This window comes from Streptomyces katrae (assembly GCF_000966975.1).
In the GTDB taxonomy this organism is placed as follows: Bacteria; Actinomycetota; Actinomycetes; order Streptomycetales; family Streptomycetaceae; genus Streptomyces; species Streptomyces katrae.
In genome coordinates, this window is sequence record NZ_JZWV01000003.1 from 1 (window position 1) to 55328 (window position 55328).

62 protein-coding genes and 3 tRNA genes (1 of these 65 running past the window's edge) are annotated in these 55328 nt (G+C 68.3%); 57 read left to right on the forward strand and 8 right to left on the reverse strand.

Annotated elements, in window-relative coordinates; genetic code table 11:
* Positions 1-623 precede the first annotated feature (623 nt).
* The 10 genes from VR44_RS00105 (at position 624) to VR44_RS00150 (ending at position 6263) form a co-directional block, all read left to right on the forward strand.
* Positions 624-696: transfer RNA gene (locus VR44_RS00105), tRNA-Thr, on the forward strand.
* Positions 697-744: 48 nt separating this feature from the next.
* Positions 745-820: transfer RNA gene (locus VR44_RS00110), tRNA-Met, on the forward strand.
* Between the two features lie 88 nt (positions 821-908).
* Complete coding sequence (rpmG, locus tag VR44_RS00115; RefSeq protein WP_007265873.1) at positions 909-1073, forward strand: 50S ribosomal protein L33; 165 nt, start codon at positions 909-911, stop codon at positions 1071-1073.
* 120 nt (positions 1074-1193) lie between these two features.
* Positions 1194-1646, forward strand: coding sequence for a MaoC family dehydratase N-terminal domain-containing protein (locus tag VR44_RS00120; protein ID WP_045945264.1), 453 nt, complete (start codon positions 1194-1196; stop codon positions 1644-1646).
* 1 nt (position 1647) lies between these two features.
* Complete coding sequence (locus VR44_RS00125; protein WP_045945265.1) at positions 1648-2076, forward strand: MaoC family dehydratase; 429 nt, start codon at positions 1648-1650, stop codon at positions 2074-2076.
* 112 nt (positions 2077-2188) lie between these two features.
* Complete coding sequence (locus tag VR44_RS00130) at positions 2189-2767, forward strand: TetR/AcrR family transcriptional regulator (protein WP_094191331.1); 579 nt, start codon at positions 2189-2191, stop codon at positions 2765-2767.
* An 89-nt stretch (positions 2768-2856) separates the two neighbouring features.
* Entirely contained in the window at positions 2857-4290 is a 1434-nt protein-coding gene (locus VR44_RS00135; protein ID WP_045945267.1) for a DHA2 family efflux MFS transporter permease subunit, read from the forward strand.
* Positions 4291-4345: 55 nt separating this feature from the next.
* Positions 4346-4744: a DUF3291 domain-containing protein gene (locus tag VR44_RS00140; RefSeq protein ID WP_045945268.1), complete on the forward strand. Its 399-nt coding sequence runs from the start codon at positions 4346-4348 to the stop codon at positions 4742-4744.
* On the forward strand, positions 4745-5845 hold the full coding sequence (locus VR44_RS00145; RefSeq protein WP_281187091.1) for a UDP-N-acetylmuramate dehydrogenase: 1101 nt from the start codon (positions 4745-4747) through the stop codon (positions 5843-5845).
* 46 nt (positions 5846-5891) lie between these two features.
* Positions 5892-6263 carry a hypothetical protein gene (locus VR44_RS00150; RefSeq protein ID WP_245691564.1) on the forward strand — a complete coding sequence of 124 codons (372 nt, stop codon included), beginning with the start codon at positions 5892-5894 and terminating at the stop codon, positions 6261-6263.
* Here the strand turns inward: VR44_RS00150 and VR44_RS00155 are convergent.
* Positions 6253-7272, reverse strand: a complete 1020-nt coding sequence (locus tag VR44_RS00155) for an adenosine deaminase (protein WP_045945271.1) — start codon at positions 7270-7272, stop codon at positions 6253-6255. The genes VR44_RS00150 and VR44_RS00155 overlap by 11 nt on opposite strands.
* A gap of 158 nt (positions 7273-7430) precedes the next feature.
* Entirely contained in the window at positions 7431-8657 is a 1227-nt protein-coding gene (locus tag VR44_RS00160; RefSeq protein ID WP_045945272.1) for a pyridoxal phosphate-dependent aminotransferase, read from the reverse strand.
* Positions 8658-8848: 191 nt separating this feature from the next.
* Between VR44_RS00160 and VR44_RS00165 the strand changes: the two genes are divergently transcribed.
* From VR44_RS00165 to VR44_RS00210, 10 genes are all read left to right on the forward strand, one after another.
* A tRNA-Trp gene (locus tag VR44_RS00165) sits at positions 8849-8921 on the forward strand.
* Between the two features lie 106 nt (positions 8922-9027).
* Positions 9028-9309 carry a preprotein translocase subunit SecE gene (gene secE, locus VR44_RS00170; protein WP_045945273.1) on the forward strand — a complete coding sequence of 94 codons (282 nt, stop codon included), beginning with the start codon at positions 9028-9030 and terminating at the stop codon, positions 9307-9309.
* An 84-nt stretch (positions 9310-9393) separates the two neighbouring features.
* The gene (nusG, locus tag VR44_RS00175) at positions 9394-10302 is read left to right on the forward strand and encodes a transcription termination/antitermination protein NusG (RefSeq protein WP_045945274.1); all 909 of its coding nucleotides are present in this window, start codon (positions 9394-9396) and stop codon (positions 10300-10302) included.
* 171 nt (positions 10303-10473) lie between these two features.
* Complete coding sequence (gene rplK / locus VR44_RS00180; RefSeq protein ID WP_042818558.1) at positions 10474-10908, forward strand: 50S ribosomal protein L11; 435 nt, start codon at positions 10474-10476, stop codon at positions 10906-10908.
* An 87-nt stretch (positions 10909-10995) separates the two neighbouring features.
* A complete protein-coding gene (gene rplA, locus VR44_RS00185) occupies positions 10996-11724 on the forward strand; it encodes a 50S ribosomal protein L1 (RefSeq protein WP_042818557.1) in 729 nt (242 codons plus the stop codon).
* A 141-nt stretch (positions 11725-11865) separates the two neighbouring features.
* Positions 11866-12786, forward strand: coding sequence for an SCO4651 family lipoprotein (locus VR44_RS00190; protein ID WP_245691565.1), 921 nt, complete (start codon positions 11866-11868; stop codon positions 12784-12786).
* Between the two features lie 287 nt (positions 12787-13073).
* The gene (gene rplJ / locus VR44_RS00195; protein ID WP_045945276.1) at positions 13074-13604 is read left to right on the forward strand and encodes a 50S ribosomal protein L10; all 531 of its coding nucleotides are present in this window, start codon (positions 13074-13076) and stop codon (positions 13602-13604) included.
* Positions 13605-13715: 111 nt separating this feature from the next.
* Positions 13716-14102, forward strand: a complete 387-nt coding sequence (rplL, locus tag VR44_RS00200) for a 50S ribosomal protein L7/L12 (protein WP_045945277.1) — start codon at positions 13716-13718, stop codon at positions 14100-14102.
* A gap of 587 nt (positions 14103-14689) precedes the next feature.
* Positions 14690-18172 (forward strand): DNA-directed RNA polymerase subunit beta, encoded by a 3483-nt coding sequence (rpoB, locus tag VR44_RS00205; protein WP_045945278.1) that lies wholly within the window; start codon positions 14690-14692, stop codon positions 18170-18172.
* A gap of 95 nt (positions 18173-18267) precedes the next feature.
* The gene (locus VR44_RS00210; RefSeq protein ID WP_045945279.1) at positions 18268-22167 is read left to right on the forward strand and encodes a DNA-directed RNA polymerase subunit beta'; all 3900 of its coding nucleotides are present in this window, start codon (positions 18268-18270) and stop codon (positions 22165-22167) included.
* A 58-nt stretch (positions 22168-22225) separates the two neighbouring features.
* On the opposite strand, the gene VR44_RS41865 is transcribed toward VR44_RS00210, so the two are convergent.
* The 6 genes from VR44_RS41865 to VR44_RS00240 all read right to left on the reverse strand — a co-directional run bounded on the left by VR44_RS41865 (position 22226) and on the right by VR44_RS00240 (position 30512).
* Entirely contained in the window at positions 22226-22810 is a 585-nt protein-coding gene (locus tag VR44_RS41865; RefSeq protein WP_052713397.1) for a M48 family metalloprotease, read from the reverse strand.
* A 360-nt stretch (positions 22811-23170) separates the two neighbouring features.
* Positions 23171-24202 carry an SPFH domain-containing protein gene (locus VR44_RS00220; protein ID WP_052713398.1) on the reverse strand — a complete coding sequence of 344 codons (1032 nt, stop codon included), beginning with the start codon at positions 24200-24202 and terminating at the stop codon, positions 23171-23173.
* 16 nt (positions 24203-24218) lie between these two features.
* On the reverse strand, positions 24219-26351 hold the full coding sequence (locus tag VR44_RS00225) for a hypothetical protein (RefSeq protein ID WP_045945280.1): 2133 nt from the start codon (positions 26349-26351) through the stop codon (positions 24219-24221).
* Positions 26348-27121, reverse strand: coding sequence for a hypothetical protein (locus VR44_RS00230; RefSeq protein WP_045945281.1), 774 nt, complete (start codon positions 27119-27121; stop codon positions 26348-26350). Before VR44_RS00230 ends, VR44_RS00225 begins: the two co-directional genes overlap by 4 nt.
* Positions 27122-27230: 109 nt before the next feature.
* Entirely contained in the window at positions 27231-27938 is a 708-nt protein-coding gene (locus VR44_RS00235; RefSeq protein WP_045945282.1) for a Crp/Fnr family transcriptional regulator, read from the reverse strand.
* 153 nt (positions 27939-28091) lie between these two features.
* Positions 28092-30512, reverse strand: coding sequence for a YfhO family protein (locus tag VR44_RS00240; RefSeq protein ID WP_245691566.1), 2421 nt, complete (start codon positions 30510-30512; stop codon positions 28092-28094).
* 400 nt (positions 30513-30912) lie between these two features.
* Here VR44_RS00240 and rpsL point away from each other — a divergent pair, with 400 nt between their 5' ends.
* The 37 genes from rpsL to VR44_RS00425 form a co-directional block, all read left to right on the forward strand.
* Entirely contained in the window at positions 30913-31284 is a 372-nt protein-coding gene (gene rpsL, locus VR44_RS00245; protein WP_007265893.1) for a 30S ribosomal protein S12, read from the forward strand.
* A 2-nt stretch (positions 31285-31286) separates the two neighbouring features.
* Complete coding sequence (gene rpsG / locus VR44_RS00250; protein WP_007265894.1) at positions 31287-31757, forward strand: 30S ribosomal protein S7; 471 nt, start codon at positions 31287-31289, stop codon at positions 31755-31757.
* Positions 31758-31796: 39 nt separating this feature from the next.
* A complete protein-coding gene (gene fusA, locus VR44_RS00255) occupies positions 31797-33929 on the forward strand; it encodes an elongation factor G (RefSeq protein WP_045945283.1) in 2133 nt (710 codons plus the stop codon).
* 152 nt (positions 33930-34081) lie between these two features.
* Positions 34082-35275, forward strand: coding sequence for an elongation factor Tu (gene tuf, locus VR44_RS00260; RefSeq protein ID WP_042812325.1), 1194 nt, complete (start codon positions 34082-34084; stop codon positions 35273-35275).
* Positions 35276-35398: 123 nt separating this feature from the next.
* On the forward strand, positions 35399-36571 hold the full coding sequence (locus tag VR44_RS00265; protein ID WP_045945284.1) for a hypothetical protein: 1173 nt from the start codon (positions 35399-35401) through the stop codon (positions 36569-36571).
* A gap of 455 nt (positions 36572-37026) precedes the next feature.
* Positions 37027-37335, forward strand: coding sequence for a 30S ribosomal protein S10 (rpsJ, locus tag VR44_RS00270; protein WP_003948644.1), 309 nt, complete (start codon positions 37027-37029; stop codon positions 37333-37335).
* Between the two features lie 14 nt (positions 37336-37349).
* Positions 37350-37994, forward strand: coding sequence for a 50S ribosomal protein L3 (gene rplC, locus VR44_RS00275; RefSeq protein ID WP_045945285.1), 645 nt, complete (start codon positions 37350-37352; stop codon positions 37992-37994).
* 4 nt (positions 37995-37998) lie between these two features.
* Positions 37999-38649 carry a 50S ribosomal protein L4 gene (gene rplD / locus VR44_RS00280; protein ID WP_042812330.1) on the forward strand — a complete coding sequence of 217 codons (651 nt, stop codon included), beginning with the start codon at positions 37999-38001 and terminating at the stop codon, positions 38647-38649.
* Positions 38649-38972: a 50S ribosomal protein L23 gene (gene rplW / locus VR44_RS00285; protein WP_045945286.1), complete on the forward strand. Its 324-nt coding sequence runs from the start codon at positions 38649-38651 to the stop codon at positions 38970-38972. The genes rplD and rplW overlap by 1 nt, the downstream gene beginning before the upstream one ends.
* Positions 38973-39011: 39 nt before the next feature.
* The gene (rplB, locus tag VR44_RS00290) at positions 39012-39848 is read left to right on the forward strand and encodes a 50S ribosomal protein L2 (RefSeq protein ID WP_045945287.1); all 837 of its coding nucleotides are present in this window, start codon (positions 39012-39014) and stop codon (positions 39846-39848) included.
* Positions 39849-39860: 12 nt separating this feature from the next.
* Positions 39861-40142: a 30S ribosomal protein S19 gene (rpsS, locus tag VR44_RS00295; protein WP_007265903.1), complete on the forward strand. Its 282-nt coding sequence runs from the start codon at positions 39861-39863 to the stop codon at positions 40140-40142.
* Positions 40143-40185: 43 nt separating this feature from the next.
* Entirely contained in the window at positions 40186-40533 is a 348-nt protein-coding gene (rplV, locus tag VR44_RS00300) for a 50S ribosomal protein L22 (protein ID WP_007265904.1), read from the forward strand.
* Positions 40533-41372, forward strand: coding sequence for a 30S ribosomal protein S3 (gene rpsC / locus VR44_RS00305; RefSeq protein WP_007265905.1), 840 nt, complete (start codon positions 40533-40535; stop codon positions 41370-41372). The genes rplV and rpsC overlap by 1 nt, the downstream gene beginning before the upstream one ends.
* Positions 41373-41377: 5 nt before the next feature.
* Positions 41378-41797: a 50S ribosomal protein L16 gene (gene rplP / locus VR44_RS00310; RefSeq protein WP_007265906.1), complete on the forward strand. Its 420-nt coding sequence runs from the start codon at positions 41378-41380 to the stop codon at positions 41795-41797.
* Positions 41797-42021 (forward strand): 50S ribosomal protein L29, encoded by a 225-nt coding sequence (rpmC, locus tag VR44_RS00315; RefSeq protein WP_007265907.1) that lies wholly within the window; start codon positions 41797-41799, stop codon positions 42019-42021. The genes rplP and rpmC overlap by 1 nt, the downstream gene beginning before the upstream one ends.
* Positions 42021-42302 (forward strand): 30S ribosomal protein S17, encoded by a 282-nt coding sequence (gene rpsQ, locus VR44_RS00320; RefSeq protein ID WP_030008467.1) that lies wholly within the window; start codon positions 42021-42023, stop codon positions 42300-42302. The genes rpmC and rpsQ overlap by 1 nt, the downstream gene beginning before the upstream one ends.
* Positions 42303-42402: 100 nt before the next feature.
* Complete coding sequence (gene rplN, locus VR44_RS00325) at positions 42403-42771, forward strand: 50S ribosomal protein L14 (RefSeq protein ID WP_003956455.1); 369 nt, start codon at positions 42403-42405, stop codon at positions 42769-42771.
* A 2-nt stretch (positions 42772-42773) separates the two neighbouring features.
* Complete coding sequence (rplX, locus tag VR44_RS00330) at positions 42774-43085, forward strand: 50S ribosomal protein L24 (RefSeq protein WP_042812332.1); 312 nt, start codon at positions 42774-42776, stop codon at positions 43083-43085.
* Positions 43085-43636: a 50S ribosomal protein L5 gene (gene rplE, locus VR44_RS00335; protein WP_042812334.1), complete on the forward strand. Its 552-nt coding sequence runs from the start codon at positions 43085-43087 to the stop codon at positions 43634-43636. The genes rplX and rplE overlap by 1 nt, the downstream gene beginning before the upstream one ends.
* A 5-nt stretch (positions 43637-43641) precedes the next feature.
* Complete coding sequence (locus VR44_RS00340) at positions 43642-43827, forward strand: type Z 30S ribosomal protein S14 (protein WP_003956452.1); 186 nt, start codon at positions 43642-43644, stop codon at positions 43825-43827.
* Between the two features lie 220 nt (positions 43828-44047).
* Positions 44048-44446 (forward strand): 30S ribosomal protein S8, encoded by a 399-nt coding sequence (gene rpsH, locus VR44_RS00345; RefSeq protein ID WP_042812335.1) that lies wholly within the window; start codon positions 44048-44050, stop codon positions 44444-44446.
* A 20-nt stretch (positions 44447-44466) separates the two neighbouring features.
* Positions 44467-45006, forward strand: a complete 540-nt coding sequence (gene rplF / locus VR44_RS00350; RefSeq protein WP_042812337.1) for a 50S ribosomal protein L6 — start codon at positions 44467-44469, stop codon at positions 45004-45006.
* A 4-nt stretch (positions 45007-45010) separates the two neighbouring features.
* Complete coding sequence (rplR, locus tag VR44_RS00355; protein WP_045945288.1) at positions 45011-45394, forward strand: 50S ribosomal protein L18; 384 nt, start codon at positions 45011-45013, stop codon at positions 45392-45394.
* A 45-nt stretch (positions 45395-45439) separates the two neighbouring features.
* Entirely contained in the window at positions 45440-46042 is a 603-nt protein-coding gene (rpsE, locus tag VR44_RS00360) for a 30S ribosomal protein S5 (RefSeq protein WP_007265914.1), read from the forward strand.
* Complete coding sequence (gene rpmD, locus VR44_RS00365; protein WP_005313525.1) at positions 46042-46224, forward strand: 50S ribosomal protein L30; 183 nt, start codon at positions 46042-46044, stop codon at positions 46222-46224. The genes rpsE and rpmD overlap by 1 nt, the downstream gene beginning before the upstream one ends.
* A 2-nt stretch (positions 46225-46226) precedes the next feature.
* Positions 46227-46682 (forward strand): 50S ribosomal protein L15, encoded by a 456-nt coding sequence (rplO, locus tag VR44_RS00370; RefSeq protein ID WP_042812339.1) that lies wholly within the window; start codon positions 46227-46229, stop codon positions 46680-46682.
* A 184-nt stretch (positions 46683-46866) separates the two neighbouring features.
* A complete protein-coding gene (gene secY, locus VR44_RS00375; protein WP_045945289.1) occupies positions 46867-48180 on the forward strand; it encodes a preprotein translocase subunit SecY in 1314 nt (437 codons plus the stop codon).
* On the forward strand, positions 48180-48827 hold the full coding sequence (locus VR44_RS00380; RefSeq protein ID WP_045945290.1) for an adenylate kinase: 648 nt from the start codon (positions 48180-48182) through the stop codon (positions 48825-48827). The genes secY and VR44_RS00380 overlap by 1 nt, the downstream gene beginning before the upstream one ends.
* Before the next feature lie 168 nt (positions 48828-48995).
* Entirely contained in the window at positions 48996-49847 is an 852-nt protein-coding gene (gene map, locus VR44_RS00385; RefSeq protein WP_045945291.1) for a type I methionyl aminopeptidase, read from the forward strand.
* Between the two features lie 159 nt (positions 49848-50006).
* A complete protein-coding gene (gene infA, locus VR44_RS00390) occupies positions 50007-50228 on the forward strand; it encodes a translation initiation factor IF-1 (RefSeq protein ID WP_003956442.1) in 222 nt (73 codons plus the stop codon).
* A gap of 62 nt (positions 50229-50290) precedes the next feature.
* Positions 50291-50404 (forward strand): 50S ribosomal protein L36, encoded by a 114-nt coding sequence (gene rpmJ / locus VR44_RS00395; RefSeq protein ID WP_003956441.1) that lies wholly within the window; start codon positions 50291-50293, stop codon positions 50402-50404.
* 197 nt (positions 50405-50601) lie between these two features.
* Positions 50602-50982, forward strand: a complete 381-nt coding sequence (rpsM, locus tag VR44_RS00400; protein WP_007265919.1) for a 30S ribosomal protein S13 — start codon at positions 50602-50604, stop codon at positions 50980-50982.
* A gap of 54 nt (positions 50983-51036) precedes the next feature.
* The gene (rpsK, locus tag VR44_RS00405) at positions 51037-51441 is read left to right on the forward strand and encodes a 30S ribosomal protein S11 (protein ID WP_003956432.1); all 405 of its coding nucleotides are present in this window, start codon (positions 51037-51039) and stop codon (positions 51439-51441) included.
* A 149-nt stretch (positions 51442-51590) separates the two neighbouring features.
* Complete coding sequence (locus VR44_RS00410; RefSeq protein WP_045945292.1) at positions 51591-52613, forward strand: DNA-directed RNA polymerase subunit alpha; 1023 nt, start codon at positions 51591-51593, stop codon at positions 52611-52613.
* Between the two features lie 82 nt (positions 52614-52695).
* Positions 52696-53163: a 50S ribosomal protein L17 gene (rplQ, locus tag VR44_RS00415; protein ID WP_045945293.1), complete on the forward strand. Its 468-nt coding sequence runs from the start codon at positions 52696-52698 to the stop codon at positions 53161-53163.
* A 99-nt stretch (positions 53164-53262) separates the two neighbouring features.
* Positions 53263-54114: a tRNA pseudouridine(38-40) synthase TruA gene (truA, locus tag VR44_RS00420; RefSeq protein ID WP_045945294.1), complete on the forward strand. Its 852-nt coding sequence runs from the start codon at positions 53263-53265 to the stop codon at positions 54112-54114.
* A 50-nt stretch (positions 54115-54164) separates the two neighbouring features.
* On the forward strand, positions 54165-55328 hold the 5' portion of the coding sequence (locus VR44_RS00425; protein ID WP_045945295.1) for an ATP-binding cassette domain-containing protein. It continues 456 nt past the right edge of the window; 1164 of the gene's 1620 nt are visible here — the first part of the coding sequence; its start codon is at positions 54165-54167; its stop codon lies off the right edge, out of view.

Here is a 55328-nt window from a genome sequence, read left to right on the forward strand (position 1 = left end):
CTCCCGCAGGGCCCCGTCCCGGCCCCCCGGGGCCCCGCGGCGGACCTCCCGCGGCGCCTTTGTGCGGGCCCGCGGAGGGGCCCTTGGGTGGGCCTCCCGCCGCGCCCTTGGGCGGCCCGCCGCCCGGGGCCCCGGCGGAGCCGCCGGAGGGGCTGCCCGCCGGGTTGCCGGGCGAGGGGGAGGGCTGCTGCGGCTGGCTGTCGGACATCGCGCTCCTGCGGTGGCTCGGGCGGTTCCTGAACCGTGGCCGCAGCCCGCGGCCCAAGATCACGCAGCGTGCTCAGAGCCTAGGGTGCGGGGCTCCCGGGTTCGCGGAAGAGCGCAATAGTCGTACCGGTGTGGTGCCCATGCGCCTCGGCGCCCCCGCACACCTCCCCGTACGGCGTCCCCGCACGCGGCCCCGGGCGTCGGGCGGTGGAGGCCGTGACCCCGCGCGGGCGGCCGGTGCGGCTTTGACCCCGCGACCGGGACGGTGCGGCTGTGACCCCGGCCACAAAAAGGCCCGTAAGTGCCGGGAGAGGGGCCCGCGAGTGATCGGGAAAGCCCGGCGCGGGCCGTCCGAGCCCAGTCCCCCCAAAGGATTTGGGCGATCGGCGCGCAACCGTGTAATGTCTTCCTCGCTCGCCCCAATAGCTCAGTCGGTAGAGCGTCTCCATGGTAAGGAGAAGGTCTGCGGTTCGATTCCGCATTGGGGCTCTGGTGAGAGAGGTTCCCCGCCCTCGGGCGGGGAACGGATCTCATCAAAGCGGCGTAGCTCAGTCGGTAGAGCAAGCGGCTCATAATCGCTGTGTCACCGGTTCAAGTCCGGTCGCCGCTACCACACCCAGTAGCCGATTGCGGGGTCGGTCTCCCGATCGGCTACTCTTTTATGCGTTCATCCGTCCCATAGTCCGTCAAGGAGCACTCACGTGGCTGCCACCGACGTCCGCCCGAAGATCACGCTGGCCTGCGTGGAGTGCAAGGAGCGGAACTACATCACCAAGAAGAACCGGCGTAACAACCCGGACCGCATGGAGATGAAGAAGCACTGCCCGCGCTGCAACTCGCACACCGCGCACCGCGAGACCCGCTAATCACTGGCGAAGTCTCCGCATAGGCACCTTCACGAGGTCGTCCCCTTCTGGGGGGCGGCCTCGTGTCGTTTCCGCACCGGTTCCTTGATCCGGAGCCCCTTCAACAGGAGGTAGTGAGCCATGGCACTCGACCAGACCTTCGTGGGGCGGACCTACCCGCCCACCGAGCCGTACGAGGTCGGCCGGGAGAAGATCCGCGAATTCGCGGTCGCGGTGGGTGACGAGAATCCCGTCTACACCGACCCCGAAGCCGCCAAGGCGTTCGGTCACCAGGACGTGATCGCCCCGCCGACTTTCGTGTTCGCCATCACCTTCGCGGCGGCCGGCCAGGTCGTCCAGGACCCGCAGCTGGGCCTGGACTACAGCCGCGTCGTGCACGGCGACCAGAAGTTCGCGTACGTCCGCCCCGTGCGCGCGGGCGACCGGCTCACCGTGACCTCCACCATCGAGGCCGTGAAGTCCCTCGCCGGCAACGACATCATCGACATCCGCGGCGAAGTCCACGACGAGTCCGGCGAGCACGTGGTGACCGCCTGGACCAAGCTCGTGTCCCGCGCCCCCGAGGAGGCCTGAGATGACCGCGCAGATCCAGTACGCCGACGTCGAGGTCGGCACCGAGCTCCCGGCGGCGTCCTTCCCCGTGACCCGCGCCACGCTCGTCCGCTACGCCGGCGCCTCGGGCGACTTCAATCCGATCCACTGGAACGAGAAGTTCGCCAAGGAGGTCGGACTGCCGGACGTGATCGCGCACGGCATGTTCACGATGGCCGAGGCGATCCGCGTCGTGACCGACTGGGTCGGCGACCCGGGTGCGGTCGTCGAGTACGGCGTCCGCTTCACCAAGCCGGTCGTCGTCCCGAACGACGACCAGGGCGCGCTGATCGAGGTCACCGCGAAGGTCGCGCAGAAGCTGGACGACAACCGCGTACGGGTCGACCTGACGGCGATGAGCGCCGGCCAGAAGGTGCTGGGGATGTCCCGCGCGGTGGTCCGGCTGGCCTGACCGGCCACCGGCCGCCGGACGACGGGCCGAGGCGCGGGGCGACCCCCCGCGCCCCCCGCCGCCACACCCGACCCCTTGACTTAGTTAGTGATTGAGTACTAACTTTCTCTGCATGGCAAGGATGAGTGCGGACGAGCGGCGCGAGAGCGTCATCCGCGCCGCGATCCACGAGTTCGCGCGCGGCGGCTACTACGGGACCTCCACCGAGGCGATCGCCAAGCGGGTCGGGGTCTCGCAGCCGTACCTCTTCCGCCTCTTCCCGGGCAAGAAGGCCATCTTCCAGGCCGCCGCCGGGCGCTGCCTGGAGAACACCCGCAGGGCCTTCGCCGAGGCCGCCGAAGGGCTGCACGGCGAGGAGGCCCGGGCCGCCATGGGTGAGGCGTACATCCGGCTGATCGCCGAGCAGCCCGAGATGCTGCAGATGCAGCTCCAGATGTACGTCACGGTGGCCGCCGCCGAGGCGGCCGGCGACCGCGAGCTCGGCGAGCTCGTGCGGGCCGGCTGGCTGGAGCTGTGGGACACCGTCCGGATCCCGCTCGGCGACGTCCAGCGGACCACGGCCTTCATGGCGCAGGGGATGCTCATCAACACCCTGTCCGCCATGGGGTTCCCGTCGGGTCACCGGATCTGGGACGGCTTCCCGGGTGAAGTCGACAAGGCGGCCGGCTCGACGGGCGGACAGACGGTGTGAGGCGCGGGGCCGTGCGGGCCCCAGGTCGCCCCGCATCCTTCTGCCCTCGAAAGTTAGTCAGCAATAACTAACAAACCCCAGGGGGAAGCATGACCCAGCAGAAACTCGGGCCGTCCGCGGTCTGGGCCCTCGTCGTCACCGGGGCCGCCGGCTTCATGGCGGCCCTCGACAACCTCGTCGTCACCACCGCCCTCCCCGCCATCCGCGCCGACCTCGGCGGCAGGCTGGAAGACCTGGAATGGACGGTGAACGCCTACACCCTCACCTTCGCCGTCCTGCTGATGTTCGGCTCCGCGCTCGGCGACCGCTTCGGCCGCCGCCGGCTCTTCACCGCCGGCCTCGCCCTCTTCACCGCCGCCTCCGCGGCGGCGGCCCTCTCGCCCGGCATAAGCCGGCTCATCGCCGCCCGCGCCGTCCAGGGCGCCGGAGCCGCCGTCATGATGCCGCTCAGCCTCACCCTGCTCACCGCCGCCGTACCGGCCGCCCGCCGCGGGATGGCCCTCGGCATCTACGGCGCCGTCACCGGCCTGGCCGTCGCCAGTGGCCCCCTCATCGGCGGCAGCCTCACCGAGCACATCTCCTGGCAGTGGATCTTCTGGCTGAACGTGCCCATCGGCCTGGCCCTCATCCCGCTCGCCCGCCTGCGCCTCGCCGAATCCACCGCCCCCAACGCCCGCCTCGACGTCCCCGGCACCCTCCTCATCAGCGGCGGCCTCTTCGGCATCGTCTACGGCCTGGTCAACGCCAACGCCCACGGCTGGACCAGCGCCCCCGTCCTCACCGGCCTCATCGCGGGCAGCGCCCTGATCGGCGGCTTCGTCCACCACGGGTTCCGCAACGCCAACCCCGTCCTGCCCATGAGGCTCTTCCGGCACCGCGGCTTCTTCGGGATCAACCTCGCCAGCCTGCTGATGTACCTCGGCATGTTCGGGTCGATCTTCCTGCTCAGCCAGTTCCTCCAGGGCGTCGCCGGTTACTCGCCCACCGAGGCCGGCCTGCGCATGCTCCCCTGGACTGGCATGGGCATGATCGTCGCTCCACTCGCCGGGACGCTCGCCGACCGGATCGGCGGCCGCCCCGTCGTCGTCGCCGGACTGGCCCTCCAGGCGATCGGCCTCGGCTGGTTCGCCCTGGTCCTGAGCCCCGGCGTCTCCTACGCCGCCCAGCTGCCCGCCCTCGTTCTCAGCGGGATCGGGATGTCCATGTACTTCGCCCCGGCCAACCACGTGCTCATGTCCACCGTGGCCCCCGGCGACCAGGGCAAGGCCTCCGGTACCAACAACGCCCTCCGCGAGGTCGGCGGCGCCCTCGGAGTGGCCGTCCTCGCCTCGGTCTTCTCCGCCCGCGGCGGCTACGAGACCCCGCAGGTCTTCACCGACGGCACCGTCCCCGCCCTGTGGATCGGCTCCGCCGCCGTCGCCCTGGCCGCCGCCCTGGCCCTGCTGGTGCCCCGCCGGCCGAAGTCCGTGCCGGTTCCCGAGGCCGCGACAGGGGCCCTGGTGAAGATGCCCGCCGCCCACTGAACCCGCGCCGCCGAAGTACTGCCGACGGAACCGCGAGCGACCAAGGAGCCCCGCCATGCCCGACATCCCCTGGACCACGCCCACCGCCCCCGCCTCCGACGCCGAGGTCTACGTCATGGCCTCCCGCTTCGAGACGGAAACCCTCGTCGGCGCCCTCAGGTTCTTCCTCAAGGCACCCGGCATCATCGCCCAGATCCGCAAGGCCCCCGGAGCCAACGGCGCCGCCCTCCGGGCCCGGGTCTTCCGCCGCACCTTCCTCACCCTCTCCGCCTGGGAGGACCGCGACGCCCTCCACCGCTTCGCCCGGAGCGAGCCCCACCGCTCCAGCGCCCGCGCGGCCAGCGCCTACATGAAGGAATCGGCCTTCACCTTCTGGACCGTCCCCGCCCGCGAACTCCCCCTCACATGGGCCGAGGCCGAGCGGCGTCTCGACGAGCAGAAGCAGAGCAGCTGAGTGCCCCGCCGGGATGCGAGGGGGACGGACCGTACTCTTGTCCACGTGCAGGAACTCCACGACGCCCCCCTCGCCCCGCTGACCACCTTCCGCCTCGGCGGCCCCGCGGCTCGGCTGGTCACCGCGACCACCGACGCCGAAGTGGTCGAAACCGTCCGCGCCGCGGACGCGAGCGGCACCCCGCTCCTGGTCATCGGCGGCGGCAGCAACCTCGTCATCGGCGACGAGGGCTTCGACGGCACCGCCCTGCGCATCGCCACCACCGGCTTCACCCTCGACGGCACCACCCTCGAACTCGCCGCCGGCGAGAACTGGAGCGACGCCGTCGCCCGCACCGTCGAAGCCGGACTCGCCGGCATCGAGTGCCTCGCCGGGATCCCCGGCTCCGCCGGCGCCACCCCGATCCAGAACGTCGGGGCGTACGGCCAGGAGGTCTGCGACACGATCACCGAGGTCGTCGCCTACGACCGCACCACCGGCGAGACGGTCACCCTGACCGCCGCCGAATGCGCCTTCCGCTACCGCCACAGCCTCTTCAAGGACCAGCCCGACCGCTACGTCGTCCTGCGCGTGCGCTTCGCCCTGGAGGACGCGGGCGGCCTCTCCGCACCGATCAAGTACCCCGAGACGGCCCGCGCCCTCGGCGTCGAGGCCGGCGACCGCGTCCCGGCCGCCGTCGCCCGCGAGACCGTCCTGCGCCTGCGCGCCGGCAAGGGCATGGTCCTCGACCCCGCAGACCACGACACCTGGTCCGCCGGCTCCTTCTTCCACAACCCGATCCTGACCGACGAGGCCTACGCCGCCTTCCTCGCCCGCGTCCAGGACCGCCTCGGCCCCGAGACCGCCCCGCCCGCCTATCCGGCCGGCGAGGGCCGTACGAAGACCAGCGCGGCCTGGCTGATCGACAAGGCCGGCTTCACCAAGGGCTACGGCACGGGTCCCGCCCGCATCTCCACCAAGCACACCCTGGCCCTCACCAACCGCGGCCAGGCCACCACCGAGGACCTGCTGGCCCTGGCCCGCGAGGTCGTCGCCGGGGTCCACGCGGCGTTCGGCGTCACCCTCGTCAACGAGCCGGTGACGGTCGGCGTCAGCCTCTGAGATGAACTGCCCCCTGCACGGGGCCGGAACGGACCCCACACGCCTCGTGGGACGCCAGATCAGCCGGGTCGTCGCCTCCTGGCACATCTGCGAGGGCGAACGCTCCGAGGCCCCCCTCGACGTCTGGCTGATCGACAGCGCCGGCGAGTCCACCCGGATCACCACCGGGTCCGACCAGTGCCTCATCGTCGAGTCGACCCCGCCCCACGAGCCCTACGACCTGGGGGAGTGGGGCCGGATCGAGGTCGGCGAGGACCTCGGGGAACACCCCTTCCTGCGCCACCTCGGCCAGACCGTCGAATCGGTCGCCGAGTTCGCCCTGCCCGAGCAGGGCCGCACCCACCTGGAGATCGGCTTCCCCGACGGCCGCCGGGTACGGGCCGACTGTCACGAAGGGGACCTGCGGCTCACCCGTTGAGCCAGTGCTCGATCCCGTCCAGCAGCTTCGCCTTGACCTCCTCCGGCGCCGCCGAACCCCGCACCGACTGGCGGGCCAGCTCGGCGAGCTCCGCGTCCGTGAAGGCGTGGTGGCGGCGGGCGATCTCGTACTGGGCCGCCAGCCGCGACCCGAACAGCAGCGGGTCGTCCGCGCCCAGCGCCATCGGCACCCCGGCCTCGAACAGGGTGCGCAGCGGGACGTCCTCGGGCCGCTCGTAGACGCCGAGCGCGACATTGGACGCCGGGCAGACCTCGCAGGTGATCTGCCGGTCGGCGAGCCGCTTCAGCAGCCGGGGGTCCTCGGCCGCCCGGACCCCGTGCCCGATGCGGGCGGCGTGCAGGTCGTCGAGGCAGTCGCGGACCGAGGACGGGCCGGTGAGCTCGCCGCCGTGCGGGGCCGCCAGCAGGCCGCCCTCGCGGGCGATGGCGAAGGCCCGGTCGAAGTCGCGGGCCATGCCGCGGCGCTCGTCGTTGGACAGGCCGAAGCCGACGATCCCCCGGTCGGCGTAACGGACGGCCAGCCGGGCGAGCGTACGGGCGTCCAGGGGGTGCTTCATCCGGTTGGCGGCGATCAGCACCCGCATCCCCAGGCCCGTCTCGCGGGAGGCCGCGTCCACGGCGTCGAGGATGATCTCCACCGCCGGGATCATGCCGCCCAGCAGCGGGGCGTACGAGGTGGGATCCACCTGGATCTCCAGCCAGCCGCTGCCGTCCCGCACGTCCTCCTCGGCGGCCTCGCGGACCAGGCGCCGGATGTCCTCGGGCTCCCGCAGGCAGGACCGGGCGGCGTCGTACAGCCGCTGGAAGCGGAACCAGCCGCGCTCGTCGGTGGCGCGCAGCTTGGGCGGCTCGCCGGCGGTCAGGGCGTCCGGCAGCCGCACGCCGTACTTGTCGGCCAGCTCCAGCAGGGTCGACGGGCGCATCGAGCCGGTGAAGTGCAGGTGCAGATGGGCTTTCGGCAGAAGCGTGAGATCGCGTACGTGCTCCATCTGGTGATCCTGCCGCATCGGTCACCCGATTGGCAGCGCATTACCTGAACGGGACATTGCCCGAACACGAATATGACCTCCGGAGTGCGCCGGAGCGGCCCCGGAAACGCCGGAGCGGCGCCACCCGGTGGGGTGACGCCGCTCCGGCGGGGTGACGCCTAGGCCTTGGCCTCGGCCAGCAGGTTCTGGATCCGGGTCACGCCCTCCACCAGGTCCTCGTCGCCCAAGGCGTAGGAGAGACGCAGGTAGCCGGGGGTGCCGAAGGCCTCACCGGGGACGACCGCGACCTCGGCCTCGTCCAGGATCAGCGCGGCGAGCTCGACCGAGTCCTGCGGGCGCTTGCCGCGGATCTCCTTGCCGAGCAGCTCCTTGACCGACGGGTACGCGTAGAACGCGCCCTCGGGGGTCGGGCAGTAGACGCCGTCGATCTCGTTGAGCATCTTGACCATCGTCTGACGGCGGCGGTCGAAGGCCTTGCGCATCTCCGCGACGGCCTCCAGGTCGCCCGAGACGGCGGCCAGCGCGGCGACCTGGGCCACGTTGGAGACGTTGGAGGTGGCGTGCGACTGCAGGTTGGTCGCGGCCTTGATGACGTCCTGCGGGGCGATGACCCAGCCCACGCGCCAGCCCGTCATGGCGTACGTCTTGGCGACGCCGTTGACGACGATGCACTTGTCGCGCAGCGCCGGGACCAGCACGGGCAGCGAGGTGAACTTCGCGTCGCCGTAGACCAGGTGCTCGTAGATCTCGTCGGTCAGCACCCACAGGCCGTGCTCGGCGGCCCACTCGCCGATCGCCTTCGCGTCGGCCTCGTTGTAGACGGCGCCCGTCGGGTTGGACGGGGAGACGAACAGGACGACCTTGGTGCGCTCGGTGCGCGCCGCCTCCAGCTGCTCGACGGAGACCCGGTAGCCGGTGGTCTCGTCGGCGACGACCTCGACCGGGACACCGCCGGCGAGGCGGATCGACTCCGGGTACGTGGTCCAGTACGGGGCCGGGACGATGACCTCGTCGCCCGGGTCGAGGATCGCCGCGAAGGCCTCGTAGATGGCCTGCTTGCCGCCGTTGGTCACCAGGACCTGCGAGGCGTCCACCTCGTAGCCGGAGTCGCGCAGCGTCTTCGCGGCGATGGCCTTCTTGAGCTCGGGCAGACCGCCCGCCGGCGTGTAGCGGTGGAACTTCGGGTCGCGGCAGGCCGCGACCGCCGCCTCGACGATGTAGTCCGGAGTCGGGAAGTCCGGCTCGCCCGCGCCGAAGCCGATCACCGGGCGCCCGGCGGCCTTGAGGGCCTTGGCCTTGGCGTCGACGGCGAGGGTCGCGGACTCGGAAATGGCGCCGATACGGGCGGACACCCGGCGCTCGGAGGAAGGCGTTGCAGAGGTCATGAGGCCAATCGTCCCAGACGCTCCGGAAGCCCCGCACACCGTTTCAGTCACCGGACGGAGCAGGTCCGGATGTTCTCTGTTCGACGTCAGGCCCAGGACCACGTATGCTCTGCTGTCGTTGGTCCTCACCGAACGCCCCAGGGCGCGAGCACTCCGTGCACTCGTCCGGATGCGGTAGGTTGGGAACACAAAGGGTCGTAGCTCAATTGGTAGAGCACTGGTCTCCAAAACCAGCGGTTGGGGGTTCGAGTCCCTCCGGCCCTGCTCCACACTCCTTCTCGGATGTGTGCGCAGGTACGTATTTCGATGCAACGCCGTGCGGCGCAACCGGGCGCGGCTACGGCCAACGACCCGGATTCAGGTGAGAGACGTGACGGACGCCCTGGGCTCCATCGACATGCCTGACGCCGACAGCGACACTCGCGAGAAGAAGGCCCGCAAGGGCGGCAAGCGCGGGAAGAAGGGCCCTCTGGGCCGCCTCGCGCTGTTCTACCGCCAGATCGTCGCGGAGCTCCGCAAGGTCGTCTGGCCCACGCGCAACCAGCTCACGACGTACACCACCGTGGTGATTGTCTTCGTCGTCATCATGATCGGTCTGGTGACCGTGATTGACTATGGGTTCCAGGAAGCCATCAAGTTCGTCTTCGGCTGATCCCCGCGGAGGGCGGCGCCTTGATGGGTGCCGCCTTTTTTCGCATGTTCCACCACCTTTTGTATCCAGGAAGAAGCAGCCACCGTGTCTGACCCGAACCTGAACGCGAGCCACGACTCCGTCGAGTCCGTCGAGGACCAGCTCGACATCGTCGAGGCGGCAGACGCTGTGGACCCCGACGAGGTTGAGCTCGCCGACGCCGAGGCCGGCACCGCCGCCGAGGAAGCCGCCCTGCACGTCGAGGACGACGAGGACGCCGACGCCGAGGCCGAGGAAGCCGACGAGGACTCCGAGGACGAGGGCGACGTCGAGGACGCCGCCGAGACCGCGGACGAAGACGCGGAGGAGGCCGAGGAGGCCGCTCCCGCCGAGCCCGTCGACCCGATCCAGGCCCTCCGCGAGGAGCTGCGCCTGCTCCCCGGCGAGTGGTACGTCATCCACACCTACGCGGGCTACGAGAAGCGCGTGAAGGCGAACCTGGAGCAGCGTGCCGTCTCGCTGAACGTCGAGGAGTTCATCTACCAGGCCGAGGTGCCCGAGGAAGAGATCGTCCAGATCAAGAACGGCGAGCGCAAGAACGTCCGGCAGAACAAGCTGCCCGGTTACGTGCTCGTCCGCATGGACCTGACGAACGAGTCCTGGGGCGTCGTCCGCAACACCCCCGGCGTCACCGGCTTCGTGGGCAACGCGTACGACCCGTACCCGCTGACCCTGGACGAGATCGTCAAGATGCTCGCCCCGGAGGCGCAGGAGAAGGCCGCCAAGCAGGCTGCCGAGGAGGCCGGTCTGCCGGCGCCCGCCGTCAAGCGCACCATCGAGGTCCTGGACTTCGAGGTCGGCGACGCGGTCACCGTCACCGACGGCCCGTTCGCGACCCTCCAGGCCACGATCAACGAGATCAACCCGGACTCGAAGAAGGTCAAGGGCCTCGTCGAGATCTTCGGCCGCGAGACCCCGGTCGAGCTGAGCTTCGACCAGATCCAGAAGAACTGATCCAGATCTTCTGAGCGACGCTTCCGAAGCAGGTCAGACCGGCCCGAAAAAGGCGGTCTGACCTGCTCGGTTTTTAGCCCCGCACCCATACCCGTTATCGTGGTGCGGTATGCCTCCATCCGGATGACCGGAAGGCGGCTGGAAAACTCTCACTAGGACCCGGAGAGAGCAATGCCTCCCAAGAAGAAGAAGGTCACGGGGCTTATCAAGCTCCAGATCAAGGCCGGTGCGGCCAACCCGGCTCCGCCGGTCGGCCCCGCGCTCGGTCAGCACGGCGTCAACATCATGGAGTTCTGCAAGGCCTACAACGCCGCGACCGAGTCGCAGCGTGGCATGGTCGTGCCGGTGGAGATCACGGTCTACGAGGACCGCTCCTTCACCTTCGTGACGAAGACCCCGCCGGCCGCGCGCCTCATCCTGAAGCACGCTGGCATCGAGAAGGGCTCCGGCGAGCCGCACAAGACCAAGGTCGCGAAGCTCACGCGTGACCAGGTCCGCGAGATCGCCACGATCAAGATGCCCGACCTCAACGCGAACGACCTGGACGCCGCGGAGAAGATCATCGCCGGCACCGCCCGTTCCATGGGTGTCACGGTCGAGGGCTGATCAGCCCCCTCGCAGTTCCCCAGTGGTAGGGCCAAGCGCTGGTCCGTACCACGACTCCATGCCTGAAGCACTTACACAGGAGCAGAAGTGAAGCGCAGCAAGACTCTCCGCGCTGCGGACGCCAAGGTCGACCGGGAGAAGCTCTACGCTCCCCTCGAGGCCGTCCGTCTCGCCAAGGAGACCAGCACCACCAAGTTCGACGCCACCGTCGAGGTTGCCTTCCGCCTGGGTGTCGACCCGCGCAAGGCCGACCAGATGGTCCGCGGCACCGTGAACCTCCCGCACGGCACCGGTAAGACCGCCCGGGTCCTGGTCTTCGCGACCGGTGACCGTGCTGCGGCCGCGGAAGCCGCCGGCGCCGACATCGTCGGCGACGACGAGCTGATCAACGAGATCGCCAAGGGCAACCGCCTGAACGAGTTCGACGCCGTCGTGGCGACCCCGGACCTCATGGGCAAGGTCGGCCGCCTCGGCCGCGTGCTCGGTCCGCGTGGTCTCATGCCGAACCCGAAGACCGGCACCGTCACCATGGACGTCGCCAAGGCTGTCACCGACATCAAGGGTGGCAAGATCGAGTTCCGCGTCGACAAGCACTCGAACCTGCACTTCATCATCGGCAAGGTCTCCTTCTCCGATGAGCAGCTGGTCGAGAACTACGCGGCGGCGCTGGACGAGATCGTCCGTCTGAAGCCGTCCGCCGCCAAGGGCCGCTACATCAAGAAGGCCGCCCTGAGCACCACGATGGGCCCCGGCATCCAGCTGGACTCCAACCGCACCCGGAACCTCCTCGTCGAGGAAGACCCGGCTGCTGTCTGATCCGGCCGAGCCTGACCGGCTCGCCTGAGTGACCGAACCGGCCCCCCGCCTCCCGCAAGGGAAGCGGGGGGCCGGTTTCTTTCTGCCCCCCGCCCGAAATCCCGTACGACTTTCCCGTCCCTTCCCCGTATGGTCGGACGGTTGATCGATCACACCAGGGGTGGGGACTCCATGCTCGTGCACCGCAAGAAGAAGACCGCCATGGCCGTACTGGCCGCCGTACTGCTCGTGGGCGGGGCCACGACGGCCTGCGAGGGCGGCAAGAAGGACGACGGGGGCAAGGCCGCGGCCGCGACGCCCTCCGCCGCGGCGCCGGCGGCCGGCAAGCCCGCCCAGGGCGGCGCGGACGCCACGCCGGCGGCGTACCTGGAGAAGGTGAAGAAGAAGTCCGAGGACATCACCTCGCTGCGCTACACCATGACCGGCACCGCCGAGGGCCAGCCGGTCAGCATGGACGCGTCCATGCGCCTCAAGCCGTCCGTGGCCATGTCCATGAAGATCAGCGCGCAGGGCCAGGAGGGGGCCGAGATCCGCCTGCTCGACGGCACCATGTACATGGGCTCCGAGGGCAAGTGGCTGAAGTTCGACATGAAGGGCGCGGACCCCCAGGCCGCCAAGCAGCTGGACAGCCTCGGAGCCGGCTCCGCCGCCGGCGAGAACCCGGGCGACCGCGCCGGGGACCTGATGGGCGCCAAGGACCTCAAGACCGTCGGCGAGGAGAACATCGACGGCGTGAAGACCAAGCACGTCGCCGGAACGGTCAGCCTCGAGCAGATGAAGGCCTCCCTCGCCGCCCTCACCCCCGAGGCCAGGCAGCGCCAGGAGAAGTCCATCCAGAAGCTGGAGGGCGAGGGCATCAAGACCATGAACATCGACATGTGGATCGACGAGAGCGACCACACCAAGCAGGTCCGCACCCGCGCCGAGTCGGCCAAGGGCCCGATGGACATGACGATGAAGTTCCTGGACTACAACAAGCCGGTCGACATCTCCGCCCCGCCGGCCGACCAGGTCATGGACCTCGCCCAGCTGGGCAAGGACTCCGGCTCCGGCGAGGGCTGAGCCCTCGGCCTCCGGACCGGTCGGGGGGCCGGTCCGGGGGCGATTTGCTCCGGCTCGCATCCTTCGCGTATGGTTCCCCAGAAGCCAAAGACCGCTGGTCGTTGCCGTGCCCGTAGAGGGTCGGTGGCCGAAGGATCCGCTACTGCGGACGACCCGCGCAGGTGACTGTGGAATCGTTCCCGGAAAGTATTTTCCGGTTGAGCTACGCCCTGGCGCCTGCGCCGGGGCGTTTTGTATGTCAGCCCCTTCTGAGCGGTCCTCATCACCCGGAAGGAGGCCGACGCTCTATGGCAAGGCCCGACAAGGCTGCCGACGTAGCCGAGCTTGAGGACAAGTTCCGCAGCTCCAGCGCCGTCGTGCTGACCGAGTACCGGGGTCTCACCGTGAAGCAGCTCAAGACGCTGCGTCGTTCGCTCGGTGAGAACGCCCAGTACGCCGTGGTGAAGAACACGCTGACCAAGATTGCGGCTAACAACGCCGGGATCACCTCGCTCGACGACCAGTTCACTGGTCCGACGGGTGCCGCCTTCATCACCGGTGACCCGGTGGAGTCGGCCAAGGGTCTTCGTGACTTCGCCAAGGAGAACCCGAACCTGATCATCAAGGGCGGTGTCCTTGATGGCAAGGCGCTGTCCGCCGATGACATCAAGAAGCTTGCGGACCTCGAGTCCCGCGAGGTTCTGCTCAGCAAGCTGGCCGGCGCGTTCAAGGGCAAGCAGTCCCAGGCTGCCTCGCTCTTCCAGGCGCTGCCGTCGAAGTTCGTCCGCACCGCGGAAGCGCTTCGCGTCAAGCTCGCCGAGCAGGGCGGTGCCGAGTAATTCGGCTCGCGCACTGATCTACGCCGCCTAGTGCGTGGGTCGTAGCGGGCCGTTACGCCCGCCTCTCTAGACATATCGGCACCTGCCGAATTAGTGGAAGGATCGCCCATCATGGCGAAGCTCTCTCAGGAAGACCTCCTCGCCCAGTTCGAGGAGATGACCCTCATCGAGCTCTCCGAGTTCGTGAAGGCCTTCGAGGAGAAGTTCGACGTCACCGCCGCTGCGGCCGTCGCCGTTGCCGCCCCGGCCGCCGGTGGTGGCGACGCCGGTGCCGCCGTTGAGGAGAAGGACGAGTTCGACGTCATCCTCACCGCCGCCGGTGACAAGAAGATCCAGGTCATCAAGGTCGTGCGCGAGCTGACCTCCCTGGGTCTGAAGGAGGCCAAGGACCTCGTCGACGGCACCCCGAAGCCGGTCCTCGAGAAGGCCAACAAGGAAGCCGCTGACAAGGCCGCTGAGGCCCTCAAGGCCGCTGGCGCCTCGGTCGAGGTCAAGTAACACCTCTGAGGCCGCCTGACGGCCTCAACCAAGGGCGATCACCCGATAGGGTGGTCGCCCTTTGGCGTATTCGCAGTGCCTGACTTGCCCTGGTCTCGTTGGGGAGTAGGGTGATCTTCGTTGCCCCGACGCAGGGTCCGGAGATGATCCGCTCGGAGCACGGGGCCTTGACGAACGGCCAGCGGCGCGCAATTCTCAGTCCCGTCGTGAGGTCGCCCGGGTCGATCCCGGATCCGAGGCATGGATCGACTACGAAGAGGGCAGTACTGATACGCGCTCTGTGAACGGGCGCTGCGGCATCGGCCGCGGTGTTGGTTGGACGCGGTGTTGGTTGAGGACGTGGGGAAGGGCCTGTTGCCGGTTTCCGGAAACCTGGTCTGGACATCAGTGAGCCAAGTGGCTACACTGACCCTTTGCGCTGCCTGTTAGCTGTCCCCTGCCCGTCGCCAGGGGCATGCCCACGCTCGAGCACACCGGATTGATACGCCCTGACCTGGTCTTTTAGTCCAGCTGGGGAGGCTCTGTCTTCTGTGTCGGCTGGGACCGGTACGCGCGTAGTGAGTCCGAGCCCTCGGAAGGACCCCCTCTTGGCCGCCTCGCGCAACGCCTCGACCAATACGAACACCGGTGCCAGCACCGCCCCGCTGCGCATCTCCTTTGCAAAGATCAAGGAGCCCCTCGAGGTTCCGAACCTCCTGGCGCTGCAGACCGAGAGCTTTGACTGGCTGCTCGGCAATGCCGCCTGGAAGTCTCGCGTCGAGTCGGCGCTTGAGAGTGGACAGGACGTCCCCACCAAGTCCGGTCTGGAAGAGATCTTCGAGGAGATCTCGCCGATCGAGGACTTCTCCGGGTCGATGTCGCTGACGTTCCGCGACCACCGGTTCGAGCCGGCGAAGAACTCCGTCGACGAGTGCAAGGAGCGCGACTTCACGTACGCGGCGCCGCTCTTCGTCACGGCCGAGTTCACGAACAACGAGACCGGTGAGATCAAGTCTCAGACGGTCTTCATGGGCGACTTCCCGCTCATGACCAACAAGGGCACCTTCGTCATCAACGGCACCGAGCGCGTCGTCGTGTCGCAGCTCGTCCGTTCCCCGGGTGTCTACTTCGACTCCTCCATCGACAAGACGTCCGACAAGGACATCTTCTCCGCCAAGATCATCCCTTCCCGGGGTGCCTGGCTGGAGATGGAGGTCGACAAGCGCGACATGGTCGGCGTCCGCATCGACCGCAAGCGCAAGCAGTCCGTCACCGTCCTCCTCAAGGCCCTCGGCTGGACCACCGAGCAGATCCTCGAGGAGTTCGGCGAGTACGAGTCCATGCGCGCCACCCTGGAGAAGGACCACACCCAGGGCCAGGACGACGCGCTGCTCGACATCTACCGCAAGCTGCGCCCGGGCGAGCCGCCGACCCGCGAGGCCGCTCAGACGCTGCTCGAGAACCTCTACTTCAACCCGAAGCGCTACGACCTCGCCAAGGTCGGCCGCTACAAGGTGAACAAGAAGCTCGGCGCCGACGAGCCCCTCGACGCCGGTGTGCTCACCACCGACGACATCATCGCCACGATCAAGTACCTCGTGAAGCTCCACGCGGGCGAGACCGAGACGGTCGGCGAGTCGGGCCGGGAGATCGTCGTCGAGACCGACGACATCGACCACTTCGGCAACCGTCGTATCCGCAACGTCGGCGAGCTCATCCAGAACCAGGTCCGTACGGGTCTCGCCCGTATGGAGCGCGTCGTGCGCGAGCGCATGACCACCCAGGACGTCGAGGCGATCACGCCGCAGACCCTGATCAACATCCGGCCGGTCGTCGCCTCCATCAAGGAGTTCTTCGGCACCAGCCAGCTGTCGCAGTTCATGGACCAGAACAACCCGCTGTCGGGCCTGACGCACAAGCGTCGTCTCAACGCCCTCGGCCCGGGTGGTCTGTCCCGTGAGCGGGCCGGCTTCGAGGTCCGTGACGTCCACCCGTCGCACTACGGCCGCATGTGTCCGATCGAGACGCCCGAAGGCCCGAACATCGGTCTGATCGGCTCGCTCGCCTCCTACGGCCGCATCAACCCGTTCGGCTTCATCGAGACCCCGTACCGCAAGGTCGTCGACGGTGTCGTCACCGACGAGGTCGACTACGTCACCGCCGACGAGGAAGACCGCTTCGTCATCGCCCAGGCGAACGCCCGCCTGGACGACGACCTGCGCTTCACCGAAGGCCGTGTCCTGGTCCGCAAGCGTGGCGGCGAGGTCGACTACGTCGAGCCGTCCGACGTGGACTACATGGACGTCTCGCCGCGCCAGATGGTGTCCGTCGCGACCGCGATGATCCCCTTCCTCGAGCACGACGACGCCAACCGTGCCCTCATGGGCGCGAACATGATGCGCCAGGCCGTTCCGCTCATCAAGGCGGAGGCCCCGCTCGTCGGCACCGGCATGGAGTACCGCTGCGCGGTCGACGCCGGCGACTCGATCAAGGCGGAGAAGGACGGTGTCGTCCAGGAGGTCTCGGCCGACTACATCACCGTCGCCAACGACGACGGCACGTACACCACGTACCGCGTCGCCAAGTTCTCCCGCTCGAACCAGGGCACCTCGGTCAACCAGAAGGTGATCGTCAACGAGGGTGACCGGATCGTCGAGGCCCAGGTCCTCGCCGACGGCCCGGCCACCGAAGAGGGCGAGATGGCCCTCGGCAAGAACCTGCTCGTCGCGTTCATGCCGTGGGAAGGCCACAACTACGAGGACGCGATCATCCTGTCGCAGCGCCTCGTGCAGGACGACGTCCTCTCCTCGATCCACATCGAGGAGCACGAGGTCGACGCCCGTGACACCAAGCTGGGCCCCGAGGAGATCACCCGGGACATCCCGAACGTCTCCGAGGAGGTCCTCGCCGACCTCGACGAGCGCGGCATCATCCGCATCGGTGCGGACGTCGTCGCCGGCGACATCCTGGTCGGCAAGGTCACCCCGAAGGGTGAGACCGAGCTGACCCCCGAGGAGCGCCTGCTCCGCGCGATCTTCGGTGAGAAGGCCCGCGAGGTGCGTGACACCTCGCTCAAGGTGCCGCACGGTGAGATCGGCAAGGTCATCGGTGTCCGCGTCTTCGACCGCGAGGAGGGCGACGAGCTTCCTCCGGGCGTGAACCAGCTGGTCCGCGTCTACGTGGCCCAGAAGCGCAAGATCACCGACGGTGACAAGCTCGCCGGCCGTCACGGCAACAAGGGTGTCATCTCCAAGATCCTCCCGATCGAGGACATGCCCTTCCTCGAGGACGGCACCCCGGTCGACATCATCCTCAACCCGCTGGGTGTCCCGTCCCGAATGAACCCGGGACAGGTCCTGGAGATCCACCTCGGCTGGCTCGCCAGCCGCGGCTGGGACGTCTCCGGCCTCGCGGACGAGTGGGCGCAGCGCCTCCAGGCGATCGGCGCCGACCAGGTCGCCCCCGGCACCAACGTCGCCACCCCCGTCTTCGACGGTGCGCGTGAGGACGAGCTGGCCGGCCTGCTCCAGCACACCATCCCGAACCGCGACGGCGAGCGCATGGTGCTCCCGACCGGTAAGGCGCGCCTGTTCGACGGCCGCTCCGGCGAGCCGTTCCCGGACCCGATCTCGGTCGGGTACATGTACATCCTCAAGCTGCACCACCTGGTCGACGACAAGCTCCACGCCCGTTCGACCGGTCCGTACTCGATGATCACGCAGCAGCCGCTGGGTGGTAAGGCGCAGTTCGGTGGTCAGCGCTTCGGTGAGATGGAGGTGTGGGCGCTTGAGGCATACGGCGCCGCGTACGCGCTCCAGGAACTCCTGACGATCAAGTCCGACGACGTGACCGGCCGCGTGAAGGTCTACGAGGCCATCGTCAAGGGCGAGAACATCCCCGAGCCGGGCATTCCCGAGTCCTTCAAGGTGCTCATCAAGGAAATGCAGTCGCTCTGCCTCAACGTGGAGGTGCTGTCCTCGGACGGCATGTCCATCGAGATGCGCGACACCGACGAGGACGTCTTCCGCGCGGCGGAGGAGCTCGGTATCGACCTGTCCCGGCGCGAGCCGAGCAGCGTCGAAGAGGTCTGACGGGCCTGGCCGGGGGATCCGATCGATCCCCCGGCCGCCCCGGGACCGTTCAGACCATGATTGAGACTCGACCCCGAAAGAGGGATTGACGCACAGTGCTCGACGTCAACTTCTTCGACGAGCTGCGGATCGGCCTTGCCACCGCGGACGACATCCGAACCTGGTCGCACGGCGAGGTCAAGAAGCCGGAGACCATCAACTACCGCACCCTCAAGCCCGAGAAGGACGGACTCTTCTGCGAGAAGATCTTCGGTCCTACCCGGGACTGGGAGTGCTACTGCGGCAAGTACAAGCGTGTCCGCTTCAAGGGCATCATCTGTGAGCGCTGTGGCGTCGAGGTCACGCGCGCCAAGGTGCGCCGTGAGCGCATGGGCCACATCGAGCTCGCCGCTCCCGTCACCCACATCTGGTACTTCAAGGGCGTCCCGTCGCGCCTGGGCTACCTGCTGGACCTCGCGCCGAAGGACCTCGAGAAGGTCATCTACTTCGCCGCGTACATGATCACGTTCGTCGACGACGAGCGCCGTCAGCGCGACCTGCCGTCGCTGGAGGCCCACGTCTCCGTCGAGCGCCAGCAGATCGAGAACCGTCGCGACGCCGACCTCGAAGGCCGCGCCAAGAAGCTCGAGAGCGACCTGGCCGAGCTGGAGGCCGAGGGCGCCAAGGCCGACGTGCGCCGCAAGGTGCGCGAGGGTGCCGAGCGCGAGATGAAGCAGCTCCGTGATCGCGCCCAGCGCGAGATCGACCGCCTCGACGAGGTGTGGAACCGCTTCAAGAACCTCAAGGTCCAGGACCTGGAGGGCGACGAGCTCCTCTACCGCGAGCTGCGTGACCGCTTCGGCACGTACTTCGACGGCTCGATGGGTGCCGCGGCGCTGCAGAAGCGCCTGGAGTCCTTCGACCTGGAGGAGGAGGCCGAGCGCCTCCGCGAGATCATCCGTACCGGCAAGGGCCAGAAGAAGACCCGTGCGCTCAAGCGCCTCAAGGTCGTCTCCGCGTTCCTGCAGACCAGCAACAGCCCCAAGGGCATGGTGCTCGACTGCGTGCCGGTCATCCCGCCGGACCTGCGTCCGATGGTGCAGCTCGACGGTGGCCGCTTCGCGACCTCCGACCTGAACGACCTGTACCGCCGCGTCATCAACCGCAACAACCGCCTGAAGCGCCTTCTCGACCTCGGTGCCCCCGAGATCATCGTGAACAACGAGAAGCGCATGCTCCAGGAGGCCGTGGACGCGCTCTTCGACAACGGTCGTCGCGGCCGCCCGGTGACGGGCCCCGGCAACCGTCCGCTGAAGTCCCTCAGCGACATGCTGAAGGGCAAGCAGGGTCGATTCCGTCAGAACCTTCTCGGTAAGCGTGTGGACTACTCCGCGCGTTCCGTGATCGTCGTCGGTCCGCAGCTGAAGCTGCACCAGTGTGGTCTGCCCAAGGCCATGGCGCTGGAGCTCTTCAAGCCGTTCGTGATGAAGCGCCTGGTCGACCTGAACCACGCGCAGAACATCAAGTCGGCGAAGCGCATGGTCGAGCGCGGCCGCACGGTCGTGTACGACGTGCTCGAAGAGGTCATCGCCGAGCACCCGGTCCTGCTGAACCGTGCGCCCACGCTGCACCGTCTCGGCATCCAGGCCTTCGAGCCCCAGCTGGTCGAAGGCAAGGCCATCCAGATCCACCCGCTCGTCTGCACCGCGTTCAACGCGGACTTCGACGGTGACCAGATGGCCGTCCACCTGCCGCTCTCCGCGGAGGCGCAGGCCGAGGCCCGCATCCTGATGCTGTCCTCGAACAACATCCTCAAGCCGGCCGACGGCCGTCCGGTCACGATGCCGACGCAGGACATGGTCCTGGGTCTGTTCTTCCTGACCACCGACGGTGAGCTCCGTGACACCAAGGGCGAGGGCCGCGCGTTCGGCTCCACCGCCGAGGCGATCATGGCGTTCGACGCCGGTGAGCTCGCGCTGCAGTCGTCCGTCGACATCCGCTTCCCGGTGGGCACCATCCCGCCGCGCGGCTGGGTGCCGCCGGTCGCCGAAGAGGGCGAGCAGGAGTTCCAGCCGGGCGACAGCTTCCGTCTGAAGACCACCCTGGGCCGTGCGCTCTTCAACGAGCTGCTGCCCGAGGACTACCCGTTCGTCGACTACTCGGTGGGCAAGAAGCAGCTCTCCGAGATCGTCAACGACCTGGCGGAGCGCTACCCCAAGGTCATCGTGGCGGCGACGCTCGACAACCTGAAGGCGGCCGGCTTCCACTGGGCGACCCGTTCGGGCGTCACCGTGGCCATCTCCGACGTCGTCGTGCCCGAGGCCAAGAAGGCCATCGTCGCGGGCTACGAGGCGATGGACGAGAAGGTCCAGAAGCAGTACGAGCGCGGTCTGATCACCAAGGACGAGCGCACGCAGGAGCTCATCGCGATCTGGACCAAGGCGACCAACGAGGTCGCCGAGGCGATGAACGCGAACTTCCCCAAGACGAACCCCATCTTCATGATGGTTGACTCGGGTGCCCGAGGAAACATGATGCAGATGAGGCAGATCGCCGGTATGCGTGGTCTGGTGTCGAACGCGAAGAACGAGACCATCCCGCGTCCGATCAAGGCCTCGTTCCGTGAGGGCCTCTCCGTGCTGGAGTACTTCATCTCCACCCACGGTGCCCGTAAGGGTCTCGCGGACACCGCCCTGCGTACCGCCGACTCGGGTTACCTCACCCGTCGTCTGGTGGACGTCTCGCAGGACGTCATCATCCGCGAGGAGGACTGCGGCACCGAGCGCGGCCTCAAGCTCAAGATCGGTGTCAAGGACGAGGCGGGTGTCCTCCGCAAGGCGGACGACGTCGAGACCTCCGTGTACGCCCGCATGCTGGCCGAGGACGTCGTCATCGACGGCAAGGTCATCGCGCCGGCGAACGTGGACCTCGGTGACGTGCTCATCGACGCCCTCATCGCGAACGGCGTCGAGGAGGTCAAGACCCGCTCGGTCCTGACCTGTGAGTCCGCCGTCGGCACCTGTGCCTTCTGCTACGGCCGCTCGCTGGCCACCGGCAAGCTGGTCGACATCGGTGAGGCGGTCGGCATCATCGCCGCCCAGTCCATCGGTGAGCCCGGTACCCAGCTGACGATGCGTACCTTCCACACCGGTGGTGTGGCCGGTGACGACATCACGCAGGGTCTGCCGCGTGTCGTCGAGCTCTTCGAGGCCCGTACCCCGAAGGGTGTCGCCCCGATCTCCGAGGCCGCCGGCCGCGTGCGGATCGAGGAGACCGAGAAGACGAAGAAGATCGTCATCACGCCCGACGACGGCAGCGAGGAGACGGCGTTCCCGATCTCCAAGCGCGCCAAGGTCATCGTGCACGAGGGCGACCACGTCGAGGTGGGCCAGAAGCTCACCATGGGTGCCACCAACCCGCACGACGTGCTGCGCATCCTCGGCCAGCGTGCCGTCCAGGTCCACCTGGTCGGCGAAGTCCAGAAGGTCTACAACTCGCAGGGCGTGTCGATCCACGACAAGCACATCGAGATCATCATCCGGCAGATGCTCCGCCGCGTGACGATCATCGAGTCCGGCGACGCGGAGCTCCTCCCGGGCGAGCTCGTCGAGCGCTCCCGCTTCGAGACCGAGAACCGTCGTGTGGTCACCGAGGGCGGTCACCCCGCCTCCGGCCGTCCGCAGCTGATGGGTATCACCAAGGCCTCGCTGGCGACGGAGTCCTGGCTGTCGGCCGCCTCCTTCCAGGAGACGACCCGAGTCCTGACGGACGCGGCGATCAACGCCAAGTCCGACAGCCTCATCGGCCTCAAGGAGAACGTCATCATCGGTAAGCTCATCCCGGCCGGTACGGGCCTGTCCCGCTACCGCAACATCCGGGTCGAGCCGACCGAGGAAGCCAAGGCCGCGATGTACTCGGCCGTCGGCTACGACGACATCGACTACTCCCCCTTCGGCACCGGCTCCGGCCAGGCTGTCCCGCTGGAGGACTACGACTACGGCCCGTACAACGGCTGAGTCGCAGACGCGTAGCAACCGCAGGGCGGTCACCCGAGAGGGTGGCCGCCCTGCGGCGTTACCGGCCCCGGGGCTCCAGGTACCGCTGGAGGTGGTGGAGGCGGGTGCGGGGATGCGGGTGGGGGGACAACAGCAGCCTGAGGAGGCCGGGCCCGTCCTCGTACGGCTCCGCCGTGAGCACCCGGGCGAGCTGGGGGCCGAAGCCCAGGGCGGCGGCGTGCCGGTCCGCCCGCAGCTCGGTACGACGGCCGACGGCGGCGACCAGGAAGGGCAGGGCGACCAGGAGCAGCGGCAGGCCGAAGGTGAGGGCCAGGGCCTGATACGAGAGAAGGGCGACGAGTACGGCCGACCCCACGACGGCGTAGGCCGGTACACCCTTGACCGCGCGCCGCCCCGAACGGGCCATCGCGGCCAGAGCCCGGCGGGCGAGCCTGCCTGGCAGCGTGTACCACCAGCTCAGCAGCTGTGCCCAGGAGTGCCCCGCCGTGTGGTGCCCGAGCTCGTGGGCGAGGACCGCTGCCAGCTGCGACGTCGGCAGGCTCTCCAGCGCATGCCTGGTGACGATGACGAGGTGTCCGCCGGCGCCCGAAGCCGTCAGTTCCTCGCTCTCCTCGATCCAGAGCTGGTATCGGCTGCCGTCCACCCCAGCGCGGGCCGTCACCTCGCGCCATACGGGTGCCAGTACGGCGAGCTCGTGCGGCAGGGGGCGCCCGAGCCGCAGCAGGTACCGGGCCAGCAGGGCCTCGGAGGGCTGATGGAAGGCGAGCTCCGGCCGCCAGCCACAGCCCGAGGGCTATTCCGTACGGGATGCCGGTGGCGGATTCGAGACCACGACTCAGCAGCCCGATCAGGAGCAGGCTGAACAGAGCGCCGGGCAGCTGGAGGGCGAGGCGGCCGACGGCCGCGAGATCGGTGGCGCGGCTCCGTGCCCGGTAGTGGACCCGGGTGCCGGGAGCGTGTCGGTAGTCGAGGTCGTCGCCCCGTTCGGAGTTCTTGTCCACGGTCACCCCTTGCCCGGGTCGACGGGCGTCCGGCCGTAGCCGGGCGGCAGGTCCTTGGCGGGCGGCTGGTCCGGCACCGCCCCGCCCGTGTCGGCCGAGCCGCCCGGGAACCGCTGGGTGAGTACCTCGGTCAGCGCGCGGACGGCATGCCTGCGGGGCTCCGCCAGCTCGTGGGTCTCGGCCTCCGCCGACTCGAACAGCTTCGTGACCAGTTCCAGCTGCTTCTCGACGAGCTGCCGCTGGTCCTCCCGTAGGTTGTCCATGACCTCCTTGCCCGCCTGGGGATTCCGGCTGAGGTACCAGGCCGAGGCGCGGGCCCCACCCTGCTCCAGGTACTCCTGGTACAGGCCGACCTTCTCGGCCTGTGCCAGGAGGAGGGCCGCCTCGCGCTGCTCCACCGCGGCGTCCACGTCCTTGCCGAGGACGTTGTCGAGGATCTTCGCTTCGGCTTCCTGACCGATGGCCTGGAGCCGGATCTGGTGGGCGATCGCCTGCTGGTTGCGGCGCAGCCGCAGGGTCCAGGCCGTCGTGAGGCCTACCGCCGCCCCCAGCCGGGGCCAACCGGCTGCGGATTCCAGCAGCTGCGCCTCGGCGGCGGCGCTGTCGGTGACGGCATGGAGCCGCACGAGACCCCGCGCGTGCTGTTCGAGTTCGCCCCGCAGCAGGCGAGGAACATTGCGTTCTCCGCTGCGGACGAACGCGACCGGGTCCGCGACCTGCCAGCGGAACTCGACCTCGGCCTGGAACTCCAGGGCGTCGTTCGAGCTGGGCAGGGTCAGCACGCTGCTGTCGAGGTGGACCCCCAGGTCCACCTCGTACACGGCGGTGTAACGGGCGGTGGCTCTGGGGCGGCGGGGTGGCTTGAACTCCACGTACTCGCCGCCGTGGGTCGCGTAGACCAGACAGTGGTCGAAGCGGGTGTGGCGCTTTCGGCGCAGGTCCCACCGGGGGAGCTGGCGGACGCTGATGACCGGGTCGATCAGCTCGGTGTGCCGGTCGGCGGCCTGTAACCAGTCGAAGTGTGCCGGTGACATGTGGGGCTCCTTGGGGTCAGGCCCGGTGCAGGGCCGTGAGGAGGTCGTCGGCCGCGGCCGGGCGCGGGCCGCCGTCGTCGCCGCGCACCGTCCGCAGGAGGTGCTCGATGCGCTGTCGCGCGGTGGTGTCGTCCGCCAGCTTCGGCAGCAGGTCGGCGAGGGCCCAGGAGGTGGCGTCGTCCCGGTCGGACGCGAGGATCCAGCCGCGCAGGACGTCCAGCGCCTCGGTGGTGAACGCGGGGTCGCCGAGGGCGGACCTCCACAGCCTGGGGATCCCGTGGGCGGCCGGTGTGCCGTCGAGGCGGGCCTGCCGGTACGTGAGCAGGACGAGCGGCAGGTCGGGTGTCTCCTCCGCCATGTGCCCGCAGGCTCGGAGGAACCCGGCCACGGAGATCTGGAACACCGAGCGATGGTCGTCCAGGGTGCGCAGGACCTCGGAGAGGACATCCTCGGACTCCTCGGAGAGCAACAGCAGCTCGACCGACTCGGCGATTTCGTTCTCCAGGGGGCCGGGCTTGTCGGGGTCGTACTGCTTGCGCGCCTGTACCCGGAGCGCGGCGAGCGCCTCGCGGGGGCGTTCGGCCCCCAGCAGGCCCTGGACCCGGATGCCCACCCAGGACCGTTTCGTGTCGTCGGAGGCGGTCCAGCTGTCGGTGATCCGCAGGATGTTCGGGGCCCCCACCCGGTGCGCCAGGGCCAGCGCGCTGACTGCGCCGACCCGCTGCTGGGGGTTGCGGGACAGCGCCCACGGTTCGATGACCAGGGCCATCGCGGACGGCAGGTCCGTGAAGGCGAGCGCCCCGACGGTGGCCGCGGCCCGGGTACGGACGAAGGGCCGTCCGTCGACGATGAGCTTCCCGAGCCAGGCGACCAGGGCGGGACGGGCCGAGGGGTGGCCCGTCCACACCTCGCGCAGCAGGACGAAGGCGGTGCGGCTGTCCAGGAACTCGGCCTTGAGCTGCTCCACGGGACCCCACTCGGTCATCTCCTGCGCCGGGTACGGCCGTGCGCGGGCCGTCCTCAGCCGGTTGCCGATGTGGGTGCCGAAGACGGGGACGGCCTTGGGCCGGCCGGAGTCGGCGGTCGCCTGGAGCTCCTGGAACAGCAGGTCGCTCAGTTCGGCGGTCAGGGCGTAAGGGCCGGCGTCGAACGCGGCGAGGGCGATGAGGAAGGCCTTCTCCCGCGGGTGGAGCGTGTCCTCGTCGGCCTCGAACCACTCGCGCACCTGCTCGTCCAGCAGCTCCGCGGTCTTTTCCCCGAGGGCGTCCTCCTGGATCTCCCCCTGAACGAAGCGCCTGAGCTGGTGGACGTACGCGACCACCTCGCGCGGCTGGTGGGCGCGGGTGAGGAACGTGCGGGTCTCGGACAGTTCCAGCAGCCGGTGTGCGGTGGGTTCGCCGACGGCCCGCTCCAGGTGGGAACGCAGGAGCACCTCGGTCTTCGGTGCGGTCCAGGACCAGGTGCGGACGTCTTCCTCGGTCCAGGGCCGCAGACCCGTGGTGATCACGAGGTGCCCGTCGTGCTTCAGGAGGTGGTCGTGGAGCGACAGCAGATGTGTCTCGCGGAGCGGTTCCTCGCGGGAGGTCACCAGGTCGCACAGCACGTGGCCGGGGGCCCCACCCTTCTGGATCTGCTCCAGGAGCGTGCCCGGGGTCGTCTCACGGTCGATCGCGTGCACCGGGGTCGCACCCGCCCGCCGCAGCAGCATCAGCGCGGCGGTACGTCGTCCGGTGAAGGGAACGCCGGTCAGTACCAGGACCCGCTCCTTGCGCAGGCGCTCCACGAGCTCCTCGAACGGGGTGTCCTCGGTGACGAACGTGAGGGCCAGCCGGTCCAGCTCGTCAGCCGGAACCTCTCCGGAGGTCCGGGTGGGGCCGGAGGAGCCGTAGTAGTGGTACTCGGTCTTGGTGACGTTGCCGTTGATCTCGCCGGCGACGACCCCGCTGTTGCGGCCGGTGAACCGGGCGGAGGCCGGGGCGTGCCGGGTGATGTCGCGCAGTGTGTCCCAGGCGCGTTGCGGCGGGGCTTCCTCCCGTTGGGTGCCCTTCTCCTCGGAGCTCTGGTCCGGGCCGTCCTGATCAGCGGGTTCGGCCGGCTTGCCCGGTTCGGCCTTGGAGTCGGTGTGATCTGCCGGGCCGGGCGTGGTCATCGGCCGTCACCCGGGTTCCCGTGGAAGGTGACTCCGCCGTTGATCACCCCGCCCTGGATCATCGGACCGTTGATCTGGCCCGCGACCACCCCGCTGTTCGTGCCGTGGAACTCCACCGCGCCACCGCCCTCGGCGGCTGCCCGTTCCTGCTGCCGCGCGGGCGTGGGCTCCTGCGCAGGCGGGGCGGTGGCGGCGGCCGCGGGCACGGGGCCGTGGAGCCAGGCCTTCAGGGGGCCGTTCTTGCTCTGCACCGTGATGGGGTGGAAGGCGTCCGCCGGAATGCCCTGGTGGTCGTGGCGCACGATCCCCGCGTGCACGGATTCGGATACGCACAGGGCGATGTCCGAGTTGCCCTCGCGCAGCGCGGCGCGCAGGGTGTCGGCGTCCAGGAGGCGGCAGGCCTGGTTGAGGTCTGTGCCGACCCAGCCGTCGATGGCATCGACGGTGACGAAGCCGGTGGCCACCACCGCGCGCAGCCTGATCTGGGCCGCGCTCGACGCCATCCGGTTGACCTCCCTCAGCTGGGCCGGGGCCTCGGTGAGCAGGACCCGCAGCAGCAGGGGCAGCGAGGCGTTGGCGTCGATCATCACCAGCACCCCGTCTCCCCGGTCGGCGCGCAGGTGGAGGGTCTGGTCGATGCCGGCCGACTGCAGGACGCGTTCGACGACGTCGTAGAGCATGCGGCGCAGGTACGTCTGCTCCACGTCGTCGCGGTCGCTGAACTTCTCGATGTCGAGCAGGAGCAGGGTGCGGTTGAGCGGGTGGGTCATGGCTGCCTCTCATGGGTCGTGTGCCGGTGCCGCACCAGAGTGGGGGCACGGCCCGGCACGGTGTGAGGGCAGATGACGCACTGCGACTGTGACCGTGTGCACTGAACGCTCAGGCGTCGAGGCGGCCGATCCGCCGCAGGATGTCCGGCTGGGCGATCACCACCGTGCGGCGTCCCGTGGAGACGACGCCGCGGTCACGGAGGTCCTTGAGCGCGCGCTGGACCATCTCGCGCGAGGCCCCGACCGCACCGGCCAGCTCCTGCTTGGTCAGCGGCACGGCGATCTCCACCCCGCCCGTGCTGCGACGGCCGTGGGTACGGGCGAGGTCGAGCAGCAGCGTCGCGAGGCGTTCGCGCACGCTCATCGAGGCGTGGGCCAGCTGCCGCCGGTCCGACGCGCGCATGCGTTCGGCCGTCAGCCCGAGGAGCGTGAAGGCGGCCGACGGGCAGCCGGACAGGAACTCGCGGAACGCGCGGTGGTCGATGGCCACCGCCCTGACGCGTTCCAGGGCGGTGACGGTGGCCGACCGTGGGCTGCCCGTGACGGCGGCCGATTCGCCGACGATGTCACCGGGCCCGCGCAGCGCCAGGAGGGCTTGGTAGCCCGTGGGCGCCGAGGCGGTCACCTTGGTCCAGCCGGTGAGGATGAGCAGGACGTGCGTCGACGGCTCGTTCTGCTGGATCAACGGGGAGCGCGGGGCGAACTGCATCTCGCGGCCCAGCTTGCGTAACGCCGTGCCGTCCTCGTTCTCCAGGCGGGCCAGGAACGGGACGCGGTCGTCCAGTCCTCCGTCGCCCGGGAGAAATGCCGGATCCATGTGGCCCCCCGATCAATCGCGGGCGCTCAATCTACTGACCGAGGGGGCCTCCGGGCTGCGGAAACGGCGGGATTGGCACCCGGACGACGGGTCCCGCAGGCGGTCAGGCGCGCTCGCGTCGGCGGCGGACGTAGCCCGCTGTCGTGACCGAGGTCAGGGTGAGGAGGGCCAGGGTGGCTGCCGCGAGGCCGGGGGGGAGGCCCTTGGGGGTGTAGGTGCAGGAGAGGTGGTGGGTGTCCGGGGGGAGGGGGATGGCCAGGAGGCCGTGGAAGTTCGTCGTGGGGGCCGAGCACTGCCAGCCGGGGATGTTCGTCGTGGCGAGGACGGCCGTGCCGGTGGCGGTCGGCGGGACTCGATGGTGTGGCCGCCGATGTGGACCGCGGTGGCGCCCGTGATGGTGAGGTCGCGGACTCGGGTGTCCAGGGCCGTGCGGTTCAGGCAGCCGATCGGGTTCGGGCCGGCCGTGGCGTTCTCGGTGCGGGTTTCGACCGTGGTGGTGACCGTGCCGGACGCGGGGACCGGGCCCAGGGGGAGGACGCCGCTCATGCGGTCCTCCAGGGGGAGGGAGCGGCCGCCGTCGGTGCGGAGGGTGCCGTAGAGCTCGGGGGAGTACCAGTAGGCCTCCGAGCCCGGGGTGCAGGTGGCCGTGTACGTCTGGGAGGTCTGCGAGCCGGTGCGGGTGGTCGCGGGGACCTCGTAGACCGTGGCGCCCAGGGCCGTCTCCTGGCGGGCGTAGACGCTCGCCGCAGGGTTGGGGGAGGTGTACGGGGCGGTGGGGCGGACCGTGACCAGGGGAGGGGCCGGCTGCTTCGTCGACGTCCAGGTGCCGGGCGTCGTGCCGGGGCGGACGCGGGCGCCGATGGAGAAGATCGCGTCGAGGACCGGGTTGTCGGCGCCGAAGAAGGTGCGTCCGTCGTTCTTGTAGCCGTAGCCCAGGGGCTCCAGGGCCTGGTACGTGGCCTCGGGGAGGTAGCTGCTGTAGTACTGCGGGCCCTCCGCCCGGAGGGCCAGGGCGTCGTTGTACGAGGTCTGCGGCGCGCCCGAGTCCGTTCGGTAGGCGGGCCAGCCGTCCGCCTTCCGGACCGCTTCGTAGTGGTTCGTGATCGAGCTGTTGGAGGTCGGGGCGGGCGCCGCCCAGCGTTCGCGGGAGCGGCGGGCGTCCGCGTTCGCCGCCGCGACCGTGGATTCGGCGAAGACCACGCCGATCATGAGCAGTGCGGCGAGGGGGAGGAGGGCCCGGTGCTTTCCGGAGAGGGAGAGCAGCGTCAGGGCCAGGAGGGAGAGGGCGCCGCCGGCCAGGACCGCGGGCCAGGTCCAGCCGCCGAAGTCGTTCGTGTGGCGGAGGACGAAGGTGGCGACGACCAGCAGGGCGGCCGCCAGGGCCAGGTGGAGGGGGCGGGGGCGGTTGGCCAGGGCCAGCCAGGCCAGGACCACGACCATCCCGCTGAAGACGAAGGCCTCGCGGTACGGGTTGCCGTTCGGGACCGCCAGGCCGTGCCACACGTACTGGGTGGGGGGGAACTGGAAGGAGACGAGGACGAGGAGCGTGGCCGCCGCCCAGACCAGGCGGGTGCGGCGCGCGATGCGGGTGTTGAGGAGGAAGCTTCCTGCCAGGATCAGGCCCAGCGAGGCCACGTACAGGCGCGGCCGGCCGCCCCACAGGTGGGTGGCCGGGAGCATGCCGGCCAGGAAGACGTCGATGCGCACCGGGTCGAAGGCCGCGGCCTTCGTCGGCTGCGAGGCGCCGCTGGAGAGGAACGACGGGAGGAGGAGGGGGAGGGTGAGGAGGATGCCCGTCGCGGCCGCGGTGGCCGCGCGGAAGAGGGCGCGCAGACGCTGCGCGCCCGTCATGTCGAGCGTGAGCAGGCGGACGGCCAGCAGTACGCAGGCGGCCATCGTGGCCATCATCGCCGTGTAGAAGTTCCCGTACCAGGCGAGTCCGACCAGCAGGGCGGCGCCCGGCCAGCGGCGGCCCTCCAGGCACCATTCGACGGCGATGCCGAGGAGGGGGAGGGCCACCAGGCCCCACAGCCACATGGGGATGTAGGAGGCGTCGCTCAGTGCCCAGCCGCACAGGCCGTAGCAGGCGCCGAGGACGCCGCGCTGCCACCACGGACCGGCCTGGAGCCGGCCGAGGTAGACCGTCATCAGGGCGGCGGCCGCGCCCATCGTGACCGGGGTGATCAGGAAGACGGCCAGGTCGACGTGGGCGCGCGGGACGAGCACGGCCAGCCAGGAGAACGGGTTGCCGAGGTAGGTGTAGTAGTCGGACAGGAACTGCTGTCCGAAGCCGCCGCGCCAGCTGAACAGGACGTCGCCGGCCGCCTGCCCGTGCACCAGGTCCCACAGGGCGCGGTGGAAGGGCACGTACTGGTTGGCCTGGTCGTTGATGGCCCGGCCCGTGTTGCCGAAGGGGAAGCTGCCGCGGGCCGCCCAGGCCGCGCAGAAGGCGCCCGAGGTGATGACGAAGGCCAGCAGGGGCCCGTACAGGCGGGAGAGGGCGGCGCGCCGCCGGGGCGCGGAGCCGGGGGGCGGGGATGCGGCCGTCTTCGGCTCCGAGGTGACCGTCCCCAATGTCCTGCTCCTGGCGCTCGTACGTTTTGAACTGACTCGCTGGGATTCGCTGGCAGTGTAGTTCGCCCGCACTACCACGCCGGTGTGACCTCCGCGCGGCCGCCCCGGCTCCGAGGGGCCACGCCCAAGGGGCGCCTGAGCTGCGCGGCCGTGCGGGGGGTGGCGTAGAGGCTTATGTTTTGACCGGAGTGGATGCGGTGGGTACGCTCAGACCTTGTGCCTGGGGTGTGCCTGGGCTCCCGCGCGTGTCCATCAACCGCACGGCGAGCCGCATCGGCCACCGAGATTCATGCGCCTCCACGCTTGCGCGGAGCTCCGCCGGATCCGACACACCCGACCGCGTGGGTCGGAAAAGTTCCAGGTTAGCTTCACTACACGGCACACAGAAACCGGAGAAGTAGTGCCTACGATCCAGCAGCTGGTCCGGAAGGGCCGGCAGGACAAGGTCGAGAAGACGAAGACCCCCGCGCTCGAGGCCTCGCCTCAGCGTCGTGGTGTCTGCACGCGTGTGTTCACGACCACCCCGAAGAAGCCGAACTCGGCGCTCCGTAAGGTCGCGCGTGTGCGTCTGACCTCCGGCATCGAGGTCACCGCTTACATTCCGGGTGAGGGTCACAACCTGCAGGAGCACTCGATCGTGCTCGTGCGTGGTGGCCGTGTGAAGGACCTGCCGGGTGTTCGTTACAAGATCATCCGCGGTGCGCTTGACACCCAGGCTGTCAAGAACCGCAAGCAGGCCCGCAGCCGCTACGGCGCCAAGAAGGAGAAGTAAGAATGCCTCGTAAGGGCCCCGCCCCGAAGCGCCCGGTCATCATCGACCCGGTCTACGCCTCTCCTCTGGTGACCTCGCTCATCAACAAGATCCTCCTGAACGGCAAGCGCTCCACCGCCGAGCGCATCGTTTACGGCGCCATGGAAGGCCTCCGCGAGAAGACCGGCAACGACCCGGTCATCACGCTGAAGCGCGCGCTGGAGAACGTCAAGCCGTCCCTCGAGGTCAAGTCCCGCCGTGTCGGTGGCGCGACCTACCAGGTTCCCGTCGAGGTCAAGCCGGGTCGTCAGTCGACCCTGGCCCTCCGCTGGCTCGTGGGTTACTCCCGCGCCCGCCGCGAGAAGACCATGACCGAGCGCCTGATGAACGAGCTTCTCGACGCCTCGAACGGCCTCGGTGCGGCCGTCAAGAAGCGCGAGGACACGCACAAGATGGCCGAGTCCAACAAGGCCTTCGCGCACTACCGCTGGTAGTCGCAACCCACATCGAGACCGAGAGAAGACTGAAGCCTTATGGCTACCACTTCGCTTGACCTGGCCAAGGTGCGCAACATCGGCATCATGGCCCACATCGACGCGGGCAAGACGACCACCACCGAGCGCATCCTGTTCTACACCGGTGTGTCGTACAAGATCGGTGAGGTCCACGACGGCGCCGCGACGATGGACTGGATGGAGCAGGAGCAGGAGCGTGGTATCACCATCACGTCTGCCGCTACCACCTGCCACTGGCCGCTCGAAGATGTTGACCACACCATCAACATCATCGACACCCCGGGTCACGTCGACTTCACCGTCGAGGTGGAGCGTTCGCTCCGCGTCCTCGACGGTGCCGTCACCGTGTTCGACGGTGTGGCCGGCGTCGAGCCCCAGTCCGAGACCGTTTGGCGTCAGGCGGACCGCTACGGCGTGCCGCGCATCTGCTTCGTCAACAAGCTCGACCGTACGGGCGCCGAGTTCATGCGCTGCGTCGACATGATCAAGGACCGCCTCGGCGCGGTTCCGATCGTCATGCAGCTGCCGATCGGCTCCGAGGCGGACTTCAAGGGCGTCGTCGACCTCGTCCGCATGAAGGCCCTCGTGTGGTCCGCCGAGGCCACCAAGGGCGAGATGTACGACGTCGTCGACATCCCGGCCTCGCACACCGAGCTGGCCGAGGAGTGGCGCGCCACCCTCGTCGAGCAGGTCGCCGAGAACGACGAAGAGATGATGGAGCTCTTCCTCGAGGGCACCGAGCCCACCGAGGAGCAGCTGCACGCGGCCGTCCGCCGCATCATCCTCGGCTCCGGCAAGGGCAAGGGCGAGCCCACGATCACCGCGGTCTTCTGCGGTACGGCGTTCAAGAACAAGGGTGTCCAGCCCCTGCTCGACGCCGTCGTGCGCTACCTCCCGTCGCCGCTCGACATCGAGGCCATCGAGGGCCACGACGTCAAGGACGCCGAGGTCGTCGTGAAGCGCAAGCCGTCGGACGAGGAGCCCCTCGCCGCGCTCGCGTTCAAGATCATGAGCGACCCGCACCTCGGCAAGCTCACCTTCGTCCGGGTTTACTCGGGCCGCCTGGAGGCCGGCACCGCGGTGCTGAACTCCGTCAAGGGCAAGAAGGAGCGCATCGGCAAGATCTACCGCATGCACGCGAACAAGCGTGAGGAGATCGACGCGGTGGGCGCCGGCGACATCGTCGCCGTCATGGGCCTGAAGCAGACCACCACCGGTGAGACGCTGTGCGACGAGAAGGCGCCCGTGATCCTGGAGTCCATGGACTTCCCGGCTCCGGTCATCCAGGTCGCCATCGAGCCCGCCTCGAAGGGCGACCAGGAGAAGCTGGGTGTCGCCATCCAGCGCCTCGCGGAAGAGGACCCGTCGTTCCACGTCCACTCGGACGAGGAGACCGGCCAGACCATCCTCGGCGGTATGGGCGAGCTGCACCTCGAGGTGCTGGTCGACCGTATGAAGCGCGAGTTCAAGGTCGTCGCCAACGTCGGCAAGCCGCAGGTCGCGTACCGCGAGACGATCCGCAAGGCCGTCGAGCGTCACGACTACACCCACAAGAAGCAGACCGGTGGTACCGGTCAGTTCGCCAAGGTGCAGATCGCGATCGAGCCGATCACGGACGCCGATGGTCCGGCGTACGAGTTCGTGAACAAGGTCACCGGTGGCCGCGTGCCGAAGGAGTACATCCCTTCGGTCGACGCCGGTGCGCAGGAGGCCATGCAGTTCGGCATCCTGGCCGGCTACGAGATGACGGGCGTCCGCGTCACGCTTCTCGACGGTGGCTACCACGAGGTCGACTCCTCCGAGCTCGCCTTCAAGATCGCCGGTTCGCAGGCCTTCAAGGAGGCCGCGCGCAAGGCTTCTCCCGTGCTCCTCGAGCCGATGATGGCCGTCGAGGTCACCACGCCGGAGGAGTCCATGGGTGACGTCATCGGTGACATCAACTCCCGCCGTGGCCAGATCCAGGCCATGGAGGACCGTCACGGAGCCAAGATCGTCAAGGGCCTCGTGCCGCTTTCGGAGATGTTCGGCTACGTCGGAGACCTCCGCAGCAAGACCTCGGGTCGCGCCAGCTACTCGATGCAGTTCGACTCCTACGCCGAGGTTCCCCGGAACGTCGCTGAGGAGATCATCGCGAAGGCCAAGGGCGAGTAACTCTTCCGAGTACACGCTTTAGGCTTGCCACCGGAGCCTCTGGGGCAACAGGAGCAACCCTCCCGTTGCCCCGGGGGAACCGGCTATCCAGCAAAGATCACCTGGCGCCGACGATCATCAAGGCGTACAGAACCACTCTCAGGAGGACCCCCGTGGCGAAGGCGAAGTTCGAGCGGACTAAGCCGCACGTCAACATCGGCACCATCGGTCACATTGACCACGGTAAGACGACCCTCACGGCCGCCATTACCAAGGTGCTGCACGACAAGTACCCGGACCTGAACGCGGCGTCGGCGTTCGACCAGATCGACAAGGCTCCTGAGGAGCGCCAGCGCGGTATCACCATCTCCATCGCGCACGTCGAGTACCAGACCGAGGCGCGTCACTACGCCCACGTCGACTGCCCGGGTCACGCGGACTACATCAAGAACATGATCACCGGTGCCGCGCAGATGGACGGCGCCATCCTCGTGGTCGCCGCCACCGACGGCCCGATGCCGCAGACCAAGGAGCACGTGCTCCTGGCCCGCCAGGTCGGCGTTCCGTACATCGTCGTCGCCCTGAACAAGGCCGACATGGTGGACGACGAGGAGATCCTGGAGCTCGTCGAGCTCGAGGTCCGTGAGCTGCTCTCCGAGTACGACTTCCCGGGCGACGACCTGCCGGTCGTCCAGGTCTCCGCGCTGAAGGCGCTCGAGGGCGACAAGGAGTGGGGTGACAAGCTCCTCGGCCTGATGGACGCCGTGGACGAGGCCATCCCGACCCCGCCGCGTGACACCGACAAGCCGTTCCTGATGCCCGTCGAGGACGTCTTCACGATCACCGGTCGTGGCACCGTCGTCACCGGCCGCATCGAGCGTGGTGTCCTGAAGGTCAACGAGACCGTTGACATCATCGGCATCAAGCAGGAGAAGACCACCACCACGGTCACCGGCATCGAGATGTTCCGCAAGCTGCTCGACGAGGGCCAGGCCGGTGAGAACGTCGGTCTGCTCCTCCGTGGCATCAAGCGCGAGGACGTCGAGCGCGGCCAGGTCATCATCAAGCCCGGTTCGGTCACGCCGCACACCGAGTTCGAGGCCGCCGCGTACATCCTGTCGAAGGACGAGGGTGGCCGTCACACCCCGTTCTTCAACAACTACCGCCCGCAGTTCTACTTCCGTACCACGGACGTGACCGGCGTCGTGACCCTCCCCGAGGGCACCGAGATGGTCATGCCGGGCGACAACACCGACATGTCCGTCCAGCTGATCCAGCCGGTCGCCATGGAGGAGGGCCTGAAGTTCGCCATCCGTGAGGGTGGTCGTACGGTCGGCGCCGGCCAGGTCACCAAGATCACGAAGTAATTCGTGTTCTGACCTGGTAGCTCGCACCAGCGGGCACCATGTTTGACGCGAGGGCCCCTTGCCCACCGCTCCGGCGGTGGGGGAGGGGCCCTTGTCATGTGAGGACGTACAGGGGTGGGGAGCATGGACCGGCAGATATCCGACGAGGAGTGGGCGCGCTTCAGCGAGGAGGTCGCGCGGGAGAGCGCCGACGCGCCGAAGGAGCCGTCGGCGCGGGCCCGGATGGTCACCGAGCGGCTGCGGCGCGAGGAGGAGGAACGGGCCCGGGCCGGACGCCGCCGGTTCGGCCGGGCGCCGAAGCCGGGGGCCGGGGACCCGCCCGGCTGGCGTACGGGGCCGGCCTGGCAGGAGATGGAGGGCCGGGGCCGCGTGAAGCGCCGCCTCAAGGCCGCGGCGGCGATCGCCGTCATCGTGGGGCTCGCGCTGGTCGCCCTGCGGCCCGAGCTGGTCATCGACAAGCTGACGGGGAAGACCGACGCCCGCCAGGAGGCCCGGGACGCCGGTCCGCTGCCCGCGGAGTCCGTCCGGCCGACGGCCGCCCCGGAGGCTGGCCACCCGGACCGGCCGACCCTCAAGGAGCCCTTCCGGGGCTCGCCGGCCGCGCAGTGGGCCGACGGCGCCGCCGCGATCGAGGTGCCGGAGGCCACCGAGGTCGGCGGGGTGCCGAAGGAACGGGTGGGGGAGGCGCTGGCCCAGGCGAAGCGGTTCCTGGTGGCGGCCAACCTGGACCCGGCCGTCCTGAGGGGCGAGCGACCCACGGCCGCGCTGGACCTGCTGGACCCCAAGGACACCAAGCGGCGCGAGGAGACGGCGCGGGCGTACGAGCACCCGAGCCGGGAGAACGACCCGCTGGAGCTGTTCACCCGCTACGACCCCGCCGAACTGAAGCTCGTGGGTGAGGTGGTCAAGGTGCGGGGCCGGATGTGGGTGGAGGCGGGGGAGAAGCCCGGCCAGGCCGACGTGAAGGTGGACTACACCTTCGTCTACCCGTTCGTGAGGACCGCCGGGAACCCGGAGGACGTCGCCCGGACCATCGTCCGCCGCGAGGCCACCTTCCAGGTGTTCCACGGGAGCGCATGGGGCGAGCCGGTGAACCGGCTGTGGCTGTACAGGGCCGCGCAGGACATCGCCAACAGCACCTGCGGCCGGTTCGACGGCTACGTGCACCCGAGCTTCTTCTCCGACCCGCGCGACAGCGGACCGGCACCTTCCGGCAGCCCGGTGGACCCGTACGACCGCTCCAAGAGCATCGGGACGGACAGGGCCGAGGAGTGCGGGACCGCATCCCGGTCCTGACCTGGGATCCCCGCCGCGTGCCGCGGTTTGACGTGATCGCTCGGCGGGGTATTCTCTTCGGCCCGATTGGCCAGGTACGTGTCTCGTATGGCAGACTACTCAAGTTGCTCGGCTGTGTGCCGATGCTGCGCGCCTCCCGCCGGGAGGACCGGAAGCGAGTCCCACAGTACTCGTCGTCCTTAATCTGCCTCTCGGGGCAGCAATGAGGGCGGACGTACGGGAATCTTCTGGGAAGTGTCAGCACGGTGCCAACCAGGCACTCGGTGGGTGTTTCTCCCCCGATGCGCGGTCCAGGACCGCACCCCCTTGGATGAGGGAATTTCCGTATGGGAATTTTCTCGGAGGGAGTGCGACACGCCCGACCGCGTGGGTCGGAGGAGAGGCCGCGGAACCCCGTTCCGCAGCCGGCCGGGGGCCAGAGCGTTTCCATACAGAGACAGGACTACGGAGTAGCCATGGCGGGACAGAAGATCCGCATCCGGCTCAAGGCCTACGACCACGAGGTCATCGACTCCTCGGCGAAGAAGATCGTCGAGACGGTGACCCGCACTGGTGCGTCGGTCGCGGGCCCGGTGCCGCTGCCCACTGAGAAGAACGTGTACTGCGTCATCAAGTCGCCGCACAAGTACAAGGACTCGCGCGAGCACTTCGAGATGCGCACGCACAAGCGCCTGATCGACATCCTCGACCCGACGCCCAAGACCGTTGACTCGCTGATGCGCCTGGACCTTCCGGCCGGCGTTGACATCGAGATCAAGCTCTGAGAGGCGTCGAGAAGATGGCTAAGCAGATCAAGGGCGTCCTGGGCGAGAAGCTCGGCATGACCCAGGTCTGGGACGAGAACAACCGTGTCGTCCCGGTGACCGTCGTCAAGGCCGGGCCCTGTGTCGTTACCCAGGTCCGTACCAACGACATCGACGGCTACGAGTCGGTCCAGATCGCCTTCGGCGAGATCGACCCGCGCAAGGTGAACAAGCCCCTCAAGGGCCACTTCGCCAAGGCCGACGTGACCCCGCGCCGCCACCTGGTGGAGCTGCGCACCTCCGACGCCAGCGAGTACACGCTCGGCCAGGAGATCACCGCCGCTGTGTTCGAGTCCGGCGTCAAGGTTGACGTCACGGGCAACAGCAAGGGCAAGGGCTTCGCCGGTGTCATGAAGCGCCACAACTTCCGGGGCCTCGGCGCCGGTCACGGTGTGCAGCGCAAGCACCGCTCCCCCGGTTCGATCGGTGGCTGCGCCACCCCTGGGCGTGTCTTCAAGGGCATGCGCATGGCCGGTCGCATGGGTAACGAGCGCGTCACCACCCAGAACCTGACCATCCACGCGGTTGACGCGGAGAAGGGTCTGCTCCTCATCAAGGGCGCGGTCCCCGGTCCGAACGGCGGCCTCGTCCTGGTCCGTACCGCGGCCAAGGGAGCTTGAGGTTATGAGCACCATTGACATCCTTTCGCCGGCTGGCGACAAGGCCGGTACCGTCGAGCTCCCCGCGGAGATCTTCGACGCGAAGACCAGCGTTCCGCTGATCCACCAGGTCGTCGTCGCGCAGCTGGCCGCTGCCCGTCAGGGCACGCACAAGACCAAGACCCGTGGCGAAGTCCGTGGTGGTGGCAAGAAGCCTTACCGCCAGAAGGGCACCGGCCGCGCCCGTCAGGGTTCGACCCGCGCTCCGCAGTTCGCCGGCGGTGGCGTCGTCCACGGCCCCGTGCCGCGTGACTACTCGCAGCGCACCCCGAAGAAGATGAAGGCCGCCGCCCTCCGCGGTGCCCTCTCGGACCGCGCGCGCCACTCCCGCATCCACGTCGTCACCGGCGTGGTCGAGGGTGCCGCCTCCACCAAGGCCGCCAAGACGCTGTTCGGCAAGATCTCGGAGCGCAAGAACCTGCTCCTGGTCGCCGAGCGCTCTGACGAGCTGGCGTGGCTGTCCGCCCGCAACCTGCCCCAGGTTCACATCCTGGAGCCGGGCCAGCTGAACACGTACGACGTGATCGTCTCTGACGACGTGGTCTTCACCCAGGCCGCGCTCGAGTCCTTCGTGTCTGGCCCCAAGGCCGATGAGACCGAAGGGAACGAGGCCTGATGTCTGAGGCGACCGTTACCAGCAAGACCTTCTCCGACCCGCGCGACCTGCTGATCAAGCCGGTCGTCTCGGAGAAGAGCTACGCGCTGCTGGACGAGAACAAGTACACGTTCATCGTCGCGCCCGGCGCCAACAAGACCCAGATCAAGCAGGCCGTCGAGGCGGTCTTCTCGGTCAAGGTCACCGGGGTCAACACGATCAACCGTCAGGGTAAGCGCAAGCGCACCAAGACCGGTTTCGGCAAGCGCGCCAACACCAAGCGCGCCATCGTGACCCTTGCCGAGGGCAACCGTATCGACATCTTCGGCGGCCAGGCCTCCTAACGGAGGTCTAGTCGTCCGGAATCGGACGAGGACTGAGAAATGGGTATCCGCAAGTACAAGCCGACGACCCCGGGCCGTCGTGGCTCCAGCGTCGCCGACTTTGTCGAGATCACGCGGTCCACGCCGGAGAAGTCGCTGGTCCGCCCCCTGCACAGCAAGGGCGGCCGTAACAACACCGGTCGTGTGACCGTTCGCCACCAGGGCGGTGGCCACAAGCGCGCCTACCGCGTGATCGACTTCCGTCGTCACGACAAGGACGGCGTGCCGGCCAAGGTCGCGCACATCGAGTACGACCCCAACCGCACCGCGCGCATCGCGCTGCTGCACTACGCCGACGGCGAGAAGCGCTACATCATCGCGCCGCGCGGTCTGCAGCAGGGTGACCGGATTGAGAACGGCCCCACGGCCGACATCAAGCCGGGCAACAACCTCGCGCTCCGCAACATCCCGGTCGGTACCACGATCCACGCGATCGAGCTCCGCCCCGGTGGCGGCGCCAAGTTCGCGCGTTCGGCTGGTGCCTCCGTGCAGCTGCTCGCGAAGGAGGGCGTGATGGCCCACCTCCGCATGCCGTCCGGTGAGATCCGTCTCGTCGACGCGCGCTGCCGCGCCACGGTCGGCGAGGTCGGCAACGCCGAGCAGTCGAACATCAACTGGGGCAAGGCCGGCCGCATGCGCTGGAAGGGCGTCCGCCCGACCGTCCGCGGTGTCGCGATGAACCCGGTTGACCACCCGCACGGTGGTGGTGAGGGCAAGACCTCCGGTGGTCGCCACCCGGTCTCCCCGTGGGGTCAGAAGGAGGGTCGTACTCGTTCGCCGAAGAAGGCTTCGAACAAGTACATCGTCCGCCGCCGCAAGACGAACAAGAAGCGCTAGGAGCGGGTTTAGATGCCGCGCAGTCTCAAGAAGGGGCCCTTCGTCGACGACCACCTCGTAAAGAAGGTGGACGCCCAGAACGAAGCCGGCACCAAGAACGTCATCAAGACCTGGTCCCGTCGCTCGATGATCATCCCCAGCATGCTGGGTCACACGATCGCGGTGCACAACGGCAAGACCCACGTCCCGGTGTTCGTCACCGAGTCGATGGTCGGCCACAAGCTCGGCGAGTTCTCGCCGACTCGCACCTTCCGCGGCCACGTCAAGGACGACCGGAAGTCGAAGCGCCGCTAATCGCGGGGTGGTTACGACTATGACTAACACCGAAGGGACAACCATGGAAGCCAGGGCCCAGGCGCGGTACATCCGCGTCACGCCCATGAAGGCCCGCCGCGTGGTGGACCTCATCCGTGGCATGGACGCCACGGAGGCTCAGGCGGTCCTGCGTTTCGCCCCGCAGGCCGCGAGCGTGCCGGTCGGCAAGGTGCTGGACAGCGCCATCGCCAACGCCGCGCACAACTACAACCACCCGGACGCCTCCACGCTGGTCATCAGCGAGGCGTACGTGGACGAGGGCCCGACCCTGAAGCGGTTCCGTCCGCGTGCCCAGGGCCGTGCCTACCGGATCCGCAAGCGGACCAGCCACATCACCGTGGTCGTCAGCAGCAAGGAAGGTTCCCGGTAATGGGCCAGAAGGTAAACCCGCACGGGTTCCGACTCGGCATCACCACGGACTTCAAGTCCCGCTGGTACGCCGACAAGCTGTACAAGGACTACGTCAAGGAAGACGTCGCCATCCGTCGGATGATGACGTCCGGCATGGAGCGCGCCGGCATCTCGAAGGTTGAGATCGAGCGCACCCGTGACCGCGTGCGTGTGGACATCCACACCGCTCGTCCCGGCATCGTCATCGGCCGCCGCGGCGCCGAGGCCGACCGCATCCGCGGTGACCTCGAGAAGCTCACGGGCAAGCAGGTCCAGCTGAACATCCTCGAGGTCAAGAACCCCGAGCTCGACGCTCAGCTGGTTGCTCAGGCCGTCGCCGAGCAGCTCTCCTCCCGCGTCTCCTTCCGTCGTGCCATGCGCAAGAGCATGCAGGGCACCATGAAGGCCGGCGCCAAGGGCATCAAGATCCAGTGTGGCGGCCGTCTCGGCGGCGCCGAGATGTCCCGCTCCGAGTTCTACCGCGAGGGTCGTGTGCCGCTGCACACGCTGCGCGCGAACGTGGACTACGGCTTCTTCGAGGCCAAGACCACCTTCGGCCGGATCGGCGTGAAGGTCTGGATCTACAAGGGCGACGTCAAGAACATCGCCGAGGTTCGCGCCGAGAACGCTGCGGCCCGTGCGGGTAACCGCCCGGCCCGTGGTGCCGGCGCTGGCGACCGTCCCGCCGGCCGTGGTGGCCGTGGTGGCGAGCGCGGCGGCCGTGGTGGCCGCAAGCCGCAGCAGGCTGCTGGTGCCGAGGCCCCCAAGGCCGACGCCCCCGCCGCCGCTCCGGCTGAGAGCACCGGAACGGAGGCCTGACCGACATGCTGATCCCTCGTAGGGTCAAGCACCGCAAGCAGCACCACCCGAAGCGCAGCGGTATGGCCAAGGGCGGTACTGAGGTCTCGTTCGGCGAGTACGGCATCCAGGCGCTCACCCCCGCCTACGTGACGAACCGCCAGATCGAGGCGGCTCGTATCGCGATGACCCGCCACATCAAGCGTGGCGGCAAGGTCTGGATCAACATCTACCCGGACCGTCCGCTGACGAAGAAGCCCGCCGAGACCCGCATGGGTTCCGGTAAGGGTTCCCCCGAGTGGTGGATCGCGAACGTGCACCCGGGTCGGGTCATGTTCGAGCTGTCCTACCCGAACGAAAAGATTGCGCGTGAGGCTCTCACTCGTGCGGCCCACAAGCTGCCGATGAAGTGCCGCATCGTCAAGCGCGAGGCAGGTGAGTCGTGATGGCGACGGGAACCAAGGCGTCCGAGCTCCGCGAGCTCGGCAACGAGGAGCTCGTTGCCAAGCTTCGCGAGGCCAAGGAAGAGCTGTTCAAGCTCCGTTTCCAGGCGGCCACCGGTCAGCTGGAGAACAACGGCCGGCTCAAGTCCGTCCGTAAGGACATCGCTCGCATCTACACCCTGATGCACGAGCGTGAGCTCGGTATCGAGACGGTGGAGAACGCCTGATGAGCGAGAACAACGTGACTGAGAAGACCGAGCGCGGCTTCCGCAAGACCCGTGAGGGTCTGGTCGTCAGCGACAAGATGGACAAGACCGTCGTCGTCGCCGTCGAGGACCGCGTCAAGCACGCGCTGTACGGCAAGGTCATCCGCCGTACGAACAAGCTCAAGGCTCACGACGAGCAGAACGCTGCCGGCGTCGGCGACCGCGTCCTCATCATGGAGACGCGTCCGCTGTCGGCGAGCAAGCGCTGGCGCATCGTCGAGATCCTCGAGAAGGCCAAGTAATTAGTCCGAGGGGCCTTCCCTCGGATTCGTTCCGCCAGGCTCGGCCGGGGCCCTCACGCAGGGCCCCGGCCGGGAACCGGCAGACAAACAGGAGATAGACGTGATCCAGCAGGAGTCGCGGCTTCGCGTCGCCGACAACACTGGTGCCAAGGAGATCCTTTGCATCCGTGTTCTCGGTGGCTCGGGCCGCCGCTACGCGGGCATCGGTGACGTCATCGTCGCCACCGTCAAGGACGCGATCCCCGGTGGCAACGTGAAGAAGGGTGACGTCGTCAAGGCGGTCATCGTTCGCACCGTCAAGGAGCGCCGCCGCCAGGACGGCTCGTACATCCGCTTTGACGAGAACGCCGCCGTCATTCTGAAGAACGACGGCGACCCTCGCGGCACCCGCATCTTCGGCCCCGTCGGCCGTGAGCTGCGCGAGAAGAAGTTCATGAAGATCATCTCGCTCGCGCCGGAGGTGCTGTAAGCATGAAGATCAAGAAGGGCGACCTGGTCCAGGTCATCACCGGTAAGGACAAGGGCAAGCAGGGCAAGGTCATCGCGGCCTTCCCGACCGAGTCCCGCGTCCTCGTCGAGGGTGTCAACCGGGTCAAGAAGCACACCAAGGCTGGGCAGAACCAGGCCGGCGGCATCGTGATCACCGAGGCCCCCGTCCACGTTTCCAACGTCCAGCTGGTCGTGGAGAAGGACGGCAAGAAGGTCGTCACCCGCGTCGGTTACCGCTTCGACGACGAGGGCAACAAGATCCGCGTTGCCAAGCGCACGGGTGAGGACATCTGATGGCTACCACTCCGCGTCTGAAGACGAAGTACCGCGAGGAGATCGCGGGCAAGATGCGTGAAGAGTTCTCCTACGAGAACGTCATGCAGATTCCCGGCCTCGTCAAGATCGTCGTGAACATGGGTGTCGGCGACGCCGCCCGTGACTCGAAGCTGATCGACGGCGCCATCCGCGACCTCACCACGATCACCGGTCAGAAGCCGGCCGTCACCAAGGCCCGCAAGTCCATCGCGCAGTTCAAGCTGCGCGAGGGTCAGCCGATCGGTGCGCACGTCACCCTCCGTGGCGACCGCATGTGGGAGTTCCTGGACCGCACCCTGTCGCTCGCGCTGCCGCGCATCCGCGACTTCCGCGGCCTGTCCCCGAAGCAGTTCGACGGCCGTGGCAACTACACCTTCGGTCTCACGGAGCAGGTCATGTTCCACGAGATCGACCAGGACAAGATCGACCGCGTCCGGGGTATGGACATCACCGTGGTGACCACGGCGACCAACGACGCTGAGGGCCGCGCGCTCCTCCGTCACCTCGGCTTCCCGTTCAAGGAGGCGTAAGCGAGATGGCGAAGAAGGCTCTCATCGCGAAGGCTGCCCGCAAGCCCAAGTTCGGTGTGCGTGCGTACACCCGCTGCCAGCGCTGCGGTCGCCCCCACTCCGTGTACCGCAAGTTCGGCCTGTGCCGCGTGTGCCTTCGTGAGATGGCTCACCGTGGCGAGCTGCCGGGCGTGACCAAGAGCTCCTGGTAAATCCCTTCACCCTTTGGGTGTTGAGGTTTTCCAGACGCTCTCGGTAAGCATCTGGGTCGGTGGAGGCCCAGCCCCCATGCCGTAGGCTTGTGGGGTTGGGCGTCCACCGCCCGTCGACTTACTACGCCGTAGGTCCCCGCGCCGCACCCGTCCCGCCCCTGTGTGGGGAGAGGGATGGCGCATACAGGAAACCCCGGCGAGAGAGGCCGAAGGCCGATTCATGACCATGACTGACCCGATCGCAGACATGCTGACTCGTCTGCGTAACGCAAACTCGGCGTACCACGACTCCGTCGTGATGCCGCACAGCAAGATCAAGTCGCACATCGCGGAAATCCTCAAGCAGGAGGGTTTCATCACCGGCTGGAAGGTCGAGGACGCCGAGGTCGGTAAGAACCTCGTCCTCGAGCTGAAGTTCGGTCCGAACCGCGAGCGCTCGATCGCCGGCATCAAGCGGATCTCGAAGCCGGGTCTGCGCGTGTACGCGAAGTCCACCAACCTGCCGAAGGTCCTCGGCGGCCTGGGCGTGGCGATCATCTCCACGTCCCACGGTCTCCTGACCGGCCAGCAGGCGCAGAAGAAGGGCGTGGGTGGGGAAGTCCTCGCCTACGTCTGGTAGTCGGGAACGGAGGAATAGCTATGTCTCGTATCGGCAAGCTCCCCATCCCGGTTCCCGCCGGCGTGGACGTCACCATCGATGGCCGCACGGTCACCGTCAAGGGCTCCAAGGGCTCCCTGACGCACACCGTCGCCGCCCCCATCGAGATCGTTAAGGGCGAGGACGGCGTTCTGAACGTCACCCGTCCGAACGACGAGCGTCAGAACAAGGCCCTCCACGGCCTGTCCCGCACGCTGGTGGCCAACATGATCACCGGTGTGACCACGGGATACACCAAGGCGCTCGAGATCAGCGGTGTCGGTTACCGCGTTGCCGCGAAGGGCTCCGACCTGGAGTTCCAGCTCGGCTACAGCCACCCGATCCTGGTGGAGGCGCCCGAGGGCATCTCCTTCAAGGTCGAGTCTCCGACCAAGTTCTCGGTCGAGGGCATCGACAAGCAGAAGGTCGGCGAGGTCGCGGCGAACATCCGCAAGCTGCGGAAGCCCGACCCGTACAAGGCCAAGGGCGTCAAGTACGCCGGCGAGGTCATCCGCCGCAAGGTCGGAAAGGCTGGTAAGTAAAGCCATGGCATACGGTGTGAAGATCGCCAAGGGCGACGCTTACAAGCGCGCTGCGAAGGCGCGCCGCCACATCCGCATCCGCAAGAACGTGTCGGGTACGGCGGAGCGTCCGCGCCTCGTCGTGACGCGTTCGAACCGCAACATCGTTGCCCAGGTCATCGACGACCTCAAGGGTCACACCCTTGCGTCCGCGTCGACCCTGGACACGTCGATCCGCGGTGGCGAGGGTGACAAGTCCGCGCAGGCCAAGCAGGTCGGCGCCCTGGTCGCCGAGCGCGCCAAGGCCGCCGGCGTCGAGGCCGTCGTGTTCGACCGCGGTGGCAACCGCTACGCCGGGCGCATTGCCGCTCTGGCTGACGCCGCCCGCGAAGCCGGGCTGAAGTTCTAAGCCCCGGTTCCGGGACTCACGGACGTAACAGAGAGAGGTAATCCAATGGCTGGACCCCAGCGCCGCGGCAGCGGTGCCGGTGGCGGCGAGCGGCGGGACCGGAAGGGTCGCGACGGTGGCGCTGCCGCCGAGAAGACCGCTTACGTTGAGCGCGTTGTCGCGATCAACCGCGTCGCCAAGGTTGTCAAGGGTGGTCGTCGCTTCAGCTTCACCGCGCTCGTCGTGGTGGGTGACGGTGACGGCACCGTAGGTGTCGGTTACGGCAAGGCCAAGGAAGTTCCCGCGGCCATCGCCAAGGGCGTCGAGGAAGCCAAGAAGAACTTCTTCAAGGTTCCCCGCATCCAGGGCACCATCCCGCACCCGATCCAGGGCGAGAAGGCGGCCGGCGTTGTCCTGCTGAAGCCTGCTTCCCCCGGTACCGGTGTTATCGCCGGTGGCCCGGTGCGCGCCGTTCTGGAGTGCGCCGGCGTTCACGACATCCTGTCGAAGTCGCTCGGCTCCGACAACGCGATCAACATCGTGCACGCGACCGTGGAGGCCCTCAAGGGCCTGCAGCGTCCCGAGGAGATCGCGGCTCGCCGTGGTCTGCCGCTCGAGGACGTCGCCCCCGCGGCTCTGCTCCGTGCGCGTGCAGGGGCGGGTGTGTGATGGCTCGCCTCAAGATCACGCAGACGAAGTCGTACATCGGCAGCAAGCAGAACCACCGCGACACCCTGCGTTCGCTCGGGCTCAAGCGCCTGAACGACGTGGTCGTCAAGGAGGACCGCCCCGAGTTCCGCGGCATGGTGCACACCGTCCGCCACCTCGTGACGGTTGAGGAGGTTGACTAATCATGGCTGAGAACAGCCCGCTGAAGGCCCACAACCTCCGTCCCGCCCCCGGTGCCAAGACCGCGAAGACCCGTGTGGGTCGCGGTGAGGCGTCGAAGGGTAAGACGGCTGGTCGTGGTACGAAGGGTACGAAGGCCCGCTACCAGGTTCCGCAGCGCTTCGAGGGTGGGCAGATGCCCCTCCACATGCGTCTGCCGAAGCTGAAGGGCTTCAAGAACCCGTTCCGCACCGAGTTCCAGGTTGTCAACCTGGACAAGCTCGGTGCCCTCTACCCCGAGGGTGGAGAGGTCACGGTGGCCGACCTGGTCGCCAAGGGCGCGGTTCGCAAGAACAGCCTCGTCAAGGTCCTGGGCCAGGGCGAGATCTCCGTGGCGCTGACGGTTTCGGTTGACGCCGTTTCCGCCTCCGCCAAGGAGAAGATTGCCGCCGCCGGCGGTTCCGTGACCGAGCTCGTCTAAGACGAACTCTGTGACAAATAGCTAAAACCCGACCGGGGATGCCTCACATATGGGGCATCCCCGGTTGGTCGTTCCACGGGGGGCGCAGTCGCCGGTAAGGTGGCCTGCACCTTTGCTTGTACGTAATCGTCGATCCTCAGACCGTCACCTCTGACGCAGTAGCGCGGGGGTCGCAGGAGGCACCGTGCTCACCGCGTTCGCCCGGGCGTTCAAGACGCCCGACCTGCGCAAGAAGCTGCTCTTCACGCTCGGCATCATCGTGCTGTATCGGCTCGGGTCCCACATCCCGGTACCCGGCGTGAGCTACAAGAACGTTCAGATCTGTGTGGACCAGATGGGGAGCAGCAACAGCCTCTTCGGTCTGGTCAACATGTTCAGCGGCGGCGCGCTGCTGCAGATCACGATCTTCGCGCTCGGCATCATGCCGTACATCACCGCGAGCATCATCCTGCAGCTGCTGACCGTGGTCATTCCGAAGCTGGAGAACCTCAAGAAAGAGGGACAGGCCGGCACCTCGAAGATCACTCAGTACACGCGCTATCTGACGGTCGCGCTCGCGATCCTCCAGGGCACCGGCCTCGTCGCCACCGCGCGTACCGGCGCCCTGTTCGGCAGCTGCCCGGTCGCTCGCGAGATCGTCCCGGACCGCTCGATCTTCACCACCATCACGATGGTGATCACCATGACCGCCGGTACCTGCATCGTCATGTGGCTCGGCGAGCTCATCACCGACCGCGGCATCGGCAACGGCATGTCGATCCTGATGTTCATCTCGATCGCGGCCGGCTTCGTCTCCGCCCTGTGGACGATCAAGCTCCAGGGCAAGATCGCTGGTGGCTGGGTGGAGTTCGCCGTCGTCATCCTCGTCGGTCTCGCGATGGTGGCCCTGGTGGTCTTCGTGGAGCAGGCCCAGCGCAGGATCCCCGTCCAGTACGCGAAGCGCATGATCGGGCGCCGCGCCTACGGGGGCACGTCCACCTACATCCCGCTCAAGGTGAACCAGGCCGGTGTCATCCCGGTCATCTTCGCCTCGTCGCTGCTGTACATCCCGGCCCTGATCGTGCAGTTCAGCGGCTCGACCGCCGGCTGGGCGACCTGGATCCAGAAGCACTTCGTCAAGGGCGACCACCCGTACTACATCGCCGCCTACTTCCTCCTGATCGTCTTCTTCGCGTTCTTCTACGTGGCGATCTCGTTCAACCCCGAGGAAGTTGCCGACAACATGAAGAAGTATGGTGGGTTCATCCCGGGCATCCGCGCCGGCCGGCCTACCGCTGAGTACCTGAGCTACGTACTCAACCGGATCACCTGGCCGGGGTCGCTGTACCTGGGTCTCATCGCTCTAGTGCCGACAATGGCGTTGGCCGGCTTCGGAGCGAACCAGAACTTCCCGTTCGGCGGGACGAGCATCCTGATCATCGTGGGTGTGGGTCTGGAAACCGTGAAGCAGATCGAGAGCCAGCTCCAGCAGCGCAACTACGAAGGGTTCCTCCGCTGATGCGAATCGTCCTCGTCGGACCCCCCGGGGCGGGCAAGGGAACGCAGGCCGCGTTCCTCGCCAAGAACCTGTCGATCCCGCACATCTCCACGGGCGACCTCTTCCGCGCCAACATCAGCCAGGGCACCGAGCTGGGCGTGCGGGCGAAGGCGTTCATGGACGCCGGTGAGCTCGTGCCGGACGAGATCACCATCGGTATGGCCAAGGACCGCATGGAGCAGCCGGACGCCGCGGGCGGCTTCCTGCTCGACGGCTTCCCGCGCAACGTCGCCCAGGCCGAGGCCCTGGACGAGATGCTGACCGGTGCCGGCATGAAGCTGGACGCCGTCCTCGACCTGGAGGTCGAGGAGGACGAGGTCGTCAAGCGCATCGCCGGCCGCCGGATCTGCCGCCGGGACTCCGCGCACGTCTTCCACGTGATCTACGCGGCGCCGAAGGTGGAGGGCGTCTGCGACAAGTGCGAGGGCGAGCTCTACCAGCGCGACGACGACTCCGAGGCCACGGTCCGCAACCGGCTGGAGGTCTACCACACGCAGACCGAGCCGATCATCGACTACTACAAGTCGCAGGGTCTGCTGGTGACCATCTCCGCCCTCGGTGAGGTGCACGAGATCACCAAGCGGGCGATGGACGCCCTGAAGAAGTAGTCACCCCCTGTTCTGCCGGTACGGCCGCGGTGTCCCAGCGACACCGCGGCCGTCTGCATGACACGGTTGTGACGGCAGCAACCGATAATTGAGCAACGACAGCGGAGAGCAACCACCTCCGCGAGAGCGGCGGCGGTTTAGCCGCAAAGACTGGGAAGGTCCGTTTTCATGGTTCAGCTGAAGACCCCCGAGCAGATCGCGAAGATGCGCGAGGCAGGGCTGGTCGTCGCCGCGATCCACGCGGCGACCCGTGAGGCGGCCGTGCCGGGCGCCACGACCCGGGACCTGGACATGGTGGCCCGCAAGGTCATCGCGGACGCCGGGGCGAAGTCGAACTTCCTCGGCTACGGCGGGTTCCCCGCGACCATCTGCACCTCGGTGAACGAGGTCGTCGTCCACGGCATCCCGGACGACAAGACGGTCCTCAAGGACGGCGACATCATCTCCATCGACGCCGGCGCCATCGTCGACGGCTGGCACGGGGACGCCGCCTACACGGCCTTCGTGGGCACCGGTCACGCTCCGGAGCTGGTCGAGCTCTCCCGGGTGACCGAGGAGTCGATGTGGGCCGGCATCGCGGCCATGAAGGCGGGCAACCGCCTCGTGGACATCTCGAAGGCGATCGAGGGCTACATCAAGCGCCAGCCCCGCCCGTCCACCGGTGAGCACAGCCTCGGCAGGTTCGGGATCATCGAGGACTACGGCGGCCACGGCATCGGCACCGAGATGCACATGGACCCGCACCTGCTGAACTACGTCTCGCGCAAGCGGGGCAAGGGCGTCAAGCTGGTCCCCGGGCTCTGCCTGGCGATCGAGCCGATGGTCTCCCTGGGCACCGCCCAGACGGAGGTACTCGCCGACGACTGGACGGTCATCACCACGGACGGCACCTGGTCCTCGCACTGGGAGCACTCGGTGGCCCTCACCGAGGCCGGTCCGATCGTCCTGACCAGCCCGGACTGCGGCAAGGCGAAGCTGGCGGAGTACGGCGTCACCACGGCGCCGGACCCCCTCGGCTGATCCGGGACCCCCTCGGGCAGCCGTCGGTTAATGATCTAGACTCTGGGGCAAACTTTCCGGATTCGTCTTTCTGGGTGCCCTGACGTAGACTGACTCGTCGGCTTACGTGCATTCGCATGTCCGTGAGCCGATCAAGGTAGCCGATTCGAAAGGCGAAGCGTGGCCAAGAAGCAAGGTGCCATCGAGATCGAGGGCACCGTGATCGAGTCCCTCCCGAACGCCATGTTCAAGGTGGAACTCCAGAACGGTCACAAGGTCCTCGCGCACATCAGCGGCAAGATGCGCATGCACTACATCCGCATCCTTCCTGATGACCGGGTCGTTGTGGAGCTGTCTCCCTACGACCTGACGCGTGGCCGGATCGTCTACCGATACAAGTAGATCTTGCCCCCGCACCCCGCTCCGGCGCGGGTGGTGGCACTGACCCGGAGAACCTCACCAACATGAAGGTCAAGCCGAGCGTCAAGAAGATCTGCGACAAGTGCAAGGTGATCCGCCGTCACGGCCGGGTCATGGTCATCTGCGACAACCTGCGCCACAAGCAGCGCCAGGGCTGACGCACGCCGACCGACCTGCCTTAACGCAGTTCTTCGCGCGACGTAAGAAAACGTACATAAGCAGAACCCGCCCAGCCCCCAGGGGCCGGCGGTACCTCCGGCGGGGGCCGGGGACCCGGACGTACCACCACCCATACGGGTGGTCGGCGGTCGGGAGCGGTTCTGTTGCAGACCCCCGAACACACAGGAGCCATTGAATGGCACGCGTTTCCGGTGTTGACATCCCGCGCGAAAAGCGTGTGGAGATCGCACTCACCTACGTCTTCGGTATCGGGCGCACCCGGTCCAAGGAGATCCTCGCCTCCACCGGCGTGAACCCGAACACCCGCGTTCGTGACCTGGCCGAAGAGGACCTCGTCAAGATCCGCGAGTACGTGGACGCCAACCTCCGTACCGAGGGTGACCTCCGCCGCGAGATCCAGGGCGACATCCGCCGCAAGATCGAGATCCAGTGCTACCAGGGCATCCGCCACCGTCGTGGCCTGCCCGTGCACGGTCAGCGCACCAGCACGAACGCGCGTACCCGCAAGGGCCCGCGTCGCGCGATCGCCGGCAAGAAGAAGCCGGGCAAGAAGTAGTCCTGTTCAGCGGTCTTGCGCTGTAGGACCGACCACCTCCCGTAGGAGTAAGAGATGCCCCCCAAGGGTCGTCAGGGCGCTGCCAAGAAGGTGCGCCGCAAGGAAAAGAAGAACGTCGCTCACGGGCACGCCCACATCAAGAGCACGTTCAACAACACGATCGTCTCGATCACGGACCCGTCCGGCAACGTGATCTCCTGGGCCTCCGCCGGCCACGTCGGCTTCAAGGGCTCGCGCAAGTCCACCCCCTTCGCCGCGCAGATGGCCGCCGAGTCGGCCGCCCGCCGCGCGCAGGAGCACGGCATGCGCAAGGTCGACGTCTTCGTCAAGGGTCCCGGCTCCGGCCGTGAGACCGCGATCCGCTCCCTCCAGGCCACCGGCCTCGAGGTCGGCTCGATCCAGGACGTCACCCCCACCCCGCACAACGGCTGCCGCCCGCCGAAGCGCCGCCGCGTCTGACGCAGCGGACGCACCTGTGCGTTCTTGAGTGTCCGGGCGGTGCGCCCCCTCCGGGGGACGTACCGCCCGTACCCTTGTAAGTCCGCGGCCCCTCCGGGCCGCACCTGTCGGGCGTCAAATAGTGGGCGTCCACGACTGAAGGAACAGACATGCTTATCGCTCAGCGTCCTTCGCTGACCGAAGAGGTCGTCGACGAGTACCGCTCGCGGTTCGTGATCGAGCCGCTGGAGCCGGGCTTCGGCTACACCCTCGGCAACTCCCTGCGCCGTACCCTCCTGTCCTCCATCCCGGGTGCCGCTGTCACCAGCATCCGCGTGGACGGCGTCCTGCACGAGTTCACCACCGTGCCGGGCGTCAAGGAAGACGTCACGGACATCATCCTCAACATCAAGCAGCTGGTCGTCTCCTCGGAGCACGACGAGCCGGTCGTGATGTACCTGCGCAAGCAGGGTCCCGGCCTGGTCACCGCTGCCGACATCGCGCCCCCGGCCGGTGTCGAGGTGCACAACCCGGACCTGGTCCTCGCCACGCTCAACGGCAAGGGCAAGCTGGAGATGGAGCTGACCGTCGAGCGCGGTCGCGGCTACGTCTCCGCCGTCCAGAACAAGCAGGCGGGCCAGGAGATCGGCCGTATCCCGGTCGACTCCATCTACTCGCCGGTTCTGAAGGTCACCTACAAGGTCGAGGCGACCCGAGTCGAGCAGCGCACCGACTTCGACAAGCTGATCGTCGACGTCGAGACCAAGCAGGCCATGCGCCCGCGCGACGCCATGGCGTCCGCCGGCAAGACCCTGGTCGAGCTGTTCGGTCTGGCCCGCGAGCTCAACATCGACGCCGAGGGCATCGACATGGGCCCGTCCCCGACGGACGCCGCCCTGGCCGCCGACCTGGCGCTGCCGATCGAGGAGCTCGAGCTCACCGTTCGGTCGTACAACTGCCTCAAGCGCGAGGGCATCCACTCCGTGGGTGAGCTCGTCGCCCGCTCCGAGGCCGACCTGCTCGACATCCGCAACTTCGGTGCGAAGTCGATCGACGAGGTCAAGGCGAAGCTCGCCGGCATGGGCCTGGCCCTCAAGGACAGCCCGCCCGGGTTCGACCCGACCGCCGCCGCCGACGCCTTCGGCGCGGACGACGACGCCGACGCCGGCTTCGTCGAGACCGAGCAGTACTAAGAAATGACTTCCCCGGGGCATCCGCCCCGGGGGAACTGACACCGGTACCTGACACGGCCGGTGCAGATATGAAGGAGTAACAATGCCGCGTCCCGCAAAGGGTGCCCGCCTGGGCGGCTCCGCCGCGCACGAGAAGCACCTCCTCGCGAACCTCGCGAAGGCCCTCTTCGAGCACGGCCGCATCACCACCACCGAGGCCAAGGCCCGCCGCCTGCGTCCCTACGCCGAGCGTCTGGTCACCAAGGCCAAGAAGGGCGACATCCACAACCGTCGCCTGGTGCTGCAGACGATCACGGACAAGAGCATCGTGCACACGCTGTTCACCGAGATCGCCCCGCGCTACGAGAACCGCCCCGGTGGTTACACGCGCATCACCAAGATCGGCAACCGTCGTGGCGACAACGCCCCGATGGCCGTGATCGAGCTGGTCGAGGCCCTCACGGTCGCCCAGCAGGCCACCGGCGAGGCCGAGGCCGCCACCAAGCGCGCCGTGAAGGAGGCCGAGGCTGCCGCCGAGGCTCCCGCCGCCGAGGAGACCAAGGAGGCCTGATCCCCCGGGATCACGCTTGCTTGATCGGCTCTGAACGGGCCCGCCCCTTCCCGGGGCGGGCCCGTTCTGCATTTCTGTGCGTCTGAGAGGATCTGTCACGTGAGTGACGAGGTGGAGCCCGGGCACGTCCGGGTACGGCTGGACCTGTCGTACGACGGCAAGGACTTCTCCGGCTGGGCGAAGCAGCGGACGCTGCGGACCGTCCAGGGCGAGCTGGAATCGGCCCTGAAGACCGTGATGCGGCTGCCCGAGCCGGTGGAGCTGACCGTCGCCGGCCGCACCGACGCCGGTGTGCACGCCCGTGGGCAGGTCGCGCAGTTCGACATCGCGGAGGAGGTGTGGGCCGAGCACGGCAGCCTGCTGCTGCGCCGCCTCGCCGGCCGCCTCCCGCACGACATCCGGGTGTGGAAGGTCGCCGAGGCCCCCGAGGGCTTCAATGCGCGGTTCTCCGCGATCTGGCGCCGCTACGCCTACCGCGTCGGCGACCACCAGGGCGGGGTGGACCCGCTGCGCCGCGGGCACGTGCTGTGGCACCAGTGGCCGCTGGACGTGGACGCCATGAACGAGGCCTCCCGCGCCCTGCTCGGCGAGCACGACTTCGCCGCGTACTGCAAGAAGCGCGAGGGCGCCACGACCATCCGCACCCTCCAGGAGCTCAGCTGGGTGCGGGCCGAGGACGGCATCGTGACGGCGACGGTCCGCGCCGACGCCTTCTGCCACAACATGGTCCGCTCCCTGGTCGGCGCCCTGCTGCACGTCGGTGACGGACACCGGCCCGTCGAGTGGCCCGGCCAGGTCCTGGCCGCGGCCGTACGGGACTCCTCGGTGCACGTGGTCAAGCCGCACGGGCTGACCCTGGAGGAGGTCGGCTACCCGGCGGACGAGCTGCTGGCCGCCCGCAGCAAGGAGGCGCGGAACATGCGCACCCTGCCGGGGAAGGGCTGCTGCTAGGCGCGTATTCCGTTTGGGTCCGGCGCCGCCGGACCTGGAGAATGCCCGGCATGGGACATCTCGAAGCCAGCCACCTGGAGTACTACCTGCCCGACGGACGGGTGCTGCTCCCCGACGTCTCCTTCCGGGTGGGGGAGGGGGCGGTGGTGGCCCTCGTGGGGGCCAACGGCGCCGGCAAGACCACCCTGCTGAAGCTGATCTCCGGTGAGCTCCAGCCGCACGGCGGCGGGGTCACCATCGGCGGTGGCCTCGGCGTGATGTCCCAGTTCGTGGGCTCGGTGCGGGACGAGTCGACCGTACGGGACCTGCTGGTCTCGGTGTCCCAGCCGCGGATCCGGGAGGCGGCGAAGGCCGTGGACCGGGCCGAGGAGCTGATCCTCACCGTGGACGACGAGGCCGCGCAGATGGCCTACGCCCAGGCCCTCAGCGACTGGGCCGACGTCCAGGGCTACGAGGCGGAGACGCTCTGGGACGTCTGCACGATGGCCGCGCTGGCCATCCCGTACGACCAGGCGCAGTTCCGCCAGGTGCGCACGCTCTCCGGCGGTGAGCAGAAGCGGCTCGTGCTGGAGGCGCTTCTGCGCGGGCCGGACGAGGTGCTGCTGCTCGACGAGCCGGACAACTACCTGGACGTCCCGGGCAAGCGGTGGCTGGAGGAGCAGCTGCGGGCCACCCGCAAGACGGTGCTGTTCGTCTCCCACGACCGGGAGCTGCTCACCCAGGCCGCCGAGAAGATCATCAGCCTGGAGGCGAGCCCGATGGGCTCCGACGTCTGGGTGCACGGCGCCGGCTTCGGCACGTACCACGAGGCCCGCAAGGAGCGTTTCGCCCGCTTCGAGGAGCTCAAGCGGCGCTGGGACGAGGAGCACGCCCGGCTGAAGGCCCTGGTGCTGCGGCTGCGCAACCAGGCGGCGAGCAGCCCCGACATGGCCTCGCGGTACCACGCGATGCAGACCCGCTTCAAGAAGTTCGAGGAGGCGGGTCCGCCGCCGGAGCCGCCGCGGGAGCAGGACATCAAGATGCGGCTCAAGGGCGGCCGTACGGGCGTGCGCGCGCTGACGGTGGAGAACCTGGAGCTGACCGGGCTGATGAAACCGTTCTCCCTGGAGGTCTTCTACGGGGAGCGGGTCGCGGTGCTGGGCTCGAACGGCTCCGGCAAGTCGCACTTCCTGCGGCTGCTGGCGGGGGAGGACGTCAAGCACACCGGTGTCTGG

Excerpts from the sequence above, each read along its gene's own strand:
- VR44_RS00120 (WP_045945264.1), top strand. The coding sequence starts at position 1,194 with ATGGCACTCGACCAGACCTTCGTGGGGCGGACCTACCCGCCCACCGAG.
- VR44_RS00125 (WP_045945265.1), top strand. The coding sequence starts at position 1,648 with ATGACCGCGCAGATCCAGTACGCCGACGTCGAGGTCGGCACCGAGCTC.
- VR44_RS00130 (WP_094191331.1), top strand. The coding sequence starts at position 2,189 with ATGGCAAGGATGAGTGCGGACGAGCGGCGCGAGAGCGTCATCCGCGCC.
- VR44_RS00135 (WP_045945267.1), top strand. The coding sequence starts at position 2,857 with ATGACCCAGCAGAAACTCGGGCCGTCCGCGGTCTGGGCCCTCGTCGTC.
- VR44_RS00140 (WP_045945268.1), top strand. The coding sequence starts at position 4,346 with ATGCCCGACATCCCCTGGACCACGCCCACCGCCCCCGCCTCCGACGCC.
- VR44_RS00155 (WP_045945271.1), bottom strand. The coding sequence starts at position 7,272 with ATGGAGCACGTACGCGATCTCACGCTTCTGCCGAAAGCCCATCTGCAC.
- VR44_RS00160 (WP_045945272.1), bottom strand. The coding sequence starts at position 8,657 with ATGACCTCTGCAACGCCTTCCTCCGAGCGCCGGGTGTCCGCCCGTATC.
- rplK (WP_042818558.1), top strand. The coding sequence starts at position 10,474 with ATGCCTCCCAAGAAGAAGAAGGTCACGGGGCTTATCAAGCTCCAGATC.
- rplJ (WP_045945276.1), top strand. The coding sequence starts at position 13,074 with ATGGCAAGGCCCGACAAGGCTGCCGACGTAGCCGAGCTTGAGGACAAG.
- rplL (WP_045945277.1), top strand. The coding sequence starts at position 13,716 with ATGGCGAAGCTCTCTCAGGAAGACCTCCTCGCCCAGTTCGAGGAGATG.
- VR44_RS00220 (WP_052713398.1), bottom strand. The coding sequence starts at position 24,202 with ATGTCACCGGCACACTTCGACTGGTTACAGGCCGCCGACCGGCACACC.
- VR44_RS00225 (WP_045945280.1), bottom strand. The coding sequence starts at position 26,351 with ATGACCACGCCCGGCCCGGCAGATCACACCGACTCCAAGGCCGAACCG.
- VR44_RS00230 (WP_045945281.1), bottom strand. The coding sequence starts at position 27,121 with ATGACCCACCCGCTCAACCGCACCCTGCTCCTGCTCGACATCGAGAAG.
- VR44_RS00235 (WP_045945282.1), bottom strand. The coding sequence starts at position 27,938 with ATGGATCCGGCATTTCTCCCGGGCGACGGAGGACTGGACGACCGCGTC.
- rpsG (WP_007265894.1), top strand. The coding sequence starts at position 31,287 with ATGCCTCGTAAGGGCCCCGCCCCGAAGCGCCCGGTCATCATCGACCCG.
- fusA (WP_045945283.1), top strand. The coding sequence starts at position 31,797 with ATGGCTACCACTTCGCTTGACCTGGCCAAGGTGCGCAACATCGGCATC.
- VR44_RS00265 (WP_045945284.1), top strand. The coding sequence starts at position 35,399 with ATGGACCGGCAGATATCCGACGAGGAGTGGGCGCGCTTCAGCGAGGAG.
- rpsJ (WP_003948644.1), top strand. The coding sequence starts at position 37,027 with ATGGCGGGACAGAAGATCCGCATCCGGCTCAAGGCCTACGACCACGAG.
- rplC (WP_045945285.1), top strand. The coding sequence starts at position 37,350 with ATGGCTAAGCAGATCAAGGGCGTCCTGGGCGAGAAGCTCGGCATGACC.
- rplD (WP_042812330.1), top strand. The coding sequence starts at position 37,999 with ATGAGCACCATTGACATCCTTTCGCCGGCTGGCGACAAGGCCGGTACC.
- rplW (WP_045945286.1), top strand. The coding sequence starts at position 38,649 with ATGTCTGAGGCGACCGTTACCAGCAAGACCTTCTCCGACCCGCGCGAC.
- rplB (WP_045945287.1), top strand. The coding sequence starts at position 39,012 with ATGGGTATCCGCAAGTACAAGCCGACGACCCCGGGCCGTCGTGGCTCC.
- rpsS (WP_007265903.1), top strand. The coding sequence starts at position 39,861 with ATGCCGCGCAGTCTCAAGAAGGGGCCCTTCGTCGACGACCACCTCGTA.
- rplV (WP_007265904.1), top strand. The coding sequence starts at position 40,186 with ATGGAAGCCAGGGCCCAGGCGCGGTACATCCGCGTCACGCCCATGAAG.
- rpsC (WP_007265905.1), top strand. The coding sequence starts at position 40,533 with ATGGGCCAGAAGGTAAACCCGCACGGGTTCCGACTCGGCATCACCACG.
- rplP (WP_007265906.1), top strand. The coding sequence starts at position 41,378 with ATGCTGATCCCTCGTAGGGTCAAGCACCGCAAGCAGCACCACCCGAAG.
- rpmC (WP_007265907.1), top strand. The coding sequence starts at position 41,797 with ATGGCGACGGGAACCAAGGCGTCCGAGCTCCGCGAGCTCGGCAACGAG.
- rpsQ (WP_030008467.1), top strand. The coding sequence starts at position 42,021 with ATGAGCGAGAACAACGTGACTGAGAAGACCGAGCGCGGCTTCCGCAAG.
- rplX (WP_042812332.1), top strand. The coding sequence starts at position 42,774 with ATGAAGATCAAGAAGGGCGACCTGGTCCAGGTCATCACCGGTAAGGAC.
- rplE (WP_042812334.1), top strand. The coding sequence starts at position 43,085 with ATGGCTACCACTCCGCGTCTGAAGACGAAGTACCGCGAGGAGATCGCG.
- VR44_RS00340 (WP_003956452.1), top strand. The coding sequence starts at position 43,642 with ATGGCGAAGAAGGCTCTCATCGCGAAGGCTGCCCGCAAGCCCAAGTTC.
- rpsH (WP_042812335.1), top strand. The coding sequence starts at position 44,048 with ATGACCATGACTGACCCGATCGCAGACATGCTGACTCGTCTGCGTAAC.
- rplF (WP_042812337.1), top strand. The coding sequence starts at position 44,467 with ATGTCTCGTATCGGCAAGCTCCCCATCCCGGTTCCCGCCGGCGTGGAC.
- rplR (WP_045945288.1), top strand. The coding sequence starts at position 45,011 with ATGGCATACGGTGTGAAGATCGCCAAGGGCGACGCTTACAAGCGCGCT.
- rpsE (WP_007265914.1), top strand. The coding sequence starts at position 45,440 with ATGGCTGGACCCCAGCGCCGCGGCAGCGGTGCCGGTGGCGGCGAGCGG.
- rpmD (WP_005313525.1), top strand. The coding sequence starts at position 46,042 with ATGGCTCGCCTCAAGATCACGCAGACGAAGTCGTACATCGGCAGCAAG.
- rplO (WP_042812339.1), top strand. The coding sequence starts at position 46,227 with ATGGCTGAGAACAGCCCGCTGAAGGCCCACAACCTCCGTCCCGCCCCC.
- VR44_RS00380 (WP_045945290.1), top strand. The coding sequence starts at position 48,180 with ATGCGAATCGTCCTCGTCGGACCCCCCGGGGCGGGCAAGGGAACGCAG.
- map (WP_045945291.1), top strand. The coding sequence starts at position 48,996 with ATGGTTCAGCTGAAGACCCCCGAGCAGATCGCGAAGATGCGCGAGGCA.
- rpmJ (WP_003956441.1), top strand. The coding sequence starts at position 50,291 with ATGAAGGTCAAGCCGAGCGTCAAGAAGATCTGCGACAAGTGCAAGGTG.
- rpsM (WP_007265919.1), top strand. The coding sequence starts at position 50,602 with ATGGCACGCGTTTCCGGTGTTGACATCCCGCGCGAAAAGCGTGTGGAG.
- rpsK (WP_003956432.1), top strand. The coding sequence starts at position 51,037 with ATGCCCCCCAAGGGTCGTCAGGGCGCTGCCAAGAAGGTGCGCCGCAAG.
- VR44_RS00410 (WP_045945292.1), top strand. The coding sequence starts at position 51,591 with ATGCTTATCGCTCAGCGTCCTTCGCTGACCGAAGAGGTCGTCGACGAG.
- rplQ (WP_045945293.1), top strand. The coding sequence starts at position 52,696 with ATGCCGCGTCCCGCAAAGGGTGCCCGCCTGGGCGGCTCCGCCGCGCAC.